40 protein-coding genes and 2 pseudogenes are annotated in these 48,236 nt (G+C 67.7%); 12 read left to right on the plus strand and 30 right to left on the minus strand.

All coding sequences use genetic code 11. From position 1 onward, the window contains the following. The 3 genes from JGU66_29125 to JGU66_29135 form a co-directional block, all read right to left on the minus strand. On the minus strand, positions 1-554 hold a 554-nt coding region (locus tag JGU66_29125), incomplete at its 3' end, for a hypothetical protein (protein MBJ6764848.1). Positions 555-865: 311 nt separating this feature from the next. Further along, positions 866-2,461 carry a hypothetical protein gene (locus JGU66_29130; protein ID MBJ6764849.1) on the minus strand — a complete coding sequence of 532 codons (1,596 nt, stop codon included), beginning with the start codon at positions 2,459-2,461 and terminating at the stop codon, positions 866-868. Between the two features lie 194 nt (positions 2,462-2,655). After that, positions 2,656-2,853: a hypothetical protein gene (locus JGU66_29135; protein ID MBJ6764850.1), complete on the minus strand. Its 198-nt coding sequence runs from the start codon at positions 2,851-2,853 to the stop codon at positions 2,656-2,658. 157 nt (positions 2,854-3,010) lie between these two features. Between JGU66_29135 and JGU66_29140 the strand changes: the two genes are divergently transcribed. After that, positions 3,011-3,223, plus strand: a complete 213-nt coding sequence (locus JGU66_29140) for a hypothetical protein (GenBank protein ID MBJ6764851.1) — start codon at positions 3,011-3,013, stop codon at positions 3,221-3,223. Positions 3,224-3,248: 25 nt separating this feature from the next. On the opposite strand, the gene JGU66_29145 is transcribed toward JGU66_29140, so the two are convergent. From JGU66_29145 to JGU66_29155, 3 genes are all read right to left on the minus strand, one after another. Beyond that, on the minus strand, positions 3,249-5,327 hold the full coding sequence (locus JGU66_29145; GenBank protein ID MBJ6764852.1) for a sodium-translocating pyrophosphatase: 2,079 nt from the start codon (positions 5,325-5,327) through the stop codon (positions 3,249-3,251). Positions 5,328-5,672: 345 nt separating this feature from the next. Continuing rightward, positions 5,673-6,677, minus strand: coding sequence for a serine/threonine protein kinase (locus JGU66_29150; GenBank protein ID MBJ6764853.1), 1,005 nt, complete (start codon positions 6,675-6,677; stop codon positions 5,673-5,675). Positions 6,678-6,750: 73 nt separating this feature from the next. Continuing rightward, positions 6,751-7,707, minus strand: coding sequence for a serine protease (locus JGU66_29155; protein ID MBJ6764854.1), 957 nt, complete (start codon positions 7,705-7,707; stop codon positions 6,751-6,753). A gap of 280 nt (positions 7,708-7,987) precedes the next feature. Here JGU66_29155 and JGU66_29160 point away from each other — a divergent pair. Then, a pseudogene (locus JGU66_29160) lies at positions 7,988-8,854 on the plus strand (fatty acid desaturase). 14 nt (positions 8,855-8,868) lie between these two features. Here the strand turns inward: JGU66_29160 and JGU66_29165 are convergent. Further along, positions 8,869-9,827, minus strand: a pseudogene (locus JGU66_29165) (FtsX-like permease family protein). 242 nt (positions 9,828-10,069) lie between these two features. Here JGU66_29165 and JGU66_29170 point away from each other — a divergent pair. Continuing rightward, positions 10,070-10,987, plus strand: coding sequence for an RluA family pseudouridine synthase (locus JGU66_29170; protein MBJ6764855.1), 918 nt, complete (start codon positions 10,070-10,072; stop codon positions 10,985-10,987). 27 nt (positions 10,988-11,014) lie between these two features. On the opposite strand, the gene JGU66_29175 is transcribed toward JGU66_29170, so the two are convergent. Genes JGU66_29175 through JGU66_29185 form a run of 3 tightly spaced genes read right to left on the minus strand, consistent with a single transcriptional unit; the run spans position 11,015 to position 12,855 of the window. Then, complete coding sequence (locus tag JGU66_29175) at positions 11,015-11,473, minus strand: Rrf2 family transcriptional regulator (protein MBJ6764856.1); 459 nt, start codon at positions 11,471-11,473, stop codon at positions 11,015-11,017. 2 nt (positions 11,474-11,475) lie between these two features. Beyond that, a complete protein-coding gene (locus JGU66_29180) occupies positions 11,476-12,471 on the minus strand; it encodes a 2Fe-2S iron-sulfur cluster binding domain-containing protein (GenBank protein ID MBJ6764857.1) in 996 nt (331 codons plus the stop codon). A gap of 18 nt (positions 12,472-12,489) precedes the next feature. Beyond that, on the minus strand, positions 12,490-12,855 hold the full coding sequence (locus JGU66_29185; protein ID MBJ6764858.1) for a group 1 truncated hemoglobin: 366 nt from the start codon (positions 12,853-12,855) through the stop codon (positions 12,490-12,492). 259 nt (positions 12,856-13,114) lie between these two features. On the opposite strand from JGU66_29185, the gene JGU66_29190 reads away from it, so the two are divergent. Then, positions 13,115-13,981, plus strand: a complete 867-nt coding sequence (locus JGU66_29190; protein ID MBJ6764859.1) for a nucleoside hydrolase — start codon at positions 13,115-13,117, stop codon at positions 13,979-13,981. A 15-nt stretch (positions 13,982-13,996) separates the two neighbouring features. Here the strand turns inward: JGU66_29190 and JGU66_29195 are convergent, their stop codons facing one another. Together JGU66_29195 and JGU66_29200 are read right to left on the minus strand one after the other, a co-directional pair. Further along, positions 13,997-15,289 carry a hypothetical protein gene (locus tag JGU66_29195; protein ID MBJ6764860.1) on the minus strand — a complete coding sequence of 431 codons (1,293 nt, stop codon included), beginning with the start codon at positions 15,287-15,289 and terminating at the stop codon, positions 13,997-13,999. Between the two features lie 83 nt (positions 15,290-15,372). After that, positions 15,373-16,416 carry an oxidoreductase gene (locus JGU66_29200; GenBank protein ID MBJ6764861.1) on the minus strand — a complete coding sequence of 348 codons (1,044 nt, stop codon included), beginning with the start codon at positions 16,414-16,416 and terminating at the stop codon, positions 15,373-15,375. A gap of 302 nt (positions 16,417-16,718) precedes the next feature. Between JGU66_29200 and JGU66_29205 the strand changes: the two genes are divergently transcribed. After that, entirely contained in the window at positions 16,719-17,921 is a 1,203-nt protein-coding gene (locus JGU66_29205) for a DNRLRE domain-containing protein (protein ID MBJ6764862.1), read from the plus strand. Positions 17,922-17,976: 55 nt separating this feature from the next. On the opposite strand, the gene JGU66_29210 is transcribed toward JGU66_29205, so the two are convergent. The 3 genes from JGU66_29210 to JGU66_29220 form a co-directional block, all read right to left on the minus strand. Beyond that, a complete protein-coding gene (locus JGU66_29210) occupies positions 17,977-18,285 on the minus strand; it encodes a hypothetical protein (protein ID MBJ6764863.1) in 309 nt (102 codons plus the stop codon). A gap of 125 nt (positions 18,286-18,410) precedes the next feature. Beyond that, the gene (locus tag JGU66_29215; GenBank protein MBJ6764864.1) at positions 18,411-20,039 is read right to left on the minus strand and encodes a hypothetical protein; all 1,629 of its coding nucleotides are present in this window, start codon (positions 20,037-20,039) and stop codon (positions 18,411-18,413) included. A 50-nt stretch (positions 20,040-20,089) separates the two neighbouring features. Further along, positions 20,090-21,478, minus strand: a complete 1,389-nt coding sequence (locus JGU66_29220; GenBank protein ID MBJ6764865.1) for a tryptophanase — start codon at positions 21,476-21,478, stop codon at positions 20,090-20,092. A 1,317-nt stretch (positions 21,479-22,795) separates the two neighbouring features. Here JGU66_29220 and JGU66_29225 point away from each other — a divergent pair. Continuing rightward, entirely contained in the window at positions 22,796-24,490 is a 1,695-nt protein-coding gene (locus JGU66_29225) for a carboxypeptidase regulatory-like domain-containing protein (GenBank protein MBJ6764866.1), read from the plus strand. Here JGU66_29225 and JGU66_29230 read toward each other — a convergent pair. From JGU66_29230 to JGU66_29260, 7 genes are all read right to left on the minus strand, one after another. Next, positions 24,477-26,624, minus strand: a complete 2,148-nt coding sequence (locus JGU66_29230) for a M28 family peptidase (protein MBJ6764867.1) — start codon at positions 26,622-26,624, stop codon at positions 24,477-24,479. The genes JGU66_29225 and JGU66_29230 overlap by 14 nt on opposite strands. A gap of 12 nt (positions 26,625-26,636) precedes the next feature. Continuing rightward, positions 26,637-27,023, minus strand: coding sequence for a DUF488 family protein (locus JGU66_29235; protein ID MBJ6764868.1), 387 nt, complete (start codon positions 27,021-27,023; stop codon positions 26,637-26,639). Further along, a complete protein-coding gene (locus tag JGU66_29240; GenBank protein ID MBJ6764869.1) occupies positions 27,020-27,499 on the minus strand; it encodes a nuclear transport factor 2 family protein in 480 nt (159 codons plus the stop codon). The genes JGU66_29235 and JGU66_29240 overlap by 4 nt, the downstream gene beginning before the upstream one ends. A 207-nt stretch (positions 27,500-27,706) precedes the next feature. Continuing rightward, entirely contained in the window at positions 27,707-28,867 is a 1,161-nt protein-coding gene (locus JGU66_29245) for a TIGR03118 family protein (GenBank protein ID MBJ6764870.1), read from the minus strand. Positions 28,868-29,055: 188 nt separating this feature from the next. Beyond that, positions 29,056-29,499 (minus strand): hypothetical protein, encoded by a 444-nt coding sequence (locus tag JGU66_29250; protein MBJ6764871.1) that lies wholly within the window; start codon positions 29,497-29,499, stop codon positions 29,056-29,058. 116 nt (positions 29,500-29,615) lie between these two features. Continuing rightward, positions 29,616-30,899: a hypothetical protein gene (locus tag JGU66_29255; protein MBJ6764872.1), complete on the minus strand. Its 1,284-nt coding sequence runs from the start codon at positions 30,897-30,899 to the stop codon at positions 29,616-29,618. Beyond that, entirely contained in the window at positions 30,896-31,705 is an 810-nt protein-coding gene (locus JGU66_29260; GenBank protein ID MBJ6764873.1) for a hypothetical protein, read from the minus strand. The genes JGU66_29255 and JGU66_29260 overlap by 4 nt, the downstream gene beginning before the upstream one ends. A gap of 188 nt (positions 31,706-31,893) precedes the next feature. On the opposite strand from JGU66_29260, the gene JGU66_29265 reads away from it, so the two are divergent. Beyond that, positions 31,894-32,436, plus strand: a complete 543-nt coding sequence (locus tag JGU66_29265; GenBank protein ID MBJ6764874.1) for a GNAT family N-acetyltransferase — start codon at positions 31,894-31,896, stop codon at positions 32,434-32,436. A gap of 4 nt (positions 32,437-32,440) precedes the next feature. On the opposite strand, the gene JGU66_29270 is transcribed toward JGU66_29265, so the two are convergent. Further along, positions 32,441-32,809: a hypothetical protein gene (locus JGU66_29270; protein ID MBJ6764875.1), complete on the minus strand. Its 369-nt coding sequence runs from the start codon at positions 32,807-32,809 to the stop codon at positions 32,441-32,443. Positions 32,810-33,060: 251 nt separating this feature from the next. Here JGU66_29270 and JGU66_29275 point away from each other — a divergent pair, with 251 nt between their 5' ends. Then, on the plus strand, positions 33,061-35,436 hold the full coding sequence (locus tag JGU66_29275; GenBank protein MBJ6764876.1) for a helicase: 2,376 nt from the start codon (positions 33,061-33,063) through the stop codon (positions 35,434-35,436). Positions 35,437-35,442: 6 nt separating this feature from the next. Here JGU66_29275 and JGU66_29280 read toward each other — a convergent pair whose 3' ends face one another. The 3 genes from JGU66_29280 to JGU66_29290 are packed head-to-tail and all read right to left on the minus strand — an operon-like array spanning position 35,443 to position 37,059. After that, on the minus strand, positions 35,443-36,390 hold the full coding sequence (locus JGU66_29280) for a prolipoprotein diacylglyceryl transferase (GenBank protein ID MBJ6764877.1): 948 nt from the start codon (positions 36,388-36,390) through the stop codon (positions 35,443-35,445). Positions 36,391-36,408: 18 nt separating this feature from the next. After that, on the minus strand, positions 36,409-36,783 hold the full coding sequence (locus tag JGU66_29285; GenBank protein ID MBJ6764878.1) for a hypothetical protein: 375 nt from the start codon (positions 36,781-36,783) through the stop codon (positions 36,409-36,411). 33 nt (positions 36,784-36,816) lie between these two features. Continuing rightward, positions 36,817-37,059, minus strand: coding sequence for a hypothetical protein (locus tag JGU66_29290; GenBank protein ID MBJ6764879.1), 243 nt, complete (start codon positions 37,057-37,059; stop codon positions 36,817-36,819). 356 nt (positions 37,060-37,415) lie between these two features. On the opposite strand from JGU66_29290, the gene JGU66_29295 reads away from it, so the two are divergent. Together JGU66_29295 and JGU66_29300 are read left to right on the plus strand one after the other, a co-directional pair. Then, positions 37,416-38,783, plus strand: coding sequence for a hypothetical protein (locus tag JGU66_29295; GenBank protein MBJ6764880.1), 1,368 nt, complete (start codon positions 37,416-37,418; stop codon positions 38,781-38,783). A 9-nt stretch (positions 38,784-38,792) separates the two neighbouring features. After that, positions 38,793-38,972, plus strand: a complete 180-nt coding sequence (locus JGU66_29300) for a VOC family protein (protein MBJ6764881.1) — start codon at positions 38,793-38,795, stop codon at positions 38,970-38,972. A gap of 105 nt (positions 38,973-39,077) precedes the next feature. Here the strand turns inward: JGU66_29300 and JGU66_29305 are convergent, their stop codons facing one another. Beyond that, positions 39,078-40,688 (minus strand): Ig-like domain-containing protein, encoded by a 1,611-nt coding sequence (locus JGU66_29305; protein ID MBJ6764882.1) that lies wholly within the window; start codon positions 40,686-40,688, stop codon positions 39,078-39,080. A 101-nt stretch (positions 40,689-40,789) separates the two neighbouring features. Beyond that, positions 40,790-42,319, minus strand: a complete 1,530-nt coding sequence (locus tag JGU66_29310) for a caspase family protein (protein ID MBJ6764883.1) — start codon at positions 42,317-42,319, stop codon at positions 40,790-40,792. Positions 42,320-42,716: 397 nt separating this feature from the next. On the opposite strand from JGU66_29310, the gene JGU66_29315 reads away from it, so the two are divergent. Continuing rightward, entirely contained in the window at positions 42,717-43,181 is a 465-nt protein-coding gene (locus JGU66_29315) for a peroxiredoxin (GenBank protein ID MBJ6764884.1), read from the plus strand. Positions 43,182-43,280: 99 nt separating this feature from the next. On the opposite strand, the gene JGU66_29320 is transcribed toward JGU66_29315, so the two are convergent. Further along, positions 43,281-44,105, minus strand: a complete 825-nt coding sequence (locus JGU66_29320; GenBank protein ID MBJ6764885.1) for an SDR family oxidoreductase — start codon at positions 44,103-44,105, stop codon at positions 43,281-43,283. 470 nt (positions 44,106-44,575) lie between these two features. Here JGU66_29320 and JGU66_29325 point away from each other — a divergent pair, with 470 nt between their 5' ends. Next, positions 44,576-45,592: a hypothetical protein gene (locus JGU66_29325; GenBank protein ID MBJ6764886.1), complete on the plus strand. Its 1,017-nt coding sequence runs from the start codon at positions 44,576-44,578 to the stop codon at positions 45,590-45,592. Between the two features lie 5 nt (positions 45,593-45,597). On the opposite strand, the gene JGU66_29330 is transcribed toward JGU66_29325, so the two are convergent. Further along, on the minus strand, positions 45,598-48,236 hold a 2,639-nt coding region (locus JGU66_29330; GenBank protein ID MBJ6764887.1), incomplete at its 5' end, for a non-ribosomal peptide synthetase.

The following is a 48,236-nucleotide window of genomic DNA, read 5'->3' on the forward strand; positions in this document are numbered from 1 at the left end:
ATGGCACCGCTGGCGTTCGGGGTGAAGATGATCTCGTACTCCTCGGGTGATGCATGGAAGAAGCGGTAGATCTCCGCGCGGGCCTTCTCGTAGGCCGCCTCGGCGGTGCGTGAGCCGGTGTGTGGGTTGCCGAGGATCGTCCTCTTGAGGACGTGATGATCGAACTCGACAAGGCTCTCGGGAACGAGGGCCGCGCCGACATGGTCCAGATAGGTCTCCAGGTGGGCATCCAGGCGCGAGAACTCCGCGCGCCGCAGTGCCTCGACCTCGTCCTCCACATACTCCGGATGGTCGGCCAGGAGGGCGGCCTTCATCGTGCGATAGCTCCGGAGGAGGGGCAGCTCGAATCGAGGGCTTCGTTGCGCGCCACGATGGTCCACCAACTCGGCCGCCATGGCGCGGAACGCGCTCAGGGGGCCGAAGTCAGGCAGCGCTGTGACGGCGACGTTCGCCTTGCTCTCCGGGTCGACCGCGCCGCGCAGGAGCCAGGCGTTGCCTTGCAGGCCGCTCCGGGTGGAGATCCTTTCAAATCTCGCGCACGAGGAACGTTTCATAGGGCTCGAAGCGCTCGGGCCCGAGGACACAGTCAGAGAACTCCCTGAACGCGCTCAGCTTCATTGGGGTTCGAGTGCTGTCTTGGAGGAATGTGTTGCAGATGTATGCATGTGCGCGCTCAGACAGAGGCTGGGGGATGAGCGCGCTCAGTATTGGAATGGCCTTTCCCGCGTCAGGGTCGTCTTCCAGGGCAGGTGTCACCCCATGGACATCGCGTGAGTGTTCGGATTCATCGCGGCGCCCGGGCAAAGACGTACCGTCGACGCATGCCTGGAGATGCCTCGCTTCGCAAGTGGGCCGTGGGGGGCCTTCAGGGTGACAGGGCTTTCAGCTTCCGGGTGCTCTCCGTGAGGAGCGTGGCTCGTGACTCCGTGTTGAGGGCGGGGTCCTTGGGGGCCCGCTCGACGGCGCGCGCAAAGGCCTGGCGAGCAGCGTCCTTCTGTCCCGCCGCCAGGTAGCCATCTCCCAGGCTGTCCGAGGCATTGGCCGAGGTGGGATGGAAGTGCTCCGCGAGGCGGAAGGCGAGGACGGCGCGGTCGGGCTTGGCCTGGCCGAGCAGCGCGTAACCCATCGCGACGAAGACAGACTCTTCGACGATGGGCTCCTCGGGAAGCTCTCGTTCGAGCTGCTCGATGGTGGCGACGGTCGCGTCGAACCCGTTGGCTTCGGCCTGTTCGAGAACGGTGGCCGGTGGCGGACGGGCGGGGAGGGCGGGCTCATGCGCGAAGGTGGCCCTTGGGTTGTGGGCGACGGCCTCGTTGATCCGCGTGAGGCCCGTGGCGTCTGCCTTGAGCTGGAGATCGAGGAACGCCTCGATGAGCGTGCAGGTCCAGGTGAAGCCTTCTCCGCTCAACCGTGGCGTCGTCCCCTCGGGGTTCGCGGGGAACTCCTTCCTGAAGCGCTGGTGCAGATTGCCCTTGATGAAGCTGGTGTGGAACATCTGGCCCAGCGTCACCAGGTAGCGGTCGGAGTGCCGATAGGAGCGGACCGCGCTCAAATCAATCCACGGCTGCTGTCGTCGCAAGTCGAGGATGGCGGCCTGCATCTTTCGCGGCGCGTGGTGATACCCCTGCGTCACCGAGAGGATTCCAGGCTCGGCGGGGGGATTGGGGAACCCATAGGTGCCGTCCAGCCCCACGACGGCGGAGACGTTGGGGTTCTGCATCGCGAAGAGGATGGCCGCGCTGCCGCCCAGGCTGTGGCCAACCATGGCGAGCCGCGAGGCGTCCACGAAGGGGAGGGTTCGCACCACGGACCCCGTGAACTCGAAGTCTCGGACGGTGATGTCGACCTCGGCGGGGGTGAGGCCCAGCATGGGCTCATCGCTCGTTGGTCCCAGGGTGAGGACCGTGGCGACGACGTAGCCATGGCTGGCGAGGTACTCGGCCAACGTGGCATGCGTCGTGAGCATCGCCCCTTGTCCTCCCGTGGTGAGGACCAGCGGAAAGCGTCCCGCCGCGGCGGGCGCGTTGGCGATGGCGTTCACGGGCGTGGCGGCCAGGGCTGGGTAGGCGTCTTCCTCGCTTTGTCGATAGGCGCCACCGTCCCGCTCGGCGAGCACGGCCTCGATGCCCGCGAACTCCTTGGGCGCGCTCGCGCCTCGGAAGTACTCCTCGAAGCGGAGCGGCCGGCCCGTGGCGCGCGCGGCCGGATACCAGACGCTGATCCGCATCGGCCGGCCCTTGGTGTCCGCCGTGAAGGCCTTGCCGTAAGGACGCGTCGTGGCCCAGGCGCGGCTCGTGTCGAACCGATAGAGGACCTGATAGCCGACGGCGTAGGGCCCAGGGCGCAGGTCACCCCACAAGGGACTGGGACTGGGCGCGGCGGGGACTTCCTTGGCCGCCGCGGGCAATCCCATGCCCAGTAGCACGCACACGCTGAACGCCACGACGCTCGCACGAGTCATTCCGGTCTCCCGGTCCGCCCCCCGCGGACGCCCACTCAACACGAAGCGCGTGCGAGACGATTGCACGGCGGTGCGCTTGAACTCGGTGAGATCGCGGAGCGGTCGAGACTCGCCATCATCCAGGCACGGCGCGCGTGCCCATCCGCGCCGCCGCTTCTTGCGAGGCACGGGGCGCGGCGCCGGAGCGCAGTGCGTCAGAGCGCGGGCTGCTCGCGCTGCATCAAGGGCTCCACTTGTCGTTGGAGCGCCTGAAGCTGGGTGAGCTTCTCCCGCAGTTTGATGCGCATGTCGCGCGCGTCGGTGTGGAGGACCTCGTCGTGCAAGTCCTCGATGCATTCCCCCAGACACGAATGGAGGAGGTGGATCTGCTGCTGGGAGAGCTCCAGAACCATGGGACACCTCTCGGTCAGCGAAACGACGGTGGCACTCCTCCCCCCACACCCCGGGGAAGAAGGTGCGAGCGCGCGCGCGTCAGGCTTTGAGAGGCCATGGCTGCGGCTCCTGCTGCCTGGCGCGCAGGCGATCGCGGAACACGCCCGAGCGTAGCGCGTGCGTGACGGCCACCCGGTGACCCACCGGGTGCATCCCTTCAATGTGTTGGATGAAGGACACTCGCACCCCGAGGCGCTGGCCGAAGTCCGCGCCTGTCTGGCGCACGACTCCACGGCGAGCTTCGTCCCGGTTCGCGACGAGCCGCGCCCCGCCTGCTCGAAGTCTCCGAGCGCGATGGGGCGCGGTGTTCGCGATGCGGCGCCTCGGTGAGGAGGCGCCGCACCGTGTGCGACGACTACCGCAGCGCGATGAGCGAGGCCACGAGCAGCGACACGACGCTCATGACCTTGATGAGGATGGCCACGCCCGGACCGGAGGTGTCCTTGAACGGGTCGCCCACCATGTCGCCGACGACGGCGGCCTTGTGGACCTGCGAGCCCTTCGCGTGGCCCGGCAGCTTGCCCTTCTCGATGAACTTCTTGGCGTTGTCCCACGCTCCGCCGGCGTTGGCCATGTAGAGGGCCATGGTGGCGCCGACGACGAGCGCGCCCGCCAGGAGGCCGGCCAGCGCGCTCGGGCCCAGCAGGTAGCCCACGAGCGGCGGGGCGACGACGGCCACGAGGCCCGGGAAGATCATCTCGCGCAGGGCGCTCTTGGTGGAGATGTCGACGATCTTCTTCGGATCCGGATCCGCCTTCAGCTCCATCAGGCCGGGAATCTCGCGGAACTGACGGCCGATCTCCTCGACGATGGCGCCAGCCGCGCGACCCACGGCGAGCATCGTGGAGGCACCCACCAGGAACGGCAGGATGGAGCCCAGCAGCATGCCCACGATGACGTTCGGGTTGGTCAGCATCAGGCTCATCTCCGGCAGACCCGCCGCGATGCGCGTGTGGTTGACCTCGAGGTTGAACGCCGAGAAGAGCGCGATGACGGTGAGCGTGGCCGATCCGATGGCGAAGCCCTTGCCGATGGCCGCCGTGGTGTTACCCACCGCGTCCAGCTCGTCGGTGATGGCGCGAACCTCGGGACCCAGGCCGGACATCTCGGAGATGCCGCCCGCGTTGTCGGAGATGGGGCCGTAGGCGTCCACCGTCATGACGACGGCCGTGCCACCCAGCATGCCCACGGCGGACATCGCGATGCCGTACAGGCCGAGCGCGCGGTCCGCGATGTACGCCACCAGCGCGATGGTGGCCATCGAGATGCCCACGCTCTCCATGCCCACGGCGAGGCCGCGGATGAGGTTGGTGCCCGCGCCCGTGATGGAGGCCTCGGCGATGCGCTGCACCGGCTTGGCCGACGTGTAGTAGTCCGTGACGAGGCCGATGATGGCACCGCCAAACGCACCCGCGGCCAGCGCCACGGTGATGGCCTGCGACAGGCCGAACACCTGCATCATCACGTAGGACAGACCCACCAGGATGACCGGGGGCATGATGAGGGCGCTGCGCAGCACCTGCGCCGGGTTCATGTGCTTGAGGGCGCGCGCGATGAAGATGCTCAGCACGCTGACCACCAGACCCACCGCGGACAGCACCAGCGGAAGCACCACGCCCGCCAGCTTCGCGGTGCCCGTGGCCGACGGGTCGGCGACCAGACGGGCCAGGTCCGCCGAGTTCGCGGTCAGCGCCATGGCCATGGCGGCGACGATCGCGGCCACCATGGACTCGTAGATGTCGGCGCCCATGCCCGCCACGTCGCCCACGTTGTCGCCCACGTTGTCGGCGATGACGCCCGGGTTGCGGGGGTCGTCCTCGGGGATGTTCTCGATGACCTTGCCGGCGATGTCGGAGCCGACGTCGGCCGCCTTGGTGTAGATGCCGCCGCCCACGCGAGCGAAGAGCGCGATGGAGCTGGCGCCCACGGCGAACGAGTGGAGGATGGGCGAGAGCTGCTCATGGCCGCGGAAGAAGTAGTAGACGCCGCCCATGCCGATGAGGCCGAGGCCCGCGACCGCCAGGCCCATCACGGCGCCGCCGTCGAGCGCGACCAGCAGGGCGTTCGGCTTCGAGCCCGAGCGCGCCGCCTGCGCGGTGCGGACGTTCGCGTACGTCGCGGCCTTCATGCCGATGTAGCCCGCGAGGAGCGACAGGCACGCGCCCACCACGAAGCTCGCGCTCGCGATCCACCCCAGCGCCAGGCCGATGATCACCGCGACGACCGCGCAGTACGCCGCGAGCACCTTGTACTCTCGGACGAGGAACGCCATCGCGCCCTCGCGGATGTAGCCCGCGATGCGGTTCATCGTCGCATCGCCGTCCGGGAGCGCCTTGACGCGGAAGTAGAAGAACGCAGCGAACAGCAACCCCACGGCGCCGATGACGCCCGGTGCGACTGCCCAGAAATTCGATTCGAGACTCGACAACTCCATCCAATCCTCCAGAGCAATCCCGGGGCCCGACCTCCCCCTCTGGGGCGCTCGTACGCCGCACAGTGTGCGCGCATGGCCTATACGGGATTTCCGAGCCATCTGGGAGCCTTCTTGACAGTTGTGGGCCGGATGACCGGCAGGCTGGGGGGCTCGGGCGCGAACCTGTGGGGTCCACCCCTGGAAATGACCGGTTTTTGTGGGCCGCTCGCCCCCCTTTGAGCACACGCCGAGCGTGGCCCCTCCGTTGGTTGGGGGGCCTACGAAGTCGGTTGAGGCGGAAAGAGGGGCTCCTGGCGGGTACGAATCACCCCGCTGTGGCCGGGAGAGCGCGGCCTGCGCCCCGCCTCAGGAGCGGGGCAGGAGGCGCGCGAGTGCCTTCCGGATTCTCGAGACCGCGTGTGGGGGCGGTTCGACCGCGACGTGCTGCTGCTGCTTGGGGCCAGACGCGAGGAGTTCTCTGCGCGCCTGCTGGAGGTCCGCCGCGGACAGCGAGGGCTTCTGGGATTGCAGCCACGCCGACAGGGCCTGTGCCAGGGCCTCGGCGCTCGCGTAGCGGGCGGCCGGGTCGGCTCGCAGCGCGCGATGGAGAATCTTCGCGAGCGGGGCATCCAGGGTGGGCACGTGCGTGGTCGCTGGGATCAGTTGGTCGTTCAACGCGGAGGCGAACATCGCGGCCTCATGATCCTCCGGAAAGGGACTCCGGTTGCACAACAGGCGGTACAGCACCAGGCCCGCGACGTAGACATCCGAGCGCGCATCCAGGGCTTGGCCTCGGATCTGCTCGGGCGAGAAGAACACCCGCTTGCCACGGAGGACGCCAAAGGCGTGAGGCGGCGGCACCCGGTCCGTGCCGAATCCGTCGACCTTCACCTCTCCTGACGGCGTGAGATAGACCGTCGCGGGGGATAGGTTGTCGTGGGTGAATCCCAGTGACTCACCTTGCGCGCCACGCAAGGTGTGCGCGAAGTGCAGGGCACGGCACACGTCGACGAGGATGCTCGCGGCGATGGTTGGGGGAAGCTCTCGATGTCCGTGCCGCTTGGCGATGCCCTGGACGCGGAGCAAGTTCAGCGCATCCAATGCTTCCGATACCAGGAAGTGCTCCCCGTCGACGCTCCCGAACTCAAACACCCGCACGATGTGGTCGTGCTGGAGCCGCATCGCGAGCTGCGCACCCTGGCGATATGTCTCCAGCCAGGCGCCGTCAGTGCTCCACTCGGAGAAGATCCGGAGGAGCGCGATGGGGCGTGTCCCCTCCGGCGCCTCCGTGTCGAGTGCCCGGTAGAGCACGCCAGGCAATTCGACTCCGAGTCGCTCCAGAAGTTCGAACCTGCCGAATCGGGTCGTCATGCGAAGGCCAATCTGACCCGATGCAGGAATGCATGGCAAATGCGTGCGCAGCGGGTGACGGCGCCACGCCGGGCTACAGCGTGGAGCTGTTGGTCCGGACCTGCTGCTGAATCCAGGAGATGTAATTGGAGACGCGTGTGTAGATGCCGGGGAGGTTTGCTCGCGCGCAGCCGACGCCGAAGCTGGTGATGCCTTGCAGGACGTAGTTGCTCCCGGACTTCGAACTCAGGGGACCTCCGCTGTCACCTTGGCAGGAGTCCTTTCCCCCTTGTGCGTAGCCGGCTCCGAGCATCGCGGTGTCGTCGATGTGAATGCCTTGCGTGCTGTAGCCCGCGTTGAGGGTTGCGTAGCTGACCACCGGGACGGCCACCTGCATCAGGAGGGATGAAGTCGAGGTCCCGCCTTCGCGCGTCAGGCCCCAACCCGCGGCCAGCATGGTCGCGCCGACCGCAGGACGCTCCCCCGATGCCGGAAGGCAGATGGGGCCGACCACGGGGCCGGACGAGGTGCCGGTCTCGGGGCGGATTCCGGAGGAGCGGCCACACGTGCCGATGGGCGTCTTGACGAACTTGATGGGCTTCTCGAGCTTGAGGATGGCGACGTCGTTCAGGGCCGTGTCCGGGTTGTACTGCGGATGTGGAATCGCGCGCGTAACGCGGACATTGACTTGCGTGGACGAGGGGCTGTCCAGGTTGTGTGCGCCCGCGACCGCGATGACATCGCTGCCTCCATCCGCGATGCAGTGCGCCGCCGTCACGACGATGTCGCTCTGCTCCTTGGCGCCGACGCGGATCAACGAGCCGCCACAGAAGTGGCGCCCCCCAGACTGCAAGCTGATGATCCACGGGAAGGAGTTCGGGCGAGCCTCGACGCCTCCCACAATCTCCTGTCCCAGCGTTTCCACCTCGGTGCTCGGCTCCGACTCCATCCCCGTTCCGCCACAGCCCAGCAGACCCACCGCGACAATCCAGCCACTGACGAAGCGCAAAGCGCCCTCCCATTTCGAGCTGCCCAGCTCTTCGCAAGTCATGTGCCACGCGCTCAGGCCCGCGGGCCGTCGAGGAGCGCCAGCGTCGCCACGTCGACGGAGGGGCTCGTGTGACACGTCACGAGGCCCGAGCCGCTGCTGCGTGACACGTCAGGTGAATGCGAATCGAGCGCGGCGCACAGGAGGGTGTGTCCACGGCGGCGACGGCGCGCCGTGAACCGCGTTGTCAGTGCATGGGCTGACTTCCGCCAAGTGCCTGGAATCTGGCGCGCGATTCATTGGCAGGGCCCTTGCGATGGGCCGGCTCCGAAAGGGGCGAGTCATGGACGCGGACAGCACGCGGTGGGGTGTGGCGCGATGGGATGCAGGCAAGGTGTTGCGGTGGGTGGGACTCCATGTGGGGGCCGCGGTGGGGGGCGCGCTGTTCTTCTCCTGGAGCGCGGTGGCTGTGTTCGCCGTGTTGACGGTCGTGATGTTGGGCTTGGGCGTGTCGGTGGGGATTCATCGCGGCCTCATTCATCGGGCCTTCCGTGCGCCGCTCGCGGTGGAGCGCGCACTGGGGCTGCTCGGCACCCTGGCGGGACTGGGTGGAGTCATCGGCATGAGCCGCGTGCACCACATGCGCGACTTTCATCAGAATCAACCCGAGGCCGATTGCCCCGCGTATTTCGGCTACCGCGATGGCTTCGCGAGCGCGATGGCGCATGCACTCTTCCGCACGTGGGAGGCGAAGCAACCGGGGCGCTATCCCGCCGTCGAGCCAGGAGTCGCGAACGATGTGTTCTTCGTCGCGCTGGAGCGGCTGGGGCTCTGGCTTCAGGTACCGCTCGCGCTCGCTCTGTACGCACTGGGAGGCCCCGCGTGGGTGGCATGGGGTGTGTTCATGCGGCTGGCGCTCACGCAGGACGGCTTCTGGGGTGTTCACTACGTGAGCCACGTCGAAGGGGCGCAACCTCACGAGCTTCCGGGTTGCGCGGAGCAGGGGCGCAACGCGGGCTGGCTTGCCCTGGTGAGCCTGGGCGAGTCCTGGCACAACAATCACCATGCCCGTCCCAGCTCGGCGCGGATGGGCTGGAGCTGGCGCCAGCCGGATCCCGGCTGGTGGATGATTCGAGGGCTCGCCGCGCTGGGGCTCGTCTGGGATGTCCAGACACCGGAGAACGTGCCGTTGCGTCCCGGCGTGCGCGTCGCTCGGTCCGCGCGCTACTCCCCGCGGAGCGCGATGACGGGGTCCACGTGGGGGGCGCGACGCGCGGGCAGCCAGGTGGCGAGCAGGGCCACCGCGCTGAGCAACAGGGCCACGCCCGCGAAGGTCCATGATGGGTCCAGTGGCGCCACGCCATACAGAAGTGGCGAGAGCATCCGCGACAACGCCCGGGTGAGGGGCCACGAGAGTCCCAGGCCCAGCGCCCCGCCCGGGGTCGACAGTCGCAGTCCTTGTCTCAGCATGCGCTGGAGCACCTCGCCCGGTGTCGCGCCCAGCGCGATGCGGATTCCCAGCTCGCGCGTGCGCTGCACCACCGAGAAGGCGATGCCCCCGGCGATGCCGAGCGCCGCCAGCAGCAAAGCCGCTCCGGCGAACAGCCCCATCCGCGACGCGGAGAGTCGCGTCGAGCCGAATGAGTCGTTCACCTCCCGCGCGAGCGGCATCACGTCCAGGAACTGCGCCAGGAGTCGCTGGCGCCTCGCGCCCAGGGCCGCGCGGATGGCCACCTCCCGTCCTCGGGAGACCGCGCGAGCAGCAGGTTCGCCACGCTCGAACAGGCCACGAGCAGCACGAACCCCACGGCGCCCAGCAGCAGTCGGAGCGTGCCGCGCACGTCGCCCACCGTTCGCTCGACGACCGACTTCAACGAGCTGGCCCAGCCCACCTCGCGGGATCGCTCCGGATGGGCCTCCGCGCGAGTGATGTCTGGCTTCAGACGTCCCAGGACCGACAGGTAGCGCGCGCCACGGTAGGTCTCGGTGAAGTGCTCGGCTGGCGGCGCCAGGGGGATGAAGACATCCGTGCTCGCGGGATAGACGCCGTCGGCGGGGAGACTGAAGACCGCGCTGTTGGCGCCAATTCCAAGCGCGAGCGCCAGCACCGCCATGAGCGTGAAGCCTGGGCTGTTGCGCAGCGCCCGCAGCGCATACCGCACGTCTTGTAAGCGGGGCTCCATGGGGCTTCGTGCGCGAAGCAAACCTCCTGCGCGTGGAGAGTGGAACGCCAATGGCGCGGAATCACGCGGCCTGTCGGGCTGGCTGTGTTCGAGTGCGCGACGCGCGATCCCAAGACCGAACGCGCGTGGGCCACGGCACCGTCCCTTCGCGCGGCGCCGTCGGGGCTCGTGGACTCGACAGCGCCGGGGGCCTCGCGCGGATGAAGCGTTGACTCCGTGCGGGTGATGGGGGACGGGGAGGGATGGCTCTGCGCAAGGTCCAGGTACCCCATGCGGTCGCAGGCGAGCGACTCGACCGGTTCCTCACGAAGCATGTCCCCGGGCTGACCCCGGAGCGGGCCCGTGCGCTCTTGGACGCGGGCCGGGTGCGCATCCGGGGCAAGAAAGCGCAGGCCACGCGCAAGCTGTGGGGCGGTGAGGAACTGGAGGTCGAGACGCCGGAGGCGCGTCCCTCGCCGCATGCGTCGAGCGAAGGGCCTCCGCTCCCCATCTTGTATGACGATGCCGCGCTCGTCGTGGTGGACAAGCCGCCGGGGCTCGTCGTGGAGCCCGAGGGGCGGGCCGCGTCCGTGGTGGGGCTGCTCGCGGCGCGGTGTCCTCCGTTCGATGTGGAGGGGCTCGCGCAGCCGGGGGTGGTGCACCGGTTGGATCGCGAGACGAGCGGGTGTCTCGCGCTCACGCGCACGGACGTGGCGACGGCGGCCCTGCTCCAGTCGTTCCAGGCGAAGCGCGTGGACAAGCGATACCAGACGCTGGTGCTGGGGCGCCCGCCCGACACGGGGCGACTGGAAGGGCCGTATGCGAGGGACCCGAAGGATCCGCGTCGCTTCACGACCCGCGTGCCCTCGGCGCGTCGGGCGGCGCTGACGTTCTCGGTGCGCGAGCGCTTCGCGGATGCCGCGTTGCTCGACATCGACCTGGACACGGGACGCACGCACCAGATTCGCGTGCAGCTCTCCGAGGCGGGCTTCCCGGTCTTGGGGGATTCGCTCTATGGCACCGAGGCCGCGCGCCAGCATCCCGCCGCGCTTGCCGTGGGGCGCCAGGCGCTGCACGCGTGGCGCCTGGAGGTGCCCTCGTCCGCGACGGGTCAGGTCGTCCATGTGGAGTCCGCGCTGCCCGAGGACTTCCTGCGCGGGCTCGCGCTCCTCCGCGGATGAAGGGAGGGGCTCCGTCCAGGAGGCGCGTCAGTCTTGCGCGTCGTTCGCTGGGGACACGCGGAAGAGGTTGGCCATTCCTGGCTTGGAGCGGCGCAGCAGGTCCTCCAGCGTGTAGCGGTCCAGCGTCTCCAGGAAGGCTCTCTGGGCCTCCGCGAGCACGCCCTTGAGTCCACACGCCGCCGCGATGGGGCAGGTGTTCCGCGCGGGGTCGAAGCACTCCACCAGGTGGAAGTCCGGCTCGGCCGCGCGCACGACCGTGCCCAGCCGGATGTCCCTCGGAGGACTGGCGAGCAGGACGCCGCCCGCCCGCCCGGGGCGGATCTCGACATAGCCCAGGCTCCCCAGCGTCTGGACGACGCGGACCAGGTGGTGCTTGGAGATTCCGTAGGCGTCCGCCATCTCCTGCGTGGACGTCGGGCGGTCGGGACGCGCCGCGAGGTAGATGAGGACGCGCAGCGCGTAGTCGGCGTGAAGGGTGAGATGCAAGGTCAGGCGGCTCCGGCGCGGGGCCCCCCTGGCGGTGTGCTCGGTAGGAAGGCATCCGCGTGGATGTCCTTCAGGGAGAACCCCGCCAGGAAGAGCTTCTTGCGCAGGGATAGCACCCCTTCGACGTTGCCGCAGAGGTAGGCCCGCCATCCCTGAGGCCGCTTGGGCAGGACGGTGGGGAGGAGCGCCTCGATGCTCCCCTCCTCCACGCCAGCCCCGCCGCCGCACAGCACGTTCGGGCGGTAGCGGAAGTTCGGGTGCCGCGCCGCCAGCTCGCGCAGCGTCTCCACGAGGTACAGCCCGCCTGGCTCCCGCGCGCCGTGGAAGAGGAAGAGCGGCCCGGTATGCCCTTGCTCCAGCGCGTCTCGGGCAATGCCATACAGCGGCGCGAGTCCCGTCCCCGTGCCCGCCAGGAGCAGCGGTGCCTCGGGGTTGCCAGGTACGTAGAAGCACTCGCCCGCGGGGCCTTGCAGCGCGACCTGCTCACCGAGACGGGCCTCGCGGGCCAGCCAGCCGCTCAGGGTGCCGCCCGGGACCAGGCGCACGTGCAGCTCCAGGTGTTTCTCCCGAGGCAGGCTCGCCAGCGAATAGCTGCGCGCGAGTCCATCCGCGCGCAGCAGGGTGACGTACTGGCCCGCGCGATAGTCGAGCGTCGCCTCGGGTTCCAGACGGACGCGCAGCACATCCGTCGTGAGTCGCTCCAAGGCGGTGAGCCGCGCGGGCACGCGCAGGTCTTGTGCCCCCGCTACCTCCAGGCCCGTGCCCTCGGGCAGCTTGCACATGCAGGCGAGAAAGTAGCTTCGGGCCTTGAGCGTGTCCTTGAGTCCGACCTGCGCCGCGGAGGGAACGCTGCCCGCCACGCCTCGCATCATGCAGGACTGACAGGCCCCCGCTCTGCACGCGTGGGGAACCGTCACCCCTTGCCGCAAGAGGCCGTCGAGGACGGTCTCCTCGGGCTCCAGCGGGTACCACGTCGACTCGACTTTCACTCTCGCCATGGCGTGGGCCCAGGTGCTTCAGCGGTTCAGCACATCCGCGCGGGCACCCTCTGCGACCGCCATCACCTGCCTCACGAGGTCCGCCGATACACCCAGCTCCTCCAGCGTCCCCTGGAGATGCTCCGCCACCGCGTTGAAGTGGATGTCATTCAGGCCCCGCTTCACCAGGTGGCGGTGACCCTCGCGCATGTCCTTGCCCGAGTAGTGCGAAGGGCCGCCGCACACCATCGTCAAGAAGGCCTGCTGCTTCGCGGCCTGCCGGTCCATGTCCACGTCCTCGAAGTAGTGGCTGATGCGGTCATCCGCGAGGACCTTCCGGTAGAAAAGCTCCACCGCCGCCGCCATCGCCGGCTCTCCGCCCAACTGCTCGTACACGCTCGACATGTCCGCGCTCCCTCGCCCGAGACCGGGCGCATAAAGATGCATTCTGAATGCATCGTTTTGCTCGAAGCGTCAATTCATCGGGGAAAGGGGGGCTGCTCGCAGCGAGTCCTTGGGCTAACAGACTGGGCGTCGCATGCAGGAACGCGCCCGGTGTCAGCTAATCGGGGAGGGCTCCGTCCGCGCGCGCCGTACTCTTGCCAGTGGGAGCTCCGTGGGGGCTGGCGCGTCACACGTCGCGAGCACGTCCACGGAAGACGCCATGGATTTGATTGTCGAGACCGACCTCGGACGCGACCCCGATGACTTCTTTGCCCTGCTCTACCTGGTCGCGGCGGGAGCCCGCATCCGCGCCATCACCCTGTCCCCAGGTGACAAGGACCAGGTGGCTGTCGCCCGCTTCCTCTGTCGTGAGCTGGGGCTGGACATCCCGATTGGTAGCGCTGGGCCCGAGCGAGAGAAGTCCAGCGTGGGCAGCGTCCACGTGGACCTGCTCAAGAAGTACCAGTGGCCCAGTCGCCAGCCACCGGATGCGCTGGGCCAGGACGTGCTGCGCGAGACCATGGCGCGCTACCCCGAGGCCGAGTGGTTCATCATCGGCCCGCTCCAGAATGTCGGCGGCTACCTCGCGAGTGATTCGCCCAGGCTTCCCCGCCGCGCCACCATGCAAGGCGGCTTCGTGGGGTATCACCTGCATGCCCCGTCGGTGCGGCTCGAGAAGTTCGAGGGCCGAGAGTCCGTGGCGACCTTCAACCTGAATGGTGACGTGAAGAGCGCCCAGCGCTTCCTCACCCACGACATCCCTCGGCGCTTCGTGGGCAAGAACGTCTGCCACACCATGGTCTATGACCGGGACATCCTGCGGCGGCATCGGGAGCACCCGCCGCGCTCTCGCGCCATGGAGCTCTTCCTGGAGGCCATGGCGATGTATCTCGCCCACTCGCCAGAGAAGATGTTCCATGACCCCACCGCCGCGGTCTGTCACCTGCATCCCGAGGTGGGCACGTGGCTCCCGGGCGAACTCTTCCGCGAGAAGGGCGGCTGGGGGACGCGCCCGGGAGGCCGAGACGCGATGCTCGTCGAGCTTCAGCGCGAGGCGGTCTGGACGCACATCTTCACGGGCACGTAGTCGCTCGCCGTCACGTCAAGGCGTGCCGGCGAGCCGGCTCTCACGAAACTGGCCGGGCGCCACCACGGACACGAAACTCCGCGCCGCGGGATGCCAGGCCGTGGGCTTCAGCTCCGCGTCGACGAGGAGGCGCTCGCCGGTCTCCCAGTTCCAGACGGCCGTGCCCTCGTCCGATGCGCGGGTGAGCAGGAATTGCCCATCGCAGTGGAAGTCTCCCCGAGGCCCCGGGAACCAGCGGCGCAGCTTGCCGGACTCGATGTCGAGAACGAGCGCCGCGTCGAAGAGGGTCCTGTCGGTGCTGCCGAATCCCCAGACCGCGAGGAGTCGCGGGCCGACAAAGCACCGAGGGCCATCCCAGAAGTACTCGACCTGTCGGAGTGACTTCCGCGAGGGGCCGTCCTCGGATTCCCACACATTCTCGTGCAGCCAGCGGCGCAGGGAGAGGCTCGTCAAGATGCCCACCGGGTGCCAGACCCAACCATCGTCCACGAGCCACTGCCCATCGGGGGAGACCGTCAGGCCACAGTGGAAGTAGTCGAGCCCGTGGGCTTTCGCGTCCTCGGACTTCGTCGCCGCATCGTCTGGGCGGGGCGTCAGTCGCTCGCCGGTGGAGGGATCGGAGATGTCGAGCTGGTTCCACTCCGTGCCGTGCACGAGCAGGGTGCGGTCGCCGTCGCGGAAGAACGCCAGGGGGAACTGGCAATGCGTCACATGGTACGTGCCGCGGTCCAGCTTCATCGTCACCGCGCCGGAGTCCAGTGAGAGCACGACGCCGTGTGAGCCCGCCGCATTCGCCACCGCCGCGTAACGGCCACAATCGGAGACGTGCAGGGCCAGCGGCTCCGAGAGCACGACCGCGTCCGAGGGCACCGTGGCGAGGCGGGTGGTGGTCCCCGCCTCGAGGTCCAGCCGCAGCAGGTCTCCCGTGGGAGTCACCGCGAGCCACTGCGAGCGAGGCGCGCTCCCGAGCGGTTCGAGCGCGAGCAGGGGTGTGCCCGCCAGGGAGGGGAGGGTGTGCTCACGGTGCTCGAAGCGGAGCGCCGATGCGCGCGTGCGGACCTCGGGCCTGCCGAGCGCATGGAGGAGGTCTTCCAGTCGCTCGAGGTGCGCTTGCTGGCAGTCCACGCAGAGCGGCTGGAGGTCCGCGCGGGCGGGAGCGGTGGGGCCGTCGCAGTCATCGCACAGGAGGTCGAGGTCCTGGCCCTGGCCCGTGAAGCGGACCGCGTAGGGCGCGCCTGGAGTCTTGAGCAGGTGCGCGCACGCATGGCCCGCGATGGGCGCGGCATGTCCACAGGCGAGCTGTTCCATCGACTTCCTCCCAGGTGTGGTGGCTCGTGGCAGGCTTCGCATTCATCGCGCCGGGTCGCAAGCCGGCGCGCCGTGGAAGAGGGTTACGGCTTCGTAGGCGCGGCGGAGACGAGCTTCGCGATGCGGCCTTCCTCGCCCACGGCGAACGCGGTGTCTCGTGAGCGGGGGGAGGACACGGCGTGGAAGCCGGTGGTGTCCAGCGCCTCCCAGGTGCGCCCGCCATTGAGGGAGAAGTCGGAGCCCGTGGGGCCCACCGCGATGAGCCACATCTGCCGGTTCCGCGTGATGGCGGCGACACACGAGCGATAGCCAGTGGGGGGCGCGTCCGTGGGGGCGCTCCAGGTCCTTCCTCCGTCGAGCGTGACGGCCGCGGTGCCGCTTCGCTCCTCCGGCTTCTTGTAGTTGCCACCCAACGCGACGCCCGCCTTCGCGGTCCAGAAGAAGAGCGAGAAGACCCCCGCGCCTTCGCCCGTGGCCAGCGGGGTCGTCGCGACGGTCCACGAGTGGCCTCGGTCCGTGGAGCGCAGCACGCGCGCCACCGAGCCGCCCAGTCCGAACCACGCGTTCTCCGTGCCCTGCACGGCGATGCTCGTGCCGCTGGCCGCGAAGCCCGCCTCGCCTGGGGAGGCGGGGGGGATGGCTTCGGGGAGCACGGGCTTCCAGGTCGTTCCCCCGTCCTCGGTGGTGATGACGACGAAGCGGCCGTCCACCGGGTCGCTGAAGGCCACGCCGTGCCGCTCATCCCAGAAGGCCATCCCGTTGAAGAACGCACCGGGCTGCGGATTGGTGAACTGGAGCGTCCAGTGCGCGCCACCGTCGGTGGTCTTGTAGATGCGGGACTTGTCGCCGGGCCCGATGGACAGCACGTACGCGGTGCGCTCGCTGAACGCATCCACGTCTCGGAAGTCGAGCGCGTCCGCGCCAGGGACAGGCGCGGCGGACCACGTCTTGCCGCCATCCGTGGTGCGCAGCACCGTGCCCTTGTCACCGCTCGCCCAGGCGACCCGCGCATCCACCGCGCTGACTCCCCTCAGCCGCACGGTGGTTCCGCTGGTCTGTGGGTCCCACTTCAGTTCCGCGCTTCCCAGCGCGAGTCCCATCGCCAGCCAGATGCCCGCTGCCACCATGTCCATGTCTCCTGTTCGAGCCCGCGTCGAGGAGGATCCTCCATCAAGCCGCGGGAGCGCGTGGGAGAATCTTCACGCCCTCCACTCGCGCGCGGAGTTTCGACAACCATTCCCCGCGACGGGAGGGGCAATCGGGACCCGTGGGGCCACGTGTTTCAAAGTGTTGCGATGAATCAAACCGGTGATGCCGGGTTGGCGTGAAAGGCTCTGAATAGGCGCCGTGTCCGTCAGGTCTGTGAGAAAGGGCGCGATATCGCCCCTGATGAAAGGTCTCCATGATGAGTCTTTCGAGAACCTTGGCTGTGTCACGAAGAAACTCTCTCTCACTCTCCACGCTGGGATTGCTGGCCGCGGTGGCTTGCGGCCCGGCCCCCTCCGGCGAGGCTCCTGGCAACGAGTCCGTGCCCGCGCCACAGACACGCGCTGCGGCACTGGGAAGCACCACCGTGTCGCTCACGCCGGTCGCGGACGCGCAGGTGACGTCGGACGCGCCCACCACGAACTATGGCAGCAGTACGACCTGGCTCGTGAATCGGCAGAGCGCTCTGAGCTATCTGCGCTTCGACCTCAGTGGCATCCCGTCGAATGCGCATATCACCGCGGTCACGCTGAGCGCCCAAGCCTACGACGGCTTCGCGTATGGCGGTGATGGCAATGTCTACACGACCTTCGTGCCGGATGACACCTGGACTGAGACAGGTATCACCTGGAACAACAAGCCCGCGACCTCGGGGACCTCGTTGGGCGAGTGGTTTCTCTGGTACAGCTCGACACCCGAGAACAAGCTGGGCGTCAACTCGAGTCCGCTGCTCATTCCCGTGGTGCAGCAGGAGTTGGCGGGCGACAAGAAGTTGAGCTTCCGCTTGAATTCTCCGGGCTACAAGACGCGCTACCGCTCGCGCGAATACGCTGACGCCACCCAGCGCCCGAAGCTCGTCATCACCTACGAATTGCTGGATGTCACCACCGTGCTCGAACCCGAGGCGGATACGTATGCCAATGGCGACTTCTGGGGAGAGCGAGATTGGAACTACGGCAGCGCGACCGAGTTGCTGATCCACCCCTACTTCGACCGGCGAGTCTTCCTGCGGTTCAACTTGGGAAGCATCCCGGCGAGCGCGACCATCAAGTCCGCCACGCTCTCCGCCACCGCGTTCTTCGGTTTCTCTGGGGGAGGGGACGGCAACGTGTACACGCACCTGGTTCCGGACAACACGTGGGGGGAATCGACGCTGACGTATAACAATCAGCCCGCCGTCCAAGGCGATCCCCTGGGCTCGTGGTTCCTCTGGTATCCCCAAGAGTCCCCGAACTTTGATCAGGTTGGCACCACGAGCGATCCGGCCCTCATCCCCGCCATCCAGAGCGCCTCGCAAGGCTCGGATCGGCGCATCTCCTTCCGACTCACCTCGACGGGCGTACCGGGCTACCAGACGTCCTATTACTCGCGCGAGTCGCCGGATGCGACGAAGCACCCGAAGCTCACCGTGACCTATTCGCCGTAGCTGAGGCCCTCGTCCCCGTTCGAGGCCCAGCGGGGACGAGGGCTGTTCTATTGGCTCAGGGCACGGTCGACGTGCAGCACGAGGTGCATTGTCTGTAGGAGGCCGCGCAGTTGTTGTGGCATGCCGTGGTCGTACAGGCCGCGTCACAACTGTCGAACATCTTCTCGCAGGTGAGGCAGGGATACTGACGACACGCGAGCGCCTGCTCCTGGGCGGGTGCCGCCGAGGGCTTGGGGGAAATACAGACCGCGAGGCTCGAGGCCTCTCCCGTGTGCTCCGCCGCGGGGACTGACGTCGTGCTTGCCTGGGCCAGACCCGCCAAGAGAAGTCCCGCCCCGACAATGGACAGCCATGCTCGCTTCATGGAGACCCTCCTGCGATGCCGCGGGCGAAAGTGCCGCGCGGTCGAGGAAGTCTAGCAAATCAGGCAAGTGAAGTGAGGGTGCGAGGGCTTGCTCGCAGGAGAAGGAAGCCCTCGCGGAATCCTGCTCACACCACGTCGGGGTGGTACGGCTCGAAGTCGCCCGTCTTGTCGAACATGTCCGAGACGGGGACGGTCTTCTTGGGGGCCATGAGGACAGAGTCCGTCACGGAGGCCGTGCACGAGAAGCCACCGACGGGGGTGGGGTCCCCCAGCTGCCCCGCTACTTCGGTTCGCTTCTTGTTCTCCGCGAGGCCGTGGGCGAGCCGGTAGAGCGAGAAGGGCTTCCAGCCATGGTTGTAGATGGGAGGCCGTTGTCGGCAGAGGAGGTAGGCCCACGAGCCGGTCAGCACGAGCCCCTTGAGATGGGTCGACAGCGAGGCGACGTAGTCGCGATGGTCGGCGCTATCGAGCGGGAGGGATTGGAAGGGCGTCTTGGCGGTGTAGCTGATGCTTCCGCTGAAGAAGATGACATTCTGAAGCGCAGCATCCGCTGGCGTCGGGAGCGTGCCGGCATACTCCCGCATCTGGGCCAGCTCCTTGCGGAGGTTGGTCCAGACCTCCGCGGGGTCCTTGAAGCCATCCGAGGGCGTGCGGCTCGAGATGCGGCCCATGGTCTCGGGCAGGCCGGTGATGTCGAAGCCGATGAGCTTGGCCGCGGGGCGCGTGGCGGTCTCCGTCTCCTGGGCGCTCATGAGATAGCTGCCCAGCGCGGCTCGCAGGTAGGGGATGAGCGCGGTCGGGCCATCAATCGCACCGTCGCCCCACTGGGTGTAGCTGTTGCGCAGGACGTCCCGGTCGATGGTGAAGAACACGTACTTGATGGGGGCGTCGAAGTACTGTTCGACCGACTTCCAGAACGCGGTGAAGATGTTCTTCAGCGCCTCCTCGCGCTCCTCCATGTTGGAGATGGCCAGCACCTCCTCGCTGATGGTGGGCTTCGTGGGGACGGTGCCTTGGCCTCCCGCGGCGACGAAGTGATTCCCGCGCCCCTTGGGGTGGTTGAACGTCGAGAGGTAGCACGCGGGGACGCCTTCGCCGTGGATGGCGGTGACGAGCATGCCGCCCCATCGGTCACTGGCGACGAAGCGCGAGGCCTTGGTGCCGGCGTCGGAGTGGCTGTCGAAGTTGAGGACCGCGACGGGCCCGTCCAGCTTGCCTTGTGCCTTCAGGGCCTTCGCCGCGTAGAACCCCCACAGGTAGCCCGTGGTGTGAAAGCTGTTGTTGTCGCAGAGGGTGAAGAGCGGGAAGCCCATCGACGGGCTCAGCTTGATGAGGCCGTCGATGAAGGCATCCATCTGCTCCTTCGGGACCGCGGAGGACTTGTTGGTCTCCGTCACGGACGAAGGCGGGGGCTCCGAGGTGAGGGCGATCGAGGTGGCGATCTTCGTCCCGATGGAGACCGACGGAATGATCTGCGAGGTCGACGTGCTCTCCTTCACCTTCAGGGGCGAGGGCTTCGGGGAGACGGACACGATGCTGGGAGGTGTCTCCTGAACCTGAAGCATCGGAGACGACTTCAGGAGGCTCTGGGTTGGCGGAGATGTGACCGGAACCGTGAACTGAGGCTTCGGCTTGGGAAGGACCGTGGGCGGAAGCTTGGGCACGTCGTCCGACGAGGACGTGGTGCCGTCCGTGCACTTCGGGCACGAGCTGCCCTGATAGAAGGCCTTGTGGGTCTGACAGAAACCGGCCATCGCGGACTCCTCCGGGTGGAATGAGCCCCAGCATAGAGCGCAGTTCGCGGCTATTCGAGCGGCTCCAGGTGAGCCTGGAAGTGGCGCAAGAGTGGTGGCTCCCAGGTGATGCGAAAGCCGCGCTGGATGGCGCTCGCGCGCTTCTTGATGGCGACGAGGGCCTCGGCGACCACGTCCAGATGGGCCTGGGTGTAGACCCGGCGCGGCAGGGCCAGCCGGGTGAACTCGAAGTCGGCCTTCAACTGCTCACCGGTATCGGGGGCTCTGCCCAGCATGAAGCTGCCGATGTCGCAGGCGCGAATGCCTGCTTCCTTGTACAGCTCCACCGCCAGGACCTGTCCCGGGAACTCGGTATAGGGCAGTTGGGGGTACATCGCGGCGGCGTCGACATAGAGGCCGTGTCCGCCCACGGGGCTCTGATAGGCGATGCCCGCGTGGTCCAGCTTCGCCGCCAGGTACTCCAGTTGCCCCACCCGGTACCGAAGGTAGGCCTCGTCCGTGCCCTCGTACAGTCCAATGGACAGGGCCTCCAGGTCACGCCCGGCGAGTCCGCCATAGGTATAGAAGCCCTCGTGGTTGATGCATTGGGCCTTGATGGCGGCGACCCACGGGGACTCGGGGTCCTTCACGCCAACGAGCCCACCGATGTTCACCAGGGCATCCTTCTTGGATGACATGACGAACATGTCGCCAAGGCTGAACAGCTCTCGGATGATGCTCCGGATGGGGGTGTCCTTGAACTCCAGTTCGTCGCGCTGGATGAAGAAGCAGTTCTCGGCGTAGCGAGCGCCGTCGATGCAGAGCGGCAGGTGGTGCTGGCGACAGACGGCCGCCACGTCGCGGAGGTTGCGCATGCTCACCGGCTGGCCCCCTGCGGAGTTGTTGGTGATGGTCATGACCACCAACCCGATGTTCTTCGCGCCGTGCTCGGCGATGAGGGCCTCCATCCGGCCGATGTCCATGTTGCCCTTGAAGGGGGCTCGCCGGGTTGGGACCTTGGCGTCTTCCACCACGGCGTCCAACGGACGCGCGCCCGCGAGGATGACGTGGGCTCGCGTGGTGTCGAAGAACGTGTTGGAGATGGCGTACTTGTCTTGAGAGAGGAAGAGCGGCAGCAGGACCTTCTCCGCCGCGCGGCCCTGGTGGACCGGCTGAATGTAGTCGTATCCGAAGAGGTCCTGCCCGGCGGCGATGAGCTTGTAATAGCTGGATGCGCCCGCGTAGGTCTCATCTCCGCGCATCACTCCGGCCCATTGCTCCGTGCTCATGGCGCTGGTGCCGGAGTCGGTGAGCAGGTCGATATAACAATCCTCGCTCCGCAGGCCGAAGAGGTTGTGTCGGGCGGCGGCAATCCTGGCTTCGCGTTCTGCTCGGGTCAGCTTGTGAAGGGGCTCGACGACTTTGATACGAAAGGGTTCAGGAATGTAAGGGTGGACCATCTGTTCGCCATCCAAGGCAGTGCCGCGCGAAACTAGGAATGGGCGCGGCTGCGCGCAGCGAAATCGCGATGGATGCTGGGGGCAGGGCAGTGTTTGAAACCAGCGCAACCGCTCCGGCTCCTGTGTGGCGTGGAATGAGGCGTGCGACGCACGAGGGGCGTTGGAGGCGCATGGCGCACCCTCTGGCGGCTCGTGATACCTCACGTGACTCATTGTCTGTGACGTGCTTCCTGCGACAATGCGGGCAATGTTTTGCGTGGTCATGAAATTCGAGTGACTCTGGCAAATGACGTAATGGCTGTAGATGTTGGTCCAGGGGGCGAGCCAAGCCACCGCCAGCCGACGGAAGCCACGCCAAGGGGCTCTCGAAACCCGTATGAGGTGAGGGCACCGGCGCCGAGGGTGTCCTATCGAGGGGCCTGATTCGGTATGTGCACCGCGTCATGCACGTCGTGTGAGATGGTGGGGCGTCGCCCGTCGCGCAGCGTACGGGCGGCCTCCTGTCGGGGCTCGACTCAGTATTTGTTCACGTCCTGAGCCGGCCAAGAGTCGCGGCCCTGCGTCATATCGGATGGCTCCATCGTTCTCCTGACGTCAGGGAGGACTGCTCAATGGCGCTGTGCTGGCGCTTTCGTTCGATGTGTCCAGAACGTTCTTGTTTCCGTTCATGTGGGACTCAAGGCAGGTCTCTCGCAGGTCGCCTCCGAGCGGCGAATGGTTCATCGGGTAGCGGAGCCGCTGCAGCGGTACTGCGTGCGTTCCCGGAGGAGGTCACCTCGCGTGACCTGAGCTCCGATGGGCGGCGTCCCTCGTCACCTTCCTGGGAGAGTGCCTGTCGCTTCGCATCGCGTGCTGACCTTGGAGATCGTTCGCGCATCGGCGCAGGTTTGACGTCGAACTTGGTGTCCTCGCCGCAGATGTACCGGGCGCGTGATGCGCGCCTGCGCATGGGCGACCTTCTTCGTCGCTTTCTCTTTAAGGTCTGGCGGAGGAGTGGGGGGAGGCGGATCGTTTACAGTGTGCGTGCGAGGGGGAATGCATGCGAATCTCAGCCAGAGAGCGGTTCAAGAGCGTGCTGTTCGCAGGAGTGGTCGTTTCCGTTGTCGGGTTGTTGATCGCGGTTGCGTTGCGTAGGGGAGCCTCCCTGTGCCGCAGGTGCCGCTGTCCGCACTCGAACGCGAACGCGCTCCGTTACAGAGGCATTCATCCCCAGGCGTGCGCGCTGCGCTCCCTCAGTCTGCGGCCTTGCCTGACTCAGGCACTCCGGTATTCCCTCACAGCTGATTGGAAGGACGTGTCATCTCCGCGGTGAGCGGAATGGGCCTCCCCGGTGCGTTCGTGCTCTTGAGGCACCCGGGGCGTGTCGAGCAGGTTGTGACAGGCGAAGAGGGACAATTCTTCTACGAGCCTCCCCTGGATGGGGACACCGCGATCGCGAGCGTGACGAAGGAGGGATTTCGCCCATACGCTCCCGCGCCTCGCCAAGGCGAGATTCACTTCTGGGGGAGTGCTGGAGCCCGAGTCGGTGGAGTCACCATTGCTCTGCATCCGCTCGTGATGTTTGACGGCGTGGTGCTGGATGAGCAGGGGCATCCCGTGAGTGGCGCCTCGGTCTATTTCGTCGCCACGGGACACTTGAATACGGAGTTCGCTAAGACCCCGAAGGTGCGTTCCGATTCCGAGGGCAAGTTCAGACTGCCGTTGATTCCGGATGCCATGGTGGAGGCGTCCCTGGGCGACAGGGTATCTCGATCCGAATGCTTGGAATGGACAACGCAGTATCCCCTTACTATCCAATTCGAGGGGCGCCACGAGAGCGAGATGCAGAGGTCAATCGAAGGTATTGTGCTGGATGCCCGCGGTGACCCGGTTCCCGACGTTGTCGTCGAGGCTCAAGAAGTCATCGGCGTTGCGATGCGCGAGAAGGAGGATGGTTCAGGCTCGCGCACCTCTCCTCCTCCTCGCATGATGGAGTTCAGAGCGAATGTCATTGGACACTCCGATGAACTCGGGCGGTTCATGTTGGGTCCGCTGGAGAGTGGTCTCTACCGAGTATTCGTCCCTGGGGAGGATACGGAGGGCTCGATTGTCGAGGACGGGACGCGGGACCTGGCCATCCGGCTCGAAACTCCCGGACAGCTTCTCGGGCGTGTCACCGTGAAGGGAGAAGGCGCTCCGGTTGAGTCCTTCACCGTGATGCTCTTCAGGGACGTGGCTGCCTCGCAAGTGATGATCGGGGTTGCCCGGCAAGAACGGCAGCGATTCCACTTCTTCAGCGCAGGGGGAACGTACTCGATAGCGCGCCTCCACCCGGGCACGTATGCGATGACCGTCACCGCACCGGGCTACCGTGATGCATCCGTTGATGATTTCGTGGTCTCGGCAAATGAGGACCAGTGTCTGGATTTTGAGCTCGTCCCGGCAAGCCGTGCGCATGGCATCGTGGTGGATGCGAGTACGGGGACGCCGATTCGAGGTGCGCGGATCACGACGCGGGAACCTGAGTCCCGAGGACTATTCTGGCAGGCGCTGCGCTCGGAGACTCCGGAGATTGACGCTGAGGATGCCTGGTCCGATGCGGATGGCCGCTTCTCATTGGCTCGGACGAGCTCTGCCTTCAGGGTGGAGCGAGCTGGATATATGAGCTGGGAGCAACGGATGATGTCCTCCGAAGCCGCCTATCGGATTCAGTTGAGCCCTCTGGTGGGGGATGCGGGTGTGGGAGTGGAGTTCGGGGGAGTGGGGATGAGCTGGCAGCGTCCAGAGGACGGCGACGACAGGGGGCTCCCAGTCCTCGAAGTACAGCACGAGAGCCCCGCCGAGCGGGCTGGCGTCCTGTCCGGGGACCGATTGGAGGCGGTCGACGGGACTCCAGTTCAGAGCCTGAGCGACGGTGAGATGATCGCCTTGATTCGTGGCGATGTCGGCACGCCCGTGATGCTCCGTGTCCGAAGAGGAGACCAGACACTCCACGACATCGTGATCGTCCGAGGACGGCTCATCTCGCAGTAGCGCGCTGGCCCGCGGCGTTCGTCATGACGCCGCCTTGCTCCAGGACCTCGAAGAGGGCGAGGAGCGCCTCAACTGGGATGGCGTGGCCGTACTCGGCATAGGCCGCGTCGCGGATGTCCGCCACGGAGCGCTGGCCGTTGGCGTAGCTCGCGATGGCGTCGGGCAGTTCGTAGAAGCGCAGCTCGCTCTCGCCTCGCTCCCGCAGGGCCTGCGTCGCCGTGGTCATCGCTTCCTGCACGGTGGTGACCCGGGCCTTGGTCTCGGGAGTTGCCTTGCCCGCGAGCTCCTCGAAGGAGGTCAACTCCTGCCCCGTGACTCGCCGGGGAATGAAGGCCCTCGCACGACGCTCCGCTTCCGTGGGCACGGGCTCGCGGGTGACTCCGCGCTCACGTCCGTCCGCGTCCACTCGACCCAGGGCCTGGGCCTCCGCGGTCTCCAGGGCCTTCACCATGCGCTGGATGGGCGCGGGCGCGGCGCCCAATGGCAGACATGAGCGGAGCGCCTCGCGCTCGCGCTGGTAGCCCACGCGCACCGAGGCGCGCGCCAAGGCATACGTGGTGGCGAGCTGCTCAGGGGCTGCGGAGGCCAGGTTCCGGCGCGCGGTGAACTCGTCCTCCCCCACGCGCCGCGCTGCGTGCACCGCCACCAGCCGCGCCAGCTCCAGCGCGCCGGGGCCCTCCGCCCACGCGGCGACGGTGATGGAGGCGAGGCTCGCGAACGCGGCGCGGTGAAGCTGCGTGGGGTCCACGAACTCGGGGCGATCCCCGCTCGTGTGGTAGCCATCATCCGGCCACGTAGCGAAGGCCACCCCGGGGATGCCGTGGTCGTTGAAGAGCTGGTGGTCCGAGCCTCGGCCGTACCGCTCCATGTGCGCGTCCAGGACATCGCGCGACCCATTCACCGAGGTGATGCGGAAGTCCTTCCGCGTGGGATAGGCCACGCCGTTGAAGCGGTTCATGAAGGCCACCGTGGACTCCGACACGGCGTTCACGAAGCTGGCGTTCCAGTCCGGCGTGTACGAGACCTGGAAGCGCGAGTGCGCTCGGGTCACGCTCGCCCCGAGCATGTCGAAGTTGAACTGCGCCACGCGCCGCACCGGCTCCGCGCCATGGTGCGAGAACCATTCGCGCGTGCCGGAGAACTCGGGCAGCCACACGACGCGCAGGCTGCGCTCGGGTGGCGGCAGCACGCCGCGGCGGATCAGCGTGGAATACGTCCGCACCACCTCCAGCAGCGTGGCCGAACCCGAGGCGTTGTCATCGGCGCCCGGCTTGTAGTGGTCCAGGTGCCCGGTGAGCACCACCTCCTCGCCCGCGCGCTTGCCGGGAATCACCCCACTGACGAGGCTGAAGTGTCCCTCGAAGGTCTCGGCCGCGATGCTCACGTCCACCTTCACCGGGCCCGCCTGGGTCTGCGCGCGCAGCTCACGCCCCTGGCGATCCGACACCATGAACAAGAAGGGTGAGCGGCCCGCGGCGGTCCTCAGCGTGCGCGGAACCAGGGCCCAACCCACTTGGTCCGGAAAGTCTCCATCCATGCGGTTCGGCGCGTTCCAGGGCGGCGTCGAGTAGGACGACACTGCGCCCACCGCGCCGCGCTCGATGGCCTTGCGCATGACAGCCCCGGGGTGGCTCTGGGTGAGGACCACCTTGCCCGTGAGGTCCTTGCCCGCGTAGTCCGAGTCCTGCGTGCCCAGGCCCACGTCGACCAGCTCGATGCCCGTGCCCTCGAAGGCGCCGCTGCTGGCCGCCAGGGACATGGGGAGGTCCGCGAACGATGTGACTTTGTATCCATGCGGACCGGACACCCGCAGCTCGCCCCGCGTCGCGCGCCACTGCGTTCCGTCCTTCATTGCCTCGAGGTGGACGTCTTGCAGTCCAGCGGCCTCGGCGGCGGTCTTCGTCCACTCGGCGGCCTCGGTGTATCCGCCGTGGAGGTCTCTCGCGATGAGCGAGAGGCGCTGCACGTCGTCGTGAATGCGGTCTCCCGAGCTCTCCTGGATGAGCGCGCGGACGACGTCGTCTCGCAGCACGAGTCCCGTGGTGGGAGAGACCGGCCCCAGCGGCGATGCGACGGACTGTGCCGAGGCGGGGAGCGCGGCGAGGACCCAGAAAACGAGAGGAGGAAGGCGCATGGCCTCACTCCCTTACTCCAATCGCGCGCCGCGCGCCTCGAACAGCTCGCGCAAGACGGAGCGATGGCAGCGCGCCGCGTCCTCGCAGTAGCACCCGACCGAGAAGTCCGCCGTATGGGACAGCGCGGCGAGCAGGTCGAGGGTGCGGCTCGCGGCGGGCTCGGCCATCTCGGCGCGATAGCGCTTCGTGAACGCCGCCCAGTCCTTGTCCGTCTGCGCGTGTTGCCCGAGCTTCACCACCTCGGGACTGGGTGCCAGCTCCGGGTACCAGACGTCATACCAATCATCCGAGGCGAAGCGAGCCGCGGGGACTCCGCGCGGGGGGCGGCGCACGGTGCCGATGCGCAGGCCCTCTTGCGCGACGCGAGGAGTCCCCAGACGAACGATGCGGACGGTCATGGGGCCGCTTTTAGCACCGGCGCCTTGCGCTCCTCATGGAAGGACTTGTTGATGATGCGCCACTCCCCCTTCACCTGGAGCAGCGTCAAGTACGAGGTGTAGCGGCTCTCGGGCCCGTCCTCGACCACCGTGGCGACGGCCATGGTCCCCAGGACCTGCACCGCACGGATGTCGCGATGCCACGCGCCCGCATCCGGCCTGGGCTTGCCCGCGGGCGAGCGGTAGTGGTCCGCGAAGCGCTTGAAGTGCTCGTCGATGCTCATGACTTGCACGGCGCCGTCTCGCACGAACGTCAGCCGCGCGTCGGGCCAATAGGCTTGCTGGAGGGACTCGACCTTGCCGGTGGAGTGTCCTTGGAGGAGCGCCTCCAAGGGTTTGTGCACGGCTGCTTCGTCGCTTGGGTCCGCGCCCGCGTCGCGGGGCGCGAGTGTCACGCCCGAGAGCAGCAGGCTCATGCACAGCATCCAGGTCTTCATGGGGAGCTTCCTCGCAGGGGAGACGGGAGCTTCGTCTCGTCGGTCCGCGCGAAGGCTAGAGGGCGAGCGAAGCGCGAGCCCGGGCGAATCGGTCAATGAACCGAAGGCGTCGGTGAAGTGCGCTGACGCACCGATGAAGCGAGCGCCTCCGGAGACCCGTGCCGCGAGTCCCCGGAGGCGGTTGCGCCTCATCCGTGCGCCAGCGCACTACTGCGCGGCGGGCGCGGGAGACAGGCGGTCCGGGGTGGGCGTGGGCTCGGTGGTGGGCACCGCGTCGAGCCGACCGAAGACGCCGTGGGCTTCCTCTTGTGGACCCGCGGCGAAGAAGAGCGCGTTGCCAGGCTGGCCGTTGACGCCATTGCCGAACGCCATCCCCCACAGGCCATCGATGCGGACCGCGGTGCCATCGGGGCTTTCGAGTGAGCCCTCGGCGTGGCCGGTCGCCAGGTCATAGGCGTTGATGGTCCCATCGCCAAAGTTACCCACCAACAGTCGGTTGCTGAAGCTGCCGAAGTCGGCGGGCGCCAGCGCGATGCCCCAGGGCGCGTTGAGCTTCCCTTGCGAGATGAGCCGCCGCAGGAAGTGGCCGTTCGCATCGAACACGCTCACGAACCCCAGGCCCTTGCCCTTGACGTCGTCGTGGCGTTCCTCGTCCTGGCGGGCATACGTCACATAGAGGTTGCCCTGGAGGGTGTGGATGCCGAAGGGCGCGAAGCCATCCGGCAGCGATGGGTCCACGAACGAGCCTTCCAGATGGACCGGGGAGAAGTGGCGATCGAAGACGTCGATGCGGCCGTGGTGGAAGTCCGTGGCGTACAGGTGCAGGCCCTCGCCGTTCCCCGCCAGCGCCAAGCCCTTGTAGACGGCGTCCGAGCCGGAGTTGTCCACCACGAGGATCGCGTGCGTGCGGTCCACGTCGGGGGACCAGGCTCCCAGCGTTCCTTGCTCCGTGGCGAAGATGAAGCGACTGGGGCCCTCGGCGGAGCCTTGATGGATGACGAAGTCCTCGGAGCCGTTGAAGACGACGCCCGTGGGACTGGCGTCTCCCGTGTCTCCAGGCGGCGTGGGAATGGTCACGATGGGAGCCTGCGGCTTCCCATTGCCATCCAGGGGTGTCGCGCGCCCTGTTCCGTTGTCCGCGACCCAGGCGAAGCCGAAGGGATTGAACGCGACGCCCCAGGGGTTCACCAGGTTCTTGTCGACGTGCTCCGCCTCCTGCGCGCCGTCAGAGGTGAGGTCGTGCTGCACATAGGCGTTGGGCTGGGCCCAGAGGCCCGCCGCGAGAGCCAACCCCGACGTCGTTCCCAGGATGAGGCCGAGGGGAATCCAATGCCGCTGACGCTGCCGTGGAGACCGTGCGGAACTCATGTGCTCCTCCCTTCGGAATCACGGGCGCGCAGCACGCGCACACCGCTGGGAGGTCAATGTGGGTGGCGGACCCGGGACACGGCAATGCGCCCCGGTGTCTCGGGTTCTGGACACTGGCCGCCAATGACAGGGATTGGCGGGAGGGAAGGAGGGGCGCGCGAGGGCCCGTCGAGTCGCTCGGGTTCAGTTCACTGGATGGTGAGGTTGGCCCGGTTGAGCATCATGCTGGTGTGGATGGCGCAGAAGTAGGGGACGAAGGTCCCGCTCACCGCGTCCGCGGGAATCGTGAACGTGGTCTGTCCCATGAAGGGGCCCGTGTCGAAGACGATGGTTCCCACGGGCCCGGGGATGAACGTGTCCGGGAGCGTCTGGCTCGTCACCGTGTGCGGGACGGGGTCCATGTTGATGACCGTGATGGTCGCGCCCGCGGGGACGATGAGGTTGGCCGGGCTGAAGGCGAAGTTCTGGATGGTGATGGTGGTGCCGATGACGCCGGCGTCCCCATCCGTGGGGGCGGGCGGGGTGGTGGGGGGCGGTGGATAGCCGGCGGGGTCGGTGTTCCTGTCGTTGCAGGCGGTCAATGTCAGACACGCCAAGATCACGCCACACGCCGCCCACGAACTTCTTCTCATGACTGCATTCCTCTCAGAGAGTCTCCGAGAAGAATGGCCCCTGGCCCCCCGAGGGCAAGGTGCTCCCCAGGGGTACTGCGATGTCCCCTGGTGTGTGGAGCCCGGCGCGTGCCGCGTCAGGGAATGTACTTTTCCACGGAGCGCAGCGGCCCCGTGGCTTCGTTGACGCCGCCGACGATGAGGACCCCGCCTCCATTGATGAGCGTGGCCGCGTGGTAGCTGCGGCCCACTGTCATGGATGGAATCCGGACCCACTCGTCGCTCGCCGGGAGATAGAGCTCGGCGGTCCGGAGCATGGCCGTCGTCGCGGTCTGTCCGCCTGTGACGAGCACCGCGCCCGAGCTCAGGAGGGTGGCCGTGTGGAACCGGCGCCCCTCATGCAGAGTCCCCGCGACATGCCAGGTCCCGGTGGCCGGGTCATACCGGTCACACGACATGTCCGGCGCGCTGTTGATGTTCGAGCCCGCGAGCAGGACTTGCCCGGACGTCAGCAGCGTGGCGGTGTGCGAGCTGCGGGAGACCGCGGTCTGTCCCGGGACGGGCGCCCAGGTGTTCTTGCTCGGGTCATACAGGTCCGCCGTCATCACGGGAGGGCCCTCGTTGAATCCCCCGGTGACGAGCACCGCGCCGCCGTCCAGGCTCACCGCCGCGGGCGCGTTCCGGGCGTACGTCATCGTCCCTGTGGTGACCCAGGTGCCGGACCCCGGGTTGTAGACCTCGGCGGAGTCCTCGGCGTTTCCCTGCGCGGGACCGCCGCCCGCCACGAGCACCTTTCCCGAGGGGAGCAGGGCCGCGATGTGCGTGGCGCGGGCCTTCAGCATCGAGCCCGTGGGGGTCCAGGTGTTTGCCCCCGGGGTGAACAGGTCGGCGGTATTCACCGCGATCTGGTTGTTGAGTCCGCCCACCACGAGCACTCGGCCATCCGGCAGCTCCGTGGCCGTGTGACTCTCACGCCCACTCGACATCGTGCCGGCGTCGATCCAGGAATCCGTCTCGGGCGTGTACAGCTCCGCGGTGGCCAGCGTCGTGCCCCCGTTGTTTCCGCCCACCACCAGCACGCGGCCGTCCTTCAGGCGCGTGGCGGTATGCGCGATGCGCGGCATGCCCATCGACTTCATCGTCTCCCAGTGACCGAGGCCCGCGTCTGGGCTGGCACCACCGTCCGTGCCTCCATCGGTCCCGCTGTCCGCGCCGCCATCGGTGCCGCTTCCGGTGCTCGCGTCGGGGCCGCCATCTCCCCGAGGCGTCCCCGCGTCCCCTCCGTCCGCGGAGGTGTCAGGGCAGAGGGTGGGGTCCCGCTTGCACGCGTTCCGCTCCTCTTCGTCAAAGTCGATGCACGCGCTGAGCTGGAGCATCACGGCCAATGCCAGACACAGGGCGCTCCCCGGGGTACGCTTCACGGCCACCTCCAGGTCACGAACGCGGACTTGCCATCCGTGTCCACACTCGGGAGACCGGAGTCCGAGGGGCCTCCCAGCCAATACATCCCGGTCGCGATCCCGAGCCCCACCACGCCCACCGTCAGCAAGCCCACGCCGACCGTCTGGAGGTTACGGCCCCGCGACGCCACCGCGGTGACGTCCTGGTTCGTCCGAATGCTGCTGTCGCCATTGCGCAGCTTCGCCTTCTCTCCATGGGCCAATCCCCAGGACACCCCGCCCGCCACCGCGAGCGCGCCGCCCGCGATGGCGGGAATGAGGGCCTTGCTGCGCAACGTCGAGGGTGGGGGTGGGGGTGGAGGTGGCGGCTTGGGCGGGGTCTTCGCCAGCTCTGCCTGGACCTGTCTGCGCACGTCCTCGAAGAGCATCCGCAGCTTCGGGGAGACCTGCACGGGCAGTTGCGCCTCGGGGCGGAGGAACAGCGCGGCCTTGAAGGCGGCGTTGGCCTGCTCCTGCTTGCCTCGGCCGAGTTCCGCCAGCACGACGCCTTCGTAGAGCGACAGCGCCACGTCATCATCCGGGCCCTGCGCCACCCGCTTCGCGCGGTTGATCTGCTCGAGGGCCCGCTCGTACTCGAGGTCCTCGATGAGCCGGCTCGTGGAGAGGAGGTAGGCCTGGACGTTCTGGGAGACCTCGGCGCGGGTCAACGCAGGGGCGAGCAGCGCGAGGCACAGGCACAGCCTCAATAGCCCGCGCCATGTCCCGGAACCCCATGGCGGGACTTCTCGGGGACGAACCTTCATGGAGTCCGACACGCGCAGGTTCATGGATGCCTCTCCCGCAGCAATCCATGCGCTATTTCAAGAGCCGAAACAAGAGCGAAGGCCGACATCCAAGGAAGTCGTTGTGCTGCGCAATATTTTCGGTGAGTGCGCGCGCAACGGTCCAAGCGCCAGTGGCCTCATCTCCTGGGGCGAGGGATAAGCTTCGGACTCCTTCCACTCGGAACGTGCGCATGCCTCCCAACCTCGACCCCACTGCCATTGACACCGAGCGCCTCACGATGCGGCGCCCTCGCCTGGAAGACTTCGAGGAGGCGCTCGCGATGTGGGGGGACCCGGCGGTGACTCGCTTCATCACGGGTAAGGCGGCCACTCGCGAGGAGATGTGGAACCGCCTGCTGCGTTACGTGGGCCACTGGGAGCTGATGGGCTACGGGTTCTGGGTGGTGCGTGAGAAGAGCACCGGGAAGTTCGCTGGAGAGGTGGGGCTCGCGGACTTCCGCCGCGACATCGAGCTGTCCTTCGATGGTGCGAAGGAGATGGGCTGGGTGTTGTCCTCGGAGTTCCACGGCAAGGGCTTCGCCACGGAGGCGATGACCGCGGCGCTGAAGTGGGTGGAGGGGCGCTTCGGTCCGGAGCGCGTGGTCTGCATCATCGACCCGGGCAACGAGCCGTCCCGCAAGGTGGCGCTCAAGGTCGGGTTCCGCGAGTGCGCGCGCGGCAGCTACAAGGGATCGCCCACGGTGATGTACGAGCGACTCCCTGGCGGGAAGTGACGCCCTACGTCGCCGCCTGTAGGTCGGCGATGAAGGGCTCGGGCTCCTCCAGCGAGACGAAAATTCGGCGGGCCCGCACGGGAAGCCCCAGGACGCTCACGCGGTGGGGCTCGCGCAGGTCCACCGCGACGACGTTCTGACGCGCGCCAATCAACCCCACGGTGCCCACTCCGACCCGCCAGCCAATGCCTCCGAGCATGGGCCACTCCGCGCGGGCCGCGCCGAGGATGTCGGTGCGCGGGATGCGGGCCTCGAAGAAGCCGAAGCGGAAGGTCACGACGTCCGGCGTCACGTCGACGAAGGAGCGCTCACTCGTTCCTCCGAAGAGGACGAGCAACGGACTCCAGGCCCCGCGCTTGATGGCATGCCGCATGACTCGTCTCCCAAAAGTGGCGGGTGAACAGTAGCACCCGGCTCGCCGCGCGGGCTGTGGTGGGGTTCCGGCAGGTTGCTCCACGCGGGGCACTCTCGTGTGGACTACGGCCGTGCGAAGCCTGTGGGCGGGCGACTCTTCCCCAGGGCGTTTCGAAGTGGACGCCCCAGCGGACTCATGCCGGGTGGTACGAGTGATGTGGTGTGCCGCGATGAATGCCCGGGCTCTTGCCCGCGGTTACACTCCCGCCCATGAACTCCAGCCCTTCCGGCCGTGCGTCCGTCGTCGTGGCGGAGCTGGGGCCCACCAACACCGGGAAGACCCATCGGGCCATCGAGCGCATGCTGGAGCATGACTCGGGGATGATGGGGCTGCCGCTCCGGCTGCTGGCCCGCGAGGTCTACGACCGGGTGACCGCCCGAGTCGGCGAGGGTCGCGTGGCGCTGATGACCGGAGAGGAGAAGCGCCTGCCTCCCCGCCCGGACTATTGGATCTGCACGGTCGAGGCGATGCCGATGGACCGGACCGTCGACTTCCTCGCCGTGGATGAAATCCAGCTCGCGGCGCACCGTGAGCGCGGACATGTCTTCACGGACCGGCTGCTGCACGCACGTGGTCGCAAGGAGACGTGGTTCCTGGGCGCGGAGACCCTGCGCCCCATGGTGCAGTCGCTCATCCCGCACGTCTCCGTGAAGCGCGCGACCCGCTTGTCCCAGCTGCGCTATTCCGGGCGCCGCTCGCTGAAGAGCCTGCCGCCCCGCTCGGCGGTGGTCGCGTTCTCCGCGGACCGCGTGTACGAGCTGGCCGAGTCGCTGCGCCGCCTCCGAGGGGGTGTCGCGGTGGTGCTGGGCGCGCTGTCGCCTCGGACGCGCAATGCCCAGGTGGCGATGTACCAGTCGGGCGAAGTCCAATACCTGGTGGCCACGGATGCCATTGGCATGGGGCTCAACCTGGACCTGCATCACGTCGCGTTCGCGTCGCTCTCCAAATACGACGGCGCCGAGCAACGCGACCTCTTCCCAGACGAGCTGGCGCAGATTGCCGGGCGCGCGGGCCGGCACCTCAACGACGGCACCTTCGGGACCCTCAACACGCTGCCGGAGCTGTCTCCTCGCATCGTGTCCGCCGTGGAGACCCACCAGTTCCCCGCGGTGCGCAGACTCATCTGGCGCAACGCCCAGCTCGACTTCTCCACCTCGGAGGCCTTGCTCGACTCGCTGTCTCGCGCACCCCAGCACTCGGCATTCGTTCGCGTGGAGCGCGCGGATGACTTCGATGCGCTGAAGGACCTGTCGCAGGTGCCCGCCATCCGCGACCTCATCACCGAGCCCGCGTCGGTCGAGCTGCTGTGGCAGGTCTGCCAGATTCCCGACTTCCGCAAGGGGCTCTTTGGTCAGCACGTGGCGCTGCTGCGCGAGACGTTCCTGCAGCTCTCCGAGGGCGACGGCACGCTCGAGACCTCGTGGCTGGCGAAGCAGGTCGCGCCGCTCGATGACGTCTCGGGAGACATCCACACGCTGATGGACCGGCTGGCCGCCATCCGCATCTGGACATACATCAGTCAGCGGTCGAGCTGGCTGCATGACGCCGAGCACTGGCAGGAGCGCACGCGCCACATCGAGGATGCGCTGGGCGATGCCCTCCACGAGCGACTCGTGGAGCGCTTTGTTCAGCGGGCCGCGCGTCGCAGTGCGCGTCGCTTCACGCGGGCCACCGCCGCGCGACCGGCGGCTGCGTCGGACAGCCCCTTCGCCAAGCTGGGGCTGCTGTTGGGCGACACCGCTGGCGCAGAGGGCACCCCGCTGACCGAAGAGCAGTTCGTGCAGCGCGTGGTGGACGCGACGCACGAGAGCTTCCAGGTGGATGCGGCGGGGAACATCTCGTTCGAGGATCAGCCCTTGGCGCGCCTGGTGCGCGGCGCGGACCGGCGCTCGCCGCAGCTCGCGCTCGCGGAGCCGGAGGTGTGGACGGGCGGGGCGCGGCAGCGGCTCGAACGTCGCATGCTGGCGTTGGCTCGGGACCTCGTCACCGAGGCGATGGGTGGCTTCCCCGCGGAGTCCCTCACGGGCGCGGGGCGCTCGCCCGCGACGCGGGGACTGGCGTATCGGTTGGCCGCGGGACTGGGCGTGGTGTCGCGCCACGAAGCGCGAGAGCAGTGGGAGCAACTGGACACGGAGTCGCGCGAGCGGCTGCGCGCGCTGGGCGTCCGTGAGGGGCAGCGGTTCTTCTACGTCAGCGAGTCCTTGGCCCCTCCCGCCCTGGAGCGGCGGAGCATGTTGATGTCGCTGTTCCATCAGCGTGCAGTGCCCGCCGGGATTCCGCGCGAGCCCCTCCTGGAGGTCGCGACGTTGGGCGATTGGGATGCGCGCGCGTTCGGCTACGAGGTGCTCGGGGCCGTGGCCCTGAGAATCGACATCGTCGAGCGGCTCAGCGAGGCGCTGCGTCACCCGCACGGTGGCCCTCAGGTGCAGCGGCTCCTGCAGGAGCTGCGATTGGACGGCGCGGCGCGTGCTCGCGTCTTGCGCGAGCTGGGCGGGCCTTCGGGCACAACACAAAAGAAGCGGCGCCGACGCCGGCGGGGAAAGCCTGCCCCGGCCGTTCCCAACAAGGGCGATGCGCGCGTGTGAGCGGCCTCACGCCTGGGAAGTTGGCGCCACCACGCGGCGCTGACCCAGGACTTCGAGCAGGAACGCCGCGCCCACCGCCAGCAAGAGGAGGGACAGCAGCACCCCTTGCTCGAACTGGTACGACAGCGGCAGGTTGAGGTCTGGCTCGAGGAACGGCGTGCTGGCCCAGGACAGTCCCCCGTACAGCACGAAGAAGAGTCCGGTCATCACTCCCGGACGGGCCGAGGGCCAGCGCGTGCGCGCGGCCCACAGCAGCGCAAGGAGGACGCAGCCTTCCAGCGCCGCCTGGTAGAGGAGCACGGGATGGCGGGGTGGGAGGATGCGCAGGAACTCTTCTGCGAGCCGCGGGTTCTCCCGGGCCAGGCGCGCGAGTTCGTAGCCCGGCGCATGGGCCAGGGGCGCGAGGTCGAGCGCGGCGGGAGCGACGGGCTGGAAGCCGTCGACGTTCAGCTCGGTGGGGAAGCGCAGGGCCCAAGGCACATGGGAGACGCGCCCCAAGGGCTCTCCCTCCGTGAAGGCCGCCAGGTGCCACAACAACAGGCCCACGGGGGCCAGCAGCACCAAGGCATCCGTCACCTGAAGCCATGAGCGCTGGCGCTGGCGAGCATGGAAGGCCGCGCACGCGAGGACTCCCGCGAGCACGCCGAGCACGGAAGTCCTGCTCTCGTGAAACAGGAACGAGAGGGTGCCGTCACGCGAGAAGTCATCCCACTGATGCAGGAGCACGGCCCCCGCGTGTCCGCCCAACACCACGCCCAGCAGCCCCGTGTAGAGGACAAACCCAGACACCTCGGCGGGCGCGAAAGGGCCTGCTCCTCGCGCCGCCTGGTGCTTGAGCCAGACGAACGCGAGGAGGAGCCCCGTGAGCTCCGCCGCTCCCGACCATTGCAGGGACAGCGTGTCGGAGAGACGGACGATCGAGGGAGAGAACTCGTGCAGCAGGGAGGGATTCACGGTGCCTCGGGCGGGCCGCTATTTGAAGAAGTCCTCGGCGGCGATGGTGGTGGGATTGGTCTCCACCATCTTCCGGAACGTGAGGGTGTAGGTATTGTTGTCATTGCTGATGACTTGATAGCGGAACCCGTCCAGCTTTCCATCCTTGCGCAGCCGCTCCCAATCATTGCCGTTGACGCGAATGGTGGGGCTCGAGCCGCAGCAGTTGTAGGTGACGTCCTTGGTAATGACTCCGGACGACCACGAGATGGTGGGGCATTGCTGCTCGTACGCTCCCAGTGCGACGGTGGCTGCTCCTTGATTCAATGTCTTGATACAGTCCTCGGCGCCCTGGGCTGTCCCTTGAGACAGACACAGCCAGAGCAGACACATTCCTGCCGCGAGCTTCTTCATGATGGATTTGTCCTCCTGAAACAGCGGGTCCATCTACAGATCGGGCTTCTGCTCCGAGTGCTCGGATTTGGTGTTCGACTCCTTGTTCTTCGGCTCTTTCTTGGCCGCGGCGTCGTCCTCGACCTTCAGCTTCTTGGGGGTGGGGGACCTGGCCTCCTGGGCTTCGGCCGGCGAGGGCGGCTTCGCGGTGGCGGGGGGGGACTGCGAGGGCGTCTTCTCCGTGGCGAAGGCGCTCGAGGCGACACAGACAAGGCAAACAGCCAACCAGCATTTCATGTGGACGGGTCCTTCCAGGGTCCAGCCCTATGCCAGTGAATGGGTTGAAGTAACGGCTCGTAAGGCAACGGCGAGCGTGCCCGCGCAAGGGTGGGCTCGCAATGGCCTCACTTTCGCGCTGTGTGGCCGGCGACACTTCCCGCGCGCTTGGAATGGAGATGCGGGCCCAGCCTCGTGGGCGGACGGACTGGAATGACAGCTCAGGTTCGCGAGCGCACGAGAGCCATGGGCGTCACTCCGAGCGGAGGTCGGGAGAAGAGACCGGAGTCTCTTGGGGAGCGGTGAACGGTGTGGTTGCTGCTAGCGTCGCGCGACACCTCATCGTGCGATGCGGACCGCATCGACTGGAGCATTCCGTGGACGACACCTTTGACGCTCGGCTCGAGGAGGCCCGGACGGCGCTGTCCGCGCAGGCGCCGCAAGACGCGTTCGGCCACCTCCGTCCCGTGTTGGCCTATCCCGGTGCGTCCGAGCTGGCGGTTGCCACCCAGTGGGCCGAGGCCTGGGACCTCTTCGCGCGCATCGCGGGGGCGCTGGAGGCCTCCGCGCTGGAAGGTGCCGCGCGGAACGTGGTGAAGCAGCCCACGGACGCCGAGGGCCTGTATGCGCTGGGCTTCGCGCTCGTGGACCAGGGGCTCAACGACGTCGCCGCGACGGTCCTCGCCCGAGGCCACCGCGAGGCGCCCGACTCGGTGGAGATGCTCCAGGAGTGGGTGGCCGCGCTGGAGGGAATGGGGGCTTCAGCGGAGGCGGTCCGCGTCCTTCACGCGGTTCCTCAGCTCGTGAAGGACAACCCTTTCCTCACGTACCTGCTCGCATTCAACGCGTTGATGACGGGGGACCTGCTGGAGCCGCGCACGTGCGTCGCCCGGCTCGAGGCGCGGATGGCTGAGCCCCTGGAGGACTCCGAGGAGCCCCCCTTGCCGCTCTCGGACTTGGTGGAGCGCTTGAAGGGCTGTCTGGCTCGCGCGGATGCCATTCGAGCCGTCACCCCGCTCGACACGCGGGACCTGCGGGGCTGGCACGCGGTCATCACGGGGGGCCTGTTGCTGCACCTGTCTCCCTATGGGCGCGATGAAGGCATGAATGGCCGATATGCCTTCGTGCAGGACTCCGAGCAGAACTGTCTGGAAGGCATTCATCGCGTGGCCGCGGTGCTGGCTCGGATCGAGCGCGCCGTGCCGTGCGTCTTCATCCTCCCCGAGCGTGACAGCGCCATCCTCGGGCTCGCCACCGCGCAGGTGCTGGGTCTGCGCGCGGTCCCCTGGCCGGAAGGGGGCACGGACGCGCCGGGGTTGGTGGTGGCCTATGACGTGAGCCACCTGGAGGGCTCGCTGCTGGAGCAGTTGCACGCGCACCGCCCGGGACAAGTGCTGTGGAGTCATGCGTGCCCGTGGACGGAGGCGCCGCCCTTCGCTCCCGACCTCGTCACCTTGCTCTATCAGGTGAACGTGTCTCCTTGGGCCCAGCGGCTGGTGCTCTCTCCGGATGGCCAGCAGCCCGAGCGGGCGCCGGCCGAGGAGGGGAGCGAGGCATCCCTGGCCGAGCGACTCGCCTCGCGGACACGCACGGACGAGGCTCTCGCGGACCTGCCCGAGCTGGGGGAGCTGGCGTCTGCCCTCGCGATGCAGGAGGGCTCGGGCGTGGCGGGACTCTTCCGCGAGAACGGTCGCCGGCGCCGTCAGTTCACGGACTCGCCCGTGAAGAGCAATCGCTTCGCGTGAGCGCGCCGCATGGCTGTCTACGACGCACAGGGGACTCGCGCGAGCGGTCAGCCCGAGGTGGATCGCTCCTGGAGTCGCCTGTCGGAGGGCGGGGATGTGAGGGCGCAGCAGTGCGGTTGGCTCAAGGACCGCTTCGGCGTGTCGTGGCAGGTCGCGCCCGCCGAACTGCCCCAGCTCATGTCCACGTAGGAGAAGGCGCAGCGGGTGATGGCGGCGATCCTGAAGATGAAGAAGCTCGACCTTGAGGCCTCTCGGCGCGCGGCGGGTTGAGCGCCGCGCGCCGGAAACCGTGGCCTACGGCACTTCGTAGGTCACGGCGATGGTCGAGTCCACGCTGACCCCGTCCAGGATCAACCGCGAATAGCACGGGTAGACTTTGTTCATGGCGCCGTCGAAGGCCAGGCGGAACGACAGTTGGCTGCCTTCGGTCTTCCGGTTCTTCCAGCGCAGGTCCGCGAGCGTCGTCACATCCACGCGCAGCCAGTTGAGCTTGGCGCTGGTGCTGAGCGTTCCCGTGGCGCCACCGGCCATGTCGTAGTCCGTGATGTCGAGCTTCCCGTAGTCCACCGCTGTCCAGGTGAGGGGGCCCCATTGGGTGTATGGATTGTCGATGACATTGTCCTGATAGACGGAGAGGGTCGCGGCGGTGATGCGCGTGGCGTTGGGGTCGATGGACGTCATGTCATAGCTGGCGAACGCTCGGGAGCGATGGAGACCGGAGCCGCCAGCGACGGTCACATCGCCTACGGAGACATCGGTGCCTTGGTACGCGTAGCGGTAGTCCGTCGTCAGTGACTTCGTCACCCTTCCCGCCGTGGTGGTGTCCAGCTTCAGCACCGCCTGCTCGGAGCGGATGATTCGCATCACATCCTTGCCGCTCGCGGCCACCAACGCGTTGCCCGCGCGGTCCGTCGCCGCGCTCGTGAGACTCCAGTCGATGAAGCTTCCGTAGCTGGCGTTACCTCGGAAGGTGAGGACCCGTCCGTCGGTCGACCAGGAGAGGGTGCCGAGCACGGGGACGGGCTGCGTACCCTGCCTTGCGGTGACGAGGAGCGCGGCGTCCGTCGAGGGGCGATCCATGGGCTCGGAGAAGGTGAGGACGAGGTCGAAGTCCTGCGGGAGCCCCTTCGCTCCCGGCACGGGGCCGACCACGGTGGGGCGAGTCGTGTCTTGCGCCATCACCTTGAAGCGAGCGGTTCTCTCGGTGCCCAGCGAGTTGCCTGCCACATCCTGAGCCTCGGCGTGCACTCCCCATTCCACTTGCTGGGTCCAGGCCCATGGAGCATCCGGGGTGAAGACGAGGCGCGTGTCCTGCTCCTCCCACGTGAAGGTCCCGTTGTGACTCGCCGCACCGGTGATGAAGAAGGCCGCCACGGTCGACGTCCGCTCCATGGGCTTGCTGAAGGTGATGCGGAGCGCCTCTCGAGGCGCGACGTTTGGATCTCCATCCTCCGGAGTCATGAGTCTCACCACGGGCTTCGTGGGATCCTTCACGGTGAACAGGCCAGACGCAGACTCTTGGATGGCGTTGCCCGCGCGGTCCTTCGCGCCGGTCCCCAGGTGCCAGTGAATCTGTTGGCCCGGGGGGAGGGCCGTCCCGGGGGTGGCGGTCAGCACCGTGCCGGCGGTGTTCATCGCGATCATCATCGTGAGGATCGCGGTCTCCTCGATGCGGAAGGACTGCATGACCGATTCCGAATCCATGGGCTCGGAGAACGTCACGGTGAGCGTCGCGGTGTTCTCCACCTGGCGGGCGCCATGCTCCGGGACCACGGAGCTGATCCGAGGCGGCGTGGTGTCCTTCGTGGGGAGCGGTTCCTCGCCACCTCCCGGAGGGTTGTCGACCCCGGGACCGCATGCTCCCCACAGCATCCCCAACAGGCCCCACACCGCGACTCGCTTCATGTCATGTCCTCGGATCCGGCGGCACATCCACGGCCGCGCGTCATGGGACTGAACCCGCGAGCACATCGGGCTGCGCAAAAATTCGACGCGAGGGCCGTGGTTCAGAGCGCGAAGGCCAGCCCGCCCCAGGCCGCGGGCATGAGGGTCACGGTCTGGTCCTGGCCTCGGCGATAGGCGGTCAGGGGGAACTGCGCCTCCAGCGCCAGCGACACGGGGCCCGTCAAGGGCACCTGGAATCCGACCCACGGCGCCACCCCTCCCGCGCCGCTCCACGCCGTGTCGGCCTCTCCCTGCCGCGTCTGGAGGATGGCGCCGAGCCCCAGCTCCAATCCCACCGAGAGGGTCGCGGGCTCGGTGTGCCAGGAGTGGTGAAACCCGAACCAGCCGAAGACGCTCGTCTCTCGCAGCGTGTCCAGGCCCCCGGTGGAGAGCGTCACCGCGCCCGAGATGCCCGAGGCGTCACCGCCGCGCACCGCGCCGCGAAAGCCCAGCACGCCACCCATGCCCGAGCCGACCCGGGCCTGCGCGCCCGCGGCCACGACGGCGGTCCAGCGCGAAGGCGCGGTGGCGGGCGCGCCCTTGGGGGTGGCCTCGATGCGCGCGGGCGTGGCTCGGAATGCGTCGCGGGTGAGGACCTGCGTTTGCCCTGCTTCCAGTGACACCTGCGCGGAGGTGCGGTCCCCTCTCTCGTTGGCGAGGCGCACCGCGTAGGTCCCGGGCGGCAAGGCGATGCGGCGCGCCGAGTCGGGCACCAACTCGGCGAGGACTTGCTCGCGAGGCAAAGCCACCACGAGCGCGCGCTGGTAGTCGCTGGGGATCTCCAGCACGGCGCTGGGGCGCGTCAGCTCGGTGAGCACCAGCTCGCCTCGGCCGGAGAGTCGATAGTCATAGGCGGGGTGCTGGGTGGCGATGAGCGTGTCGGACGTGTCTCGCACGGTGCGCTCGAAGGCGTAGCGATACGCCTCGGCGAGCGTGACACGGCCATCACCGGAGAGGTCCGCCGCGCCGCGCAGTCCCGAGACGAGGTGGTGCGTGAAGAACGCGCCGCCCAGCTCGCGCGACTCCAACGCCAGTTCGTCCGCCGCGCTGGACGTGAGCAAGGCTTGCCCCGAGGAATCCAGCTCGTCCGTCAGGCGGATGTCGAACGTGGGGCCCGGAGCTCCGCCCTTGAGCGCGAGCAAGGCGCCGCTGCGGCAGCTGTCCACCAGCGCCACGCGCACGTTGGCGCCGGTGCCTTCCAACCAGCGGCGCAGGTCCGCGTAACGGAGCCGCTCGCGCCCCAGCTCCAGCGCATCGCCGTCCGAGTGGCCCGAGTAATAGAACGTGAGGATGACTCGCGCCGTGGGGTCTTGATGCCACTGCCGCACCTTCGCGGTGGTCTGCTCCAGCGCGTCGTGCAGCGCCTGGAGTCCCGGGCTGCGCAGCAGTCGGAGGTCCTCGGGTTTGACGCCGCCGAGTTCCTTGAGGACGCCCGCGACCTTGACGGCATCCGCTTCCGCGTAGCGCAGCGGCGGCTGCGTCCCGGCGCCGGTGTTGTGGCCCACCACCACGGCGATGCGGAACGTCTCCGCGCTCGCGGCGGAGGCGAAGCCCACGAGCATCACGGCGAAGGCTCGAAGGAGCGACCTCATGAAGCAGGTGGTTCCGAGCGAACGTGTCCCGTGCTTCGGATCCGATGTGAAGGAGACGGGGAGACTCGCGGTCGGGCGTGGAGGCATCGAGCGGGATGGGACGGCGGATCCGGATCCGCGGCGCGCAATCTTGGACGAGAGTCCCCGGACAAGTCATCCCACCTCCGTCGTTTCACTCCGGTGCGCCGTGCGCCTCACGGACCTCCGCCGCGCAGCGCGACGATTCCTTGTCGGGCGCGTCGCCGTTGGGGAGTGGCGACGCCCTGCCTGGATGCGGCTGCGGAGATGGCGCAGGTCGAAAGTCCGACGATGCGGCCTCATCCCCCGTGACAGGACGAGGCGGGGCGATAACCTGCGCCCGCGAGAATCCACTCGCTGCTTGAATGAGGCCTCACCTATGTCCGCGGAGATTGGAAAGAAGTTTCCGGGCTTCTCGCTGCTCAATCAGGATGGTCGTACCCGGAAGCTGGAGGACTTCGCCGGCAAGTGGCTCGTGGTGTACGTCTATCCCAAGGACGACACGCCCGGCTGCACCATCCAGGGCAAGTCCTTCACCGCGACGAAGGAAGACTTCACGCGGGCCAACATCGAGGTCGTGGGTGTGAGCGAAGACGACGTGCAGTCGCACAAGAGCTTCTGCAACAAGTTCGCGTTCACCATCGACCTGCTGGCGGACACCCAGCACGAGCTGCTGCGCGCGGCTGGCGTGGGACAGTCCGAGTGGAAGGGCACGATGTACTGGGACCGCACGTCCTTCGTCATCGACCCGAAGGGTGTGCTGCGCAAGGTGTACCAGAAGGTGAACCCGGAAGGGCACGAGCGCGTTCTGCTCGCAGACATCAAGCAGTTGCAGGCGGCCTGAGCGCGCATCCCCCGCGTCGTGATGGACGCGACGCGGGAGCGCGAGTGGGCTGACGCTCCCGAACCCATACCGCATCGGGAGCGTCAGCCCACCGCCGGCTCAGAGCGAGGGCTCGACGGCGCGGGTGAGGCCCAGGGTGTCCGCGTAGCTGTGCAGTCCGCGGATGTGATTGCCACCGTCGACCGCGAGGGTATCTCCAGTCACCCACGACGCCAGGTCACTGCAAAGGAACGACACCACCTTGGCGACGTCCTCCGGCTCGCCACAGGGCTTCCCGAGCGGCGTGTGGGCGAAGAACTCGCGCCCCATGGCGCCGGTGAGCAGGCCGGCGCCTTCCGCCAGCGGCGTGCGGATGGCCCCAGGCGCCACGACATTCACCCGGATGTTGTACCGCCCCAGCTCCGAGGCCGCGACCTTCGAGAGGTTCGCGAGCGCCGCCTTGGACGCGCAGTAGTGTGCAAGCCCATCCGTCACGGCGGTCTGGTTCAGCGAGGAGATGTTGACGATGGAGCCCGGCTGTTTGGCGGCGACCAGCGCCTTCGCCAGGAGCTGGGTGAAGAGGAAGGGGCCCTTGAGGTTGATGGCCAGGACCTGGTCGAACTCCTCCACGGGCATGTCGAGGATGGGGCGCAAGGTGGCCGTGCCCGCGTTGTTCACGAGGATGCCCGGGAGGCCAAACTCTCGCGTCGCGAGCGCGATGGCGCGAGTGACGTCCTCCACCCGGACCACGTCGCCCGCGAAAGGCACGGCCCGCGTACGTCCCTCCGATGCCTTGTTGAGTTCCGCAGCGGCTGCCTCCACCTTCTCCGGCGTCCGTCCAAAGAGCAGCACGTTGGCTCCGTCTCGCATGAGCCGCGAGGCGATTCCCAATCCGATGCCCTGTCCCGCCCCCGTCACAATGGCACTGCCTGACACCAGCTTCATGATGACTCCTATTGCAGAGAGAGAGTGGAACCCTAGCAGCAGCATGCGCAGCCGGCGCCGCGTCGCCCTTCACGGTGCGGTGCTCACGGCGCGAGCACTCCGTTGAGGGATGCGATGGTGTTGGCTTCCACCCGGTCGTGGCCGGCACGGGGCGCTCGCGGACGATGCCGCACGCGATGCGGCGAGCGTAGGGGCCGGGGAATTCCCTGAGGTGCCGCCAGGAATGGCTTGTTCACCGCCGGACAGCAGGGATTCTTGCTGTCCCTGGGCTGTTGGGGCGCGGCTGATGGGGGTGCCCTGGCCCGCGGTCGAACGCGTGCGGTGTCTTGTCTGTATTTGCCGCCTGTGGTGGCACTGGGGGGGCTTGTTCGTGCTCCCTCGGGCGACGTCCTGGTTCTCCGCCTGCGATTCGCGGAGGATGGTCGTCCTCGGGGCGCGAGGTTCTTTTGCCCCGACGATGGAGGCTTGCCGTGGCCCTGCTCGGTTCCGCCGTGAGGCTGCTGTGGGGGGGGCTCGCGACCTCGCCCCATCTGGCGGTGCCTCCCTCGCAGGCGCGTGAGGCCGCCACTGAGACCGCGCGCTCCCTTCGCAACGCATGCGCGTCCGCGCGGCCGTTCTACTGGGAGCTGGGGACCGCCACGGGAAAGGACGTGGGCGGCTCCGTGGGGCTGCTCGCCCCTGGGGCAGGGACGGAGATGAGCATCGCCTCCGCGTCGAAGTGGCTGTACGGCGCCTATGTCCTGGAGATGCTTCAGGGACAGCTTCGCCCCGGCGTGGATGCCCCGTTCCTCAATCTGACCAGCAGGACGCCGGTGCTCGACGCGAGCGCTTCGTCCGCGTGCAAGTCGGCTTCGTCCACCGTGCGCGCGTGTGGAAAGACGGCGGGCATCGAGGAGCCGCTCATCCAATACGAGCCGGAGCCGCCGACGCGGTTCTACTACCACTCGGGACACTTCGAGGCGCACGCCGACTTCGCGATGGGGATGGGCTTCTTCGACGGTGCGGCGCTGGCGCATGCTTTCCAAAGCCGCCTCCCGTTGAGCCTCACCTTCGTGAACGTCAACCTCGCGGGCGGCGCCAAGACGAGCCCCAGCGAGTACGCGAAGTTCTTGCGCGCCCTGATGCGCGATGAGTTGAAGCTTGGCGCCTTGCTCGGGACTCACAGCACGTGCGCGACGGTGGCGTGTGGCAACACGGGTTACAGCCCGTGGTTCACCAGCGAGCCCGCGCATTACTCCCTGGCCCACTGGGTGGAGCCGGATGATGGGGCTCGGTGGAGCGGTGGATTCAGCAGCGCGGGTCTCTTCGGCTTCTACCCGTGGATCGCCAAGGACAAGAGCCTGTATCTGATTGTCGCGGGCGAACACCTGCTGGGCGTGCTGGGAGAGCCGCCTACGACGCCCGCGGAGGAGACGGCCTCGGGAAGGGCCATCCTGTGTGGACGGCTCATCAAGAAGGCGTACTACACGGGCGTCGTTCAGGAGTGAGTGGGTCAGTCCGGCTTTGTCTCCACCGGAGCGGATGCGTCCAGGAGGCGGAGTCGCTCGTCGAGGAGTTCCACGAGCACTCGGACGTGCGGCTCCTCCAGCAGGCTGGTGTGGGTTCCTGGCACGGGGCTCACTCGTACGGCTTCGGTGAGCCACTGGGACCAGCCCTCGTCCTCGGCGCGAGCGCTCGGGCGCTGCGTGGCGCGGAACAGCTCGGCCGTTCCCGCGTAGCGATTCGCGGGCACGTAGTTGCGATAGGCCTCGCCGAGGCGCTCATGGACGGAGAAGAGGCGCTCGATGTGGCTCGCGTCCAGTCCGCCCGCGGCGGGGAGTCCGCGCAGGACCTCGATCATCCGTGGGAGCAGCGCTTCGTCCGTGGCGTCGCTGAGGTGCTCCAGTGCTTCGGCGGGCACGTCCTGGATGGACAGCCCCGCCATCTGCCCGAAGGCCACCAGTCGCGCGAGCGGCGGAGGTGCGGGCTCGGGTTCGGTCGAGGGCGCGAGGCTGTCGAGCAGCGCGAGGAACTCCACCGTCTCTCCGTGCGATTGGAGCTGCCGCGCCATCTCGAAGGCGACGGCGCCTCCGAGTGACCACCCCGCAATGCGGTACGGCCCGCGCGGTTGGACTTCTCGGAGCTGCGCGACGTAGAGGCCGGCGAGTGACTCCATCGTGTTGGGAGGCAACACGCCTCCTTCCAGCCCCGAGGCGAACACTCCGTAGAGTGGCCACGTCTCTCCCAGGTGCCGGACGAGCTCCGTGTAGCTGAGCACGCCGCCTCCGCCGCCATGGATGAGGAAGAGGGGGTGCTGCTCGGACGTCCCTGCGTCCAGTCGCTCCAAGTTGGGACCGAGCGCGGCTCGCGATGTGGGCTCCACCCATCGCGCGAGCTGCTCGACCGTTGAGCTCTGGAACAAGGCGGACAGCGGAAGCACGCGTCCCGTGCGCTCGCGCAGCAGCGACATGAGTCGGACCGCGAGCAGCGAGTGGCCCCCCAGAGTGAAGAAGTCGTCGTCGAGGCCGACGCGTTCGAGGCGAAGGACTTCGGCGAACGCCGCCGCGACTTGCTCCTCCGCGTGGGTGCGTGGCGCCGAGAAGGGCCGTGCCTGAGAGGAGAGGTCGGGAGGAGGGAGTGAGTTGCGGTCGACCTTTCCGTTGAGGGTGAGAGGGAGAGCCGGAAGGAAGACGAAGGAGGAGGGGACCATGAACTCCGGGAGGGAAGCCCGGAGGGAGGAGCGGAGGGAGTCGGAGGAGAGAGGGGAGGAGGAGACGAGATAGGCGACGAGGCGCTTGTCGCCGGGAGAGTCGTGGCGAAGGAGGACAGAGGCTTCGAGGACGGAGGGGAGAGAGAGGAGAGCGGCTTCGACTTCAGGCAGCTCGATGCGGAAGCCGCGGAGCTTCACCTGGAAGTCAGAGCGGCCGAGGAACTGAAGGGAGCCGTCGGAGAGCCAGCGAGCCTTGTCACCCGTCTTGTAGAGGCGCTGTCCGGGAGAAGAAGAGAAGGGGTTGGGGAGGAAGCGCTCCGCGGAGAGGTGAGGAGAAGAGAGGTAGCCCCAAGCGAGGCCGAGGCCACCGACGAAGAGCTCGCCCGGGACGCCAATGGGGCAGGGGAGGAGCGAGTCGTCGAGGACGAAGGTGGAGGAGAGAGGAAGAGGCCTGCCGATGGGGACGGAGGAAGAGAAGGAGGAGGAAGAGGAGAGGGAGTGGGTGGAAGAGAAGGTGGTGTTTTCGGTGGGGCCGTAGCCGTTGGTGAAGGAGGAGAGAGGGGGGAGGCGAGAGAGGTGGTTGCGGACGAGAGAGGGAGAGAGGACGTCACCGCCAGAGAGGAGTTGAGGGACGAGAGCGAGAGCGTCTGGGTGGTGGAGACAGAGAGAGTCGAAGAGGGCGGAGGTGAGCCAGAGGGAAGAGGGGGAGTGGAGGCGAATGAGGGAGGCGATGTCCTCGAGGGAGAGAGGGTGAGGGGGAGGAATGAAGAGAGGAGCGCCGTGGAGGAGAGCGCCCCAGATTTCGAGGGTGGAGGCGTCGAAGGAAGTGGGAGCGAGTTGGAGGAAGGAGAAGGAGGGGCCGAAGCGGATGAAGGAGGGAGAGGAAGAGACGAGGCGGAGGACGGCCTGGTGAGGGACGAGGACGCCCTTGGGCCTGCCTGTGGAGCCGGAGGTGAAGAGGAGGTAGGCGAGGGAGAGAGGAGAGGAGAAGGAGAGGGGAGGAGAGGAGGGGAAGGAGTCGAGAGGAGAGGAGTCGAGGAGGAGAGAGGGGACGGAGGAGGAGGGGAGGAGGTGAGAGAGGTGGGAGTGGGAGAGGAGGAGGGAGGGAGAGGAGTCGGAGAGGAGGAGGGCGAGGCGCGCCTTGGGGAAGGAGGAGTCGAGTGGGAGGTAGGCGGCGCCGGCCTTGAGGATGGCGAGGAGGGAGACGAAGAGGTCGAAGGAGCGCTCGAGGAAGAGGGCGACGAAGGAGCCAGGGGAGACGCCGCGAGAGAGGAGGAGGTGTGCGAGTTGGTTGGAGCGCTCGTCGAGCTGTTGGTAGGAGAGGGAGAGTCCCTGGAAGACGAGGGCGGGGGAGTGAGGGAAGAGGCGCGCGAGGGATTGGAAGCGCTGGTGGATGGAGCGCTCGTCGGGGAGGGAGGCGTGAGTGTCATTCCACTCGACGA

It is taken from the genome of Myxococcaceae bacterium JPH2 (assembly GCA_016458225.1).
GTDB lineage: Bacteria > Myxococcota > Myxococcia > Myxococcales > Myxococcaceae > Citreicoccus.

Excerpts from the sequence above, each read along its gene's own strand:
- JGU66_29130 (MBJ6764849.1), bottom strand. The coding sequence starts at position 2,461 with ATGACTCGTGCGAGCGTCGTGGCGTTCAGCGTGTGCGTGCTACTGGGC.
- JGU66_29135 (MBJ6764850.1), bottom strand. The coding sequence starts at position 2,853 with ATGGTTCTGGAGCTCTCCCAGCAGCAGATCCACCTCCTCCATTCGTGT.
- JGU66_29145 (MBJ6764852.1), bottom strand. The coding sequence starts at position 5,327 with ATGGAGTTGTCGAGTCTCGAATCGAATTTCTGGGCAGTCGCACCGGGC.
- JGU66_29150 (MBJ6764853.1), bottom strand. The coding sequence starts at position 6,677 with ATGACGACCCGATTCGGCAGGTTCGAACTTCTGGAGCGACTCGGAGTC.
- JGU66_29155 (MBJ6764854.1), bottom strand. The coding sequence starts at position 7,707 with ATGACTTGCGAAGAGCTGGGCAGCTCGAAATGGGAGGGCGCTTTGCGC.
- JGU66_29170 (MBJ6764855.1), top strand. The coding sequence starts at position 10,070 with ATGGCTCTGCGCAAGGTCCAGGTACCCCATGCGGTCGCAGGCGAGCGA.
- JGU66_29180 (MBJ6764857.1), bottom strand. The coding sequence starts at position 12,471 with ATGGCGAGAGTGAAAGTCGAGTCGACGTGGTACCCGCTGGAGCCCGAG.
- JGU66_29185 (MBJ6764858.1), bottom strand. The coding sequence starts at position 12,855 with ATGTCGAGCGTGTACGAGCAGTTGGGCGGAGAGCCGGCGATGGCGGCG.
- JGU66_29190 (MBJ6764859.1), top strand. The coding sequence starts at position 13,115 with ATGGATTTGATTGTCGAGACCGACCTCGGACGCGACCCCGATGACTTC.
- JGU66_29195 (MBJ6764860.1), bottom strand. The coding sequence starts at position 15,289 with ATGGAACAGCTCGCCTGTGGACATGCCGCGCCCATCGCGGGCCATGCG.
- JGU66_29200 (MBJ6764861.1), bottom strand. The coding sequence starts at position 16,416 with ATGGTGGCAGCGGGCATCTGGCTGGCGATGGGACTCGCGCTGGGAAGC.
- JGU66_29210 (MBJ6764863.1), bottom strand. The coding sequence starts at position 18,285 with ATGAAGCGAGCATGGCTGTCCATTGTCGGGGCGGGACTTCTCTTGGCG.
- JGU66_29215 (MBJ6764864.1), bottom strand. The coding sequence starts at position 20,039 with ATGGCCGGTTTCTGTCAGACCCACAAGGCCTTCTATCAGGGCAGCTCG.
- JGU66_29220 (MBJ6764865.1), bottom strand. The coding sequence starts at position 21,478 with ATGGTCCACCCTTACATTCCTGAACCCTTTCGTATCAAAGTCGTCGAG.
- JGU66_29225 (MBJ6764866.1), top strand. The coding sequence starts at position 22,796 with ATGGGCCTCCCCGGTGCGTTCGTGCTCTTGAGGCACCCGGGGCGTGTC.
- JGU66_29230 (MBJ6764867.1), bottom strand. The coding sequence starts at position 26,624 with ATGCGCCTTCCTCCTCTCGTTTTCTGGGTCCTCGCCGCGCTCCCCGCC.
- JGU66_29235 (MBJ6764868.1), bottom strand. The coding sequence starts at position 27,023 with ATGACCGTCCGCATCGTTCGTCTGGGGACTCCTCGCGTCGCGCAAGAG.
- JGU66_29240 (MBJ6764869.1), bottom strand. The coding sequence starts at position 27,499 with ATGAAGACCTGGATGCTGTGCATGAGCCTGCTGCTCTCGGGCGTGACA.
- JGU66_29245 (MBJ6764870.1), bottom strand. The coding sequence starts at position 28,867 with ATGAGTTCCGCACGGTCTCCACGGCAGCGTCAGCGGCATTGGATTCCC.
- JGU66_29250 (MBJ6764871.1), bottom strand. The coding sequence starts at position 29,499 with ATGAGAAGAAGTTCGTGGGCGGCGTGTGGCGTGATCTTGGCGTGTCTG.
- JGU66_29260 (MBJ6764873.1), bottom strand. The coding sequence starts at position 31,705 with ATGAACCTGCGCGTGTCGGACTCCATGAAGGTTCGTCCCCGAGAAGTC.
- JGU66_29265 (MBJ6764874.1), top strand. The coding sequence starts at position 31,894 with ATGCCTCCCAACCTCGACCCCACTGCCATTGACACCGAGCGCCTCACG.
- JGU66_29270 (MBJ6764875.1), bottom strand. The coding sequence starts at position 32,809 with ATGCGGCATGCCATCAAGCGCGGGGCCTGGAGTCCGTTGCTCGTCCTC.
- JGU66_29275 (MBJ6764876.1), top strand. The coding sequence starts at position 33,061 with ATGAACTCCAGCCCTTCCGGCCGTGCGTCCGTCGTCGTGGCGGAGCTG.
- JGU66_29285 (MBJ6764878.1), bottom strand. The coding sequence starts at position 36,783 with ATGAAGAAGCTCGCGGCAGGAATGTGTCTGCTCTGGCTGTGTCTGTCT.
- JGU66_29290 (MBJ6764879.1), bottom strand. The coding sequence starts at position 37,059 with ATGAAATGCTGGTTGGCTGTTTGCCTTGTCTGTGTCGCCTCGAGCGCC.
- JGU66_29300 (MBJ6764881.1), top strand. The coding sequence starts at position 38,793 with ATGGCTGTCTACGACGCACAGGGGACTCGCGCGAGCGGTCAGCCCGAG.
- JGU66_29305 (MBJ6764882.1), bottom strand. The coding sequence starts at position 40,688 with ATGAAGCGAGTCGCGGTGTGGGGCCTGTTGGGGATGCTGTGGGGAGCA.
- JGU66_29310 (MBJ6764883.1), bottom strand. The coding sequence starts at position 42,319 with ATGAGGTCGCTCCTTCGAGCCTTCGCCGTGATGCTCGTGGGCTTCGCC.
- JGU66_29315 (MBJ6764884.1), top strand. The coding sequence starts at position 42,717 with ATGTCCGCGGAGATTGGAAAGAAGTTTCCGGGCTTCTCGCTGCTCAAT.
- JGU66_29320 (MBJ6764885.1), bottom strand. The coding sequence starts at position 44,105 with ATGAAGCTGGTGTCAGGCAGTGCCATTGTGACGGGGGCGGGACAGGGC.